This is a genomic window from Haloferax elongans ATCC BAA-1513, from assembly GCF_000336755.1.
In the GTDB taxonomy this organism is placed as follows: Archaea; Halobacteriota; Halobacteria; order Halobacteriales; family Haloferacaceae; genus Haloferax; species Haloferax elongans.
In genome coordinates this window covers 112182-167604 of sequence record NZ_AOLK01000018.1, presented here as the reverse complement: position 1 = coordinate 167604, position 55423 = coordinate 112182, and the positions used below count along the sequence as shown (strand labels likewise).

Below are 55423 nucleotides of genomic sequence, written 5' to 3'. Positions count from 1 at the left end.
GTTCTAAGGTGTCCGAACGGGTGTCATTGGTGAACTCGGAAGATCGCGTGTGAGCCACCCCGTCGGGGTGGTCTCGGTCGTTAGGAGGTGATCCAGCCGCAGATTCCCCTACGGCTACCTTGTTACGACTTAAGCCCCCTTGCGAAGCCCAGATTCGACCACCGTGTGGTGGCCTCATCCGGACCTCACTCGGGTGCTTTGACGGGCGGTGTGTGCAAGGAGCAGGGACGTATTCACCGCACTCTTCTGAAATGCGATTACTACCGAATCCAGCTTCATGAGGGCGGGTTTCAGCCCTCAATCCGAACTACGACTGAGTTTAGGAGATTAGCGTTCTCTTTCGAGATAGCAACCCATTGTCTCAGCCATTGTAGCCCGCGTGTAGCCCAGCTCATTCGGGGCATACTGACCTACCGTTGCCCGTTCCTTCCTCCGCTTTAGCAGCGGCAGTCCTTCTAATGTACCCAACCAGTCGAAACTGTTGCTGGCAATTAGAAGTGCGGGTCTCGCTCGTTGCCTGACTTAACAGGACGCCTCACGGTACGAGCTGACGGCGGCCATGCACCTCCTCTCTATAGCGTCGTGGCAAGGTCATCAACCTGACCGTCATTACTATAGTCGGAGCTGGTGAGATGTCCGGCGTTGAGTCCAATTAAACCGCAGGCTCCTCCGGTTGTAGTGCTCCCCCGCCAATTCCTTTAAGTTTCATCCTTGCGGACGTACTTCCCAGGCGGCTCGCTTCTCGGCTTCCCTACGGCACAGCACAGGCTCGTAGCCTGTGCCACACCTAGCGAGCATCGTTTACAGCTAGGACTACCCGGGTATCTAATCCGGTTCGAGACCCTAGCTTTCGTCCCTCACCGTCGGATCCGTCTTCTCGAGGTGCTTTCGCCATCGGTGGTCCGTCCAGGATTACGGGATTTCACTCCTACCCCGGACGTACCCCTCGAGCCTTCCGGTCCCAAGCCATGTGGTTTTCACCGGACGCCCGCCAGTTGAGCTGGCGGATTTCCCGATGAACCTTCGTGGCCGGCTACGGACGCTTTAGGCCCAATAATATCGGTCATCACTTGGGCTGCCGGTATTACCGCGGCGGCTGGCACCGGTCTTGCCCANTGGCCGGCTACGGACGCTTTAGGCCCAATAATATCGGTCATCACTTGGGCTGCCGGTATTACCGCGGCGGCTGGCACCGGTCTTGCCCAGCCCTTATTCGCCGACCACCTTACGGTCGGAAAAAGCGAGGACTATATGCCCTCGCACTTGGGGTCCCCTTATCGCACTTGCGTGCAGTGTAAAGGTTTCGCGCCTGCTGCGCCCCGTAGGGCCCGGAATCTTGTCTCAGATTCCGTCTCCGGGCTCTTGCTCTCACAACCCGTACCGATTATCGGCACGGTGGGCCGTTACCCCACCGTCTACCTAATCGGCCGCAGCCACATCCTACGACGCCTGAGCGTTTGGGAGAGTTGGCATTCCAGCGTAACTCACCTATGACCTATTAGCCTCAGTTTCCCGAGGTTATGGGTCTTCGTAGGGTAGTTTGACCACGTGTTACTGAGCTTTTCGCCACGAGTCTAAACTCGTGCAACTAGCATGGCTAAATCGGACCCCAATAGCAATGACCTCCGGCAGGATCAACCGGAATGGGTCGCGACCATTTAAACCTGGTCGCGGGGTTTTGGCGGGTGAATGGCAGCGTATTGCTGTCAAATCACCGTTCAAAGGTCCGAGTTCGTTGACATCCGTTCGGATGTCACCGAACTACTAGGGCTAACATCAGATACCGTCTTGCGGCGTACCGCAGGGGCGGAATCCTCATTTCCTTCGGANATCCGTTCGGATGTCACCGAACTACTAGGGCTAACATCAGATACCGTCTTGCGGCGTACCGCAGGGGCGGAATCCTCATTTCCTTCGGATTTGAACCAATGCCGTTGTCGGGTATAAACCCGTCGAACTTCATTGGGTCGCTTCCGGTGTGGCAGGACGCGTTGAATCGCCCTGCAATCGCGGTGTGTCGTACGCATTCTTCCGAAATGCCTTGGACCACTTAAGGCCGTCGTATCGTCGGCGGGCCCGGGNGTTGAATCGCCCTGCAATCGCGGTGTGTCGTACGCATTCTTCCGAAATGCCTTGGACCACTTAAGGCCGTCGTATCGTCGGCGGGCCCGGGGGAGTGTATCATCCCGGTGAGCGCCAGACGGCCTTGGGTCGAGAGGCGTTCGAAAGTGAAGCCGTCGAGGGGAGTGCCCCCGTGCGCTTCTTCGCATTATTTCGAATGGCACGGGTACATTTAACCTCGTTGATTTAGTGGCTCTGTGAGAAAAATAGACACGACAAATGGCATAACTTCACGCGCGTCATTACGTGACATCAGAATGTAGACGGCCGAAATAAATTATTAGTTTCGCGCGCGTGCGAGTAGGAGACAGTAACAACCAATTGAAAGCGGTTTATAACGGGTCGCTTTATAAGGCCGGAGGTATGATTGAAAAGCGAGCAATGAGTGGGCCGGCAGACTCCATCGAGATTCAGAACGTAGTCGCATCGACCGGAATCGGTCAGGAGCTCGACCTCGAAGCCCTCGCCGACGACCTCCCCGGCGCCGATTTCAACCCAGACAACTTCCCGGGCCTCGTTTACCGAACACAGGACCCGAAGGCTGCAGCACTTATCTTCCGTTCCGGGAAGATCGTGTGTACAGGTGCAAAGAGCATCGACGACGTACACGAGGCGCTCGGCATCATCTTCGACAAGCTTCGCGAGCTGAAGATTCCCGTCGACGACGAACCAGAGATTACGGTTCAGAACATCGTCTCCAGTGCGGACCTCGGTCACAACCTGAACCTGAACGCGCTCGCAATCGGTCTCGGTCTCGAAGACGTCGAATACGAACCAGAGCAATTCCCTGGACTCGTCTACCGGATGGACGAACCGAAAGTCGTTATCCTCCTATTCGGTTCCGGGAAGATCGTTATCACTGGTGGCAAGCGTACCGACGATGCAGAGACGGCCGTCGAAGAGATCGTCGAGCGTATCGACGCGCTCGGTCTCCTTGGATAGCCGCGTCTGACACGCTTTTTTGACCGCAATACAGTGAGCGGTGCACCCAAAATTGTAATTAGTCAGACAGACGAATCGATACGATATGAGTGCGCGGTCAGATATTTCGTTTCTGGTGGGGTCAGAGAGCAGAACGGCGATACTGAATGCTCTCGCTTCTGAGCCGCAACGACCAACTGACCTTGCGAGGTCCTGTGACTGCGCGCGCGAGACGGCACAACGAACACTCGCAGGGTTCTGTAACAGGGGGTGGGTCGAGAAGTCAGATGGGAACTACCGACTCACGCCCGGTGGAAAGATGGTCTACGACCGCTATCAGGAACTCGTCGCATCGGTCGACCGAGCAGACCGATTCGGTGAATTCTTGACCAACGTCGGGGACGCCGTAATTGATGTCGAGGCTGACGTTCTCGACCAGTTAACAGTCACGACTGCCAGTGATGGCGACCCACACGCACCAATCGACCGGTATCTAACTATCCTCGGTGACGACACGGTAGACAACTTTCGTGGCGTCACCCCAATCGTCAGTCGCATATTCAACGAGTCGGCAGAGAACGTTCTTGGGACAGAGACGAAAATGGAACTCGTCATCGACGAGAGTGTCTTAGAACGGGCTAAGTCGGCGTATACCGATTCACTCGAACTCGCCTACGAATTAGAGCAGTTTTCGCTTCGAGTCACCAAAACCGAACTCGACTTTGGCTTGCTCCTGGTCGACGGCCACGGTGCCGTGGCATCGTACGATGAAGACGGAAATATGGCTGCCATCGTCGATGGGGGAGACGAAGCCGTCCTCGAATGGATCGAATCACTGTACGAGTCAATCAGAACACAGGCAGCCCCTATTGAAAGACGAGGCTAGTGTCGAAAGGGAAGTAAAGCAGTGAAGATGAGAACAGAGGACGGGTGTGACTGCTCCAATCACACGTGATTATTACAATCGCACCTGTAGCCGATAAAATATAAGATGTATCTCGTCAAACGCTGATTCGCAGCGGTGCAGAACCATGCTCCGCTTTCACTTCGGCCCTCCGAGAAGCGAGTAGGCGCAGGAAATACGCCTGCTCAGATCTCTACGTCTTCTGTAAGGACGTCTTTGACTACGTCCGGATCCTCGAGAAGTTGGTGTTTTGTGTAGCTACCCTCCGCGCTGCCGCCGCTGTGTTTCGACTGTTCGATGATATCGAGGAACGCGTGTTCTTTCAGCAGGTCGCGAACACGGCGAAGCGACAGACTATCAGAGCCCTGCTGTCGGCAGATATTCTCGTAGACTTCGTAGACACGGCTCGTTCGGAAGCCGTCTTTCTTCTGGTTCGAGAGTGAAAGTATCGCGAGTGCTTGAAGAACGTACCGAGAGTGGGGAGTCGACCCTCGAATGAGTTCACGGAATCGGTCGGTCTCTGCGCGCTGGCGCGCCTGTGTGACGAACTCTTCTTTGACTATGTTCGCACCAGTAGATTGTGCTATCTCTCCCGCATACCGAAGAATGTCGATAGCCTTGCGGGCGTCACCGTGTTCGCGTGCAGCGAGCGCGGCCGCCCGCGGAATCGTCGACGGGTCGAGTACGTCGTCGCGGAAGGCATCGCTCCGGGCGTCCATAATGTCTCTGAGCTGGTTCGCATCGTAGGGAGGGAAGACGAACTCACGCTCACAGAGACTCGATTTGACGCGTTCGTCCATCCGGTCTTTGTACTGTATCTTGTTGCTGATACCGATGACGCCAAGCTTGCAGCCAGCGATTTTCCCGGCTTCGCCAGCCCGCGAGAGTTGCATCAAGATGTCGTCGTCGCTTAGTTTGTCGATTTCGTCGAGAATGATGAGAACAACGTCGTAGAGAGCGTCGAGAATTCGCCAAAGGCGCTTGTAGTACGTCGAAGTAGAGAGTCCTTTGTCGGGAACTTTGATACTCGTGAGTGCAGGGTCGTTGACGCTGTCGGCAATCGTCTGAACGGCCTGCGTTTCGGTCGTGTCCTGTGCACAGTCGACGTACGCAAACGTTGCTTTCACGCCTTCCTCTTCGGCCGTGTCGACCAACCGCTGTGAGACGTATTTCGCACAGAGCGACTTTCCAGTTCCCGTCTTCCCGTAGATAAGAACGTTACTCGGACTCTGTCCGAAGATGGCTGGATTGACGGCTGTCGCAAGGTTCGAAATTTCGTCGTCGCGACCGACGATACGACCTTCTCCCGGGAGGTGATTGATTTCCAACAACTCCTTGTTAGCGAAGATGGGGTCCTCCCGGGTGAAGAGGTCGTCGCTGGCGTTAGGCATGTTCGCAACACACCACGTTTCCGGTGAAAGGGCTTACCATTCGCTGAGGACACACACACCGGATTTCCGGTGAACACCTACGAACCCCCGTTTCCTGTCCACACGAAATGTAGGTTTTGATTCACCGGAAACGAGGTGTGGGAGTTGGAGGGAAAGGCTGGTGGTGGACGATAGAGAGCCTTAGGAGATGGAATCGCCCGTCAGAAGTGGAGAATAGCGAACTATCAGAGAAGAGTACAAGGAGCCGATACTCGGGTGTAGACTGGAAACGGGGGTAGAAGAGTAAAAAGCAAGACGTGCCAGAAAGCGAGGATGACGAAGTACGGACAGCGATGTCGAATATCAGCGCTCTACCAACTTTTCACGGGGTACGACAGGCATATTGTTCGACTCCAGTATTCCTCGAGTGAGGAATTTATCTTTGTCTGCGAGTGTATCAATGGTCGGTAACACAAATGAACCATTTAATGGTTTCTATACATAGCGTAACAACCACACCAACTAGCACAGAGAAGAGAAAATAACGAGTGAGGAAGAGTGTGTTCGGACTATGGTTCGGACTGTGGTTCGGTTCCATCGGAAACGTCGTGACCGAGCCGTGTTTGGTGGATTCTGCACCTCAATAGGTTCCTGTCGAAAGTAGCCTATCTAGGCCCTCTTAACAATCATTTCACCGGAAACGAGGTGTGTGGGTTATAAGTTGAACGATTCGATACGGCCTCGGTCTGGGTTGTCTCCGTCAGAAAAGACAAGGCGGTCTAACCTGGTGTCTCTACCCCCGTAGACACTAAACTGTGATTCACCGGAAACCCGGTGTGTCCGTGCGTGTATCCGTGCCGACCTTCCCACACCTTTGCACCTTCTTGGGTCAGACCTCGCCACACTGTTTTATCCTATTTCACCGGAAACCCGGTGTCTGTCAGCGTTATAACGTGCTGACCCGGGTCTGTGAGCTATCGCTCTACTTCCGATAGGAGAATTCACCGGAAGCGAGGTGTGGGGGTAGACATCACGACACGCCTCATCGAATCTACTCGGCATACGTTTCCACACCGGGTTACCACCTGCACTGCTCGGTCGACCTCGCGGCCTACTGCCCGAGACTTAATTGAGTTTCGTTCCAATTCACCGGAAACGTGGTGTGTAATCGACTGACGCGTTCTGAATTCCGCGACAGGTGCGGTTCCCGACTAAGTGGCTCTCGACGGGCACCGATGTTCCCCGATACCTGACTATCCGTTACTCGTGCCGTCAATGCAATTAGCCCGGAACACGAACCTCCTAGACATGCGCATACTCGGCCGCGTGTGGGAGCGCGTCCGTCGGCTAATACCTGGATTGACCGCCTTCGACGAGGACATAGAGTGGTCGCTCGACAGGTCACGGCAGATGGAAACACGATGGACTCGCGGGGATGAGACCATCGAGTGTTTCCGATTCGACGACGGGTACGTCACGACAGTCCACGACGACCGCCGGGAGGTGACGTGGCAACTCACTCCGGGACAGGTCCCATTAGCGAGTGCGCTGGCAACAGCGCAACTCTACCTGGAACACCGACTGACGAGTCAGACAGATCGTGAGGGCCGTCCATTCATTGGTCTCACCGACAACGGGCCCGTACAAGTGTTCGAAGAGATTCCTCCAGAACCAGTCGAATACGTCTACCTCGACCAGATTCGGACCCTCGAAGAGTTTCCAGACTTCATCACCGTCGACGAGACTCTCAGAAACGTGTTCGATAGGATGGCACCCGCCCGCTCCAGTTCCAGAACATCGCGCTGACGCTCGCGACTCCACGGGTGTCGCAAGCCGTTTCCCCCTCGCGTCCCTACGACGTTCGATGACTGCCGAGGACGACGAGCACTCGACGCCTCCGGACGACCCTCGCCAGCAACCCACTGGCGACGGTGTCCTCGACCGACTCTCTGATGTAGCCGAGACAGCACCTCTGGGAGACGAGTCTTCCACCCCGGGCATCGAACACGGGGACGGTGACACGGATACGGATGGATCCCCAGCGAAGGACTCAGATGGAGAGGTTTCACTTGCGGCGTTCTACGAGGCGCTCGAAGCCGAGGGTCGCCCCGTCGTGACGGCACAACAAGTCGCTCGTCGCCTCGGATTGGCACAGTCCGACGCTGTCGAGGACCTCACCACACTCGCCGACGCCGGGCGACTCCAGAAAGTAGACGTCCAGACCGACCCTATCGTCTGGTACCCGACTGAGTGGGGAGAACTCGCTTCCCGCGAACGTGTCGTGTTGTTCCCGAAGCGCCGGGAAATCGTCGTCGACAACCCCACACAGTACACTCGTGCTCGACTCTCGCAGTTCGCCCACCTCGTCGACACGACAGGCGACCGCGACGGCCGAGGTCGAGGATACCTGTACAGAATTCGTCAGGAGGACGTCTGGCAGGCTCCTTTCGACGACGTCGCGGACCTCATTGCGCTGCTCCGGTCGGTGCTCCCCGAACGGTCGCCCCATCTCGAGGAGTGGGTCGAAGACCAGTGGAAGCGCGCACACCGCTTCCGTCTCTACACGCACGAAGAAGGCTACACCGTTCTCGAATCCGCCACCGAGAGTCTGATGGGGAACGTCGCCATGCAGAAACTCGACGAAGACCACGTCTACGCACCCATCTCCGACACGGAGGCGTGGGTCAGAGACGAGGGCGTCGCGGCCGTCAAACGAATCCTCTACGATGCGGGCTATCCAGTCGAAGACGACCGCGACCTCGAAGAGGGTGAACAACTCGATGTCTCGCTCGGTGTCGAGTTACGGGGCTACCAGCAAGATTGGGTCGACAGATTCCTCGAACAGCGTGCTGGCGTCCTCGTGGGACCACCGGGGTCTGGAAAGACCATCGCGGGCATCGGTGCCCTCGCCGCAGTCGGTGGAGAGACACTGATTCTCGTCCCGAGTCGGGAACTCGCCCGCCAATGGCACGAAGAACTCCTCGCTAACACGGACCTCTCGGCAGACCAAATCGGTGAGTACCACGGCGGTGTCAAGGAAATCCGCCCGGTTACAATCGCAACGTACCAGACGGCGGGAATGGACCGACACCGCTCGCTGTTCGACTCGCGTCGCTGGGGGCTCATCATCTACGACGAGGCACACCACATCCCCAGTCGCGTCTTCCAGCGGAGTGCCGACCTCCAGTCCAAACACCGCCTCGGTCTGTCGGCGACACCTATCCGCGAGGACGACAAAGAAGCGGAGATATTCACGCTCGTCGGACCGCCCATCGGAACCGACTGGGGCAAACTGTTCGACGCAGGCTACGTTCAGGAACCCGAAGTCGAGATTCGATACGTCGGTTGGGCTGACGACATGGCGCGCAACGAGTGGGCGTCGAGCGACGGGCGCGAACGCCACATGCTCGCGGCGATGAACCCCGCGAAGGTGTTCGAAGCCCGCCGTCTCCGGGCCCGCCATCCTGACTCGAAGACCCTCATCTTCGTCGACTACCTCGACCAGGGTGAGGAAATCGCCGACGCCCTCGATGTCCCGTTCGTCAGCGGCGAGACACGACACCACCACCGCGAGGGGTACTTCAAGTCATTCCGCGATGGCGACCTTGACACGCTGGTCATCTCACGCATCGGCGACGAGGGAATCGACCTACCCAACGCCGAACTCGCTATCGTCGCGTCCGGTCTTGGTGGGTCGCGCAGACAGGGGTCTCAGCGTGCCGGCCGAACCATGCGCCCCGCTGGAAGCGCACTCGTCTACGTGCTCGCAACACGCGGGACGAGCGAAGAGGACTTCGCACAGCGTCAGATGCAGCACCTCGCTGGGAAGGGAATTCGTGTGCGAGAGACGAGCCACGACGACCACGAACACGGTGATGACGACCACGAACACGGTGATGACGACCACGAACACGGTGATGACGACCACGACAACGATGCCGGTAGCCACGAGGATGCCGACCACAGCCAGCAAGATGATGTCGCGGGCGACACGTCGACTTCGGAGTCACAGGAGTAGGGGGGAAGGCGTAGGGCGGAGGAGTGGTTGCATCCACGACGTATCGAATGGTCGCGTCGGCGACTCAACGTCTGCAAAAATGCGGTACGGTATCGGAACACAGCCCTCATTTTCGGCACGGAATGAGAATCCTTAAGTCTCGGCGTAGACTCAGAATCTCTTGACCGCTCTTAGCTCAGCCTGGCAGAGCAGCCGACTGTAGATCGGCTTGTCCCCCGTTCAAATCGGGGAGAGCGGACTGAACTTCAACACCCGTGAGCGGAGCGAACGGTGTTGAATGTGAAGGACTTCTCGACCCAAGTTGAGCAGCGAGCAACGCGACGCGTTGCGAGTGAGTTCAAATCGGGGAGAGCGAACTCGTTTCTAACGACGACTGCACAGGGGGTAAAACAACGGTACTGCACGAGTGTGAGAGAACTCTCGCACCGAAAATCCTGACTACTACTGAACGATACCGAGAGTTCATACCAGGACATATCAACATTATAACCTCTTAAGCAGAGAGCGTTCGTAACGTGGAGTATGCCCACTCACGCTTCCGGTCCAGAACTCGTCAGCATACGCACCCCGATGAACGACCACGGCTCGATGGTCGTCGAGGTCGCCGAAACCAACGAGACGCGCCACCTCGTCGAGTACGCCTCCGACGAGATTCGCGAGACGCTCGCACAACTCCCCGAGGAAACGCTCGTCCCGGTCGAGATGGTCCGTGCTGGCTCTCGTTCGAACGTCTGGAAAGTGGTTGCCCTCCACGGCCGGACGACACCCGAAGCCAGCGCCACCGTCTCGACGGCGAACTGACCGACCAACACGACCGGGAGAGCAGACTGAAACGGGGGTGCAGTCGCTCCGAACCGCCGAGGCTATATTCCCTGCCCGTGTCGCGCCGACCAATGAGCTTCGTCGCCGAGGTTCCCGTTAGGTTCCGCGACTTCGATTCGTTTGGGCACGTCAACAACGCGGTTTATGCGACGTACTGCGAGCAAGCCCGCGTTCAGTACTTCGAGGAAGTCATCGGAGTGCCGCTTTCTGACCCGCACATCGTGGTCGCTCACCTCGAACTCGACTACCAGGCACCTATCGAGCACGTCGGAACTGTCGACGTCGCCGTCGAAGCAGGTGAACCGGGAGGAAAGAGCTTCCCGCTCTACTACGAACTCACCTTCGGCGGTGAGGTTGTCGCGACCGGCGAGACAGTCCAAGTCGCGATGGACGACTCGGGTCGACCGACGACTGTGCCCGAGTCGTGGCGCGAGGCCATCGCCAACCAACCACTCGATTGACGAGAACGAGACCGAGAACCGGAACGAGAACGAAACCGAGTTGATAGTCTAACAGAGCCGACTTTCCTCACTCGATTCACCGGCACGCATTCGGTTCGACTGCTCGTTCCATACCGCCTCCTGTGTCCAATTCGCACGACACTACCGATGTAGGCGGAATTAAGTAGTCACCAAATAATCTCAGGATATGACTGAGGGAACACCCGACTCGCCGAGCCGGGTCGCTGGCGAGAGCGACACGCGACTGGCGCAGGCGGGAAAGCGAGTCCTCCACATCGGCCGTGACCGGCCAATACGCATCAGCGCGGGGCATCGACTGCTCCATCACGACGGCCGGTGCAGCCGCCCTCACGGACACAACTACGAGATATCCGTCCGTGTCGTGGGCGAACTCACCGAGGAGGGATGGGTAGTGGATAAAGGCGTCGTGACGGACGTCATCGACGAGTGGGACCACCGCTTCCTCGTCGAGTCTGGCGACCCACTCGTGGATGCATTCGAGGCGTCTGGTGACGAAGATGGAATGGTCGTTCTCGACGCCCCGCCGACGGCCGAGGTCATGGCTGTGCTCCTCGAAGAGAAGTTGCAGGAACGACTCCCCGAGACCGTCTCCGAAGTCTCGGTCGAGGTACGCGAAACCGCCGAACTCTGCGCTGGGTACTGATGCCGGTCTCCGACTCGGTTTCCCGACCTGACACCGACGCCGCCAGCGAACGTCTTCCTATCAACGAACTGTTCGCTTCGCTGCAGGGCGAGGGAAAACTCTCGGGCGTCTCGAGTACGTTCGTCCGAACCAGCGGGTGCAACCTTCGCTGCTGGTTCTGCGACTCGTACCACACCTCGTGGGAACCAACCCATGCGTGGATGAGCGTCGACGAAATTCTCGCCGAGGTTCGCGACCTCGACCCCGACCACGTGGTCGTCACTGGTGGCGAACCGCTTATCCACGACGAGGTGTCGGCGCTTCTCGACCGTCTCGCAGACGACTACCACACTACTGTGGAGACGAACGGAACGCTCGAAACCGATGCGCCGGTCGACCTCGCGAGCATCAGCCCAAAACTCGCGTCGTCGACGCCGACAGCCGAAAACGCGCCGGAAGGCTCCGAACCCGGCGTCTGGACCGAACAGCACGAGTCCCGCCGCATCGACCTCGAATCGCTCGCGTCGCTCGCCGACCACGCTGAGGAGGTACAACTCAAATTCGTCGTCACGGGTCGGGACGACCTCCCCGAAATCGAGTCACTAGTCGACGATGTTCGGGGAGTCACCGCACGCGAGATTCGCGATACTGACGTCCTCCTCATGCCTGAGGGCCAGACTCGCGAGGAACTCGCCCGTACCCGAACCGAGGTCGCCGACCTCGCGGCGGAGTTCGGCTACCGCTACACGCCGCGTCTCCACGTCGACCTCTGGAACGACGCTCCCGAAACGTAACCGAAGTACCGTCCTGTAACTACACTACTCACTTTCGACTCCCACACATGACCGACGACACTCACGAAGACGAGAAACGCGCCGTCGTGCTCCTCTCCGGCGGCATGGACAGCGCGACGACCGCCTACGAAGCAAAAGCGCGCGGCTACGAACTCTACGCCCTACACACCTCATACGGACAGAAGACCGAGTCCAAGGAGTACGAGTGCGCCCGCGCGCTCGCCGACGAACTCGATGTGAAGGACTTCCTCCACATCGAGACGAGCCACCTGAAGCAAATCGGTGCGTCGTCGCTCACGGACGACTCGATGGCTGTCGAGGACGTAGATATGGACGCCGACGAAATCCCGACGTCGTACGTCCCGTTCCGGAACGCCAATCTCCTGTCGATGGCTGTCTCCTACGCCGAGGCGAACGAGTGCGACGCCGTCTTCGTCGGCGCACACTCCGAAGACTACTCGGGTTACCCTGACTGTCGCCCCGAGTTCTTCGACGCCTTCGAAGCGATGGTCGACGTCGGAACCAAGCCGGACACCCACATCTCTCTCGACGTCCCGTTCGTCCACGACTCGAAGACCGACATCGCCCGCCGCGGTATCGAACTCGACGCGCCCTTCGAACACACGTGGTCGTGTTACCGCGCCGAGGAACCGGCCTGCGGCACCTGCGACTCGTGTGCCTTCCGTCTGCAGGCCTTCCAGAACCTCGGCGAGCGCGACCCGATTCCGTACGCTGAGCGCCCGGACTACGTCGACGCGGAGTAAGCACGCAGCTGACCACCGACGGCCCAAATTCTCAATTATCTCTGGTGCGTCATGTTATGGCATGGCACAAATCGCAGTCATCGGAGGCGGCCCCGCCGGTCTCTCAGCCGCGTTGTTCACCGCGAAGAACGGGCTCGACGTCGACGTCTTCGACACCAACGAGACGTGGTTGCACCACGCGTACCTGTTCAACTACCTCGGAATCGAGGAGAAAGACGGAGACGAGTTCCTCGAAACGGCTCGCGAGCAAGTTTCGGGGTTCGGCGCGACGCTCCACGAAGCCGAGGTCACCGCAGTCGAGCAGTCGGGAGACGGCTTCGTCGTCACCGCCGACGGCGACGACTACGAGGCAGATTACGTCGTCCTCGCGACAGGGTCGTCACGGGACCTCGCCGAAGAGTTGGGATGTGCCTTCACCGATGACGATGTCGTAGACGTCGACGTGACGATGGAGACCAGCATCGAAGACGTGTACGCGACCGGCGCGATGGTCAGAACCGAAGAGTGGCAAGCCATCATCTCGGCGGGCGACGGTGCTGCGGCCGCTCTCAACGTCCTCTCGAAAGAGAAAGGCGAGCACTTCCACGACTTCGACACGCCAGAAGACGCCGAGTAAACCGGCCCCCGTTTCCGTCTGCATTTTCAGCGCTCGACGAGCACCACGCCAGACAGGACCAGCGCCCCGCCGAGAACCGTCACAGCCGTCACCGGTTCATTGAGCACGAGCGCGCCCAAAACCAGCGTCGCGGCCGGTTCGACGGTACTCACGATGCTGGCACGACTAGCACCGATACGGGACATCCCAGCGAAGAACGTGAAGATAGGTACAGCCGTCCCGAGGATGGCGATGGCGAGGACGACGACCCACGACCACGGCGTCGTCGGGACCGACAGCTGACCTGTTGCACCCCCGACGACGACGAACGAGACAGCAGCCGCCGGAAGGACGTGGGCAGTGAGCGTGCGGGAATCGACTGTTGTCAACTGTCCGCGACTCACGACGATGTACGTCGCGTAGATGAACGCCCCAAGGAGGACGACGAGCACGCCGCGTACGTCGACACCGGCAGGGTCGCCACCGGCGATGAGAACGACGCCTGCGACTGCGAGGACGAGCGCGAGAACGGTTCGCCGCGTGATTGGCTCGTCGAGAAACGCCGCGGCGAGCACGACGACGATGACCGGATAGGTAAACAGGACGATGCCGGTGAGTCCAGCAGTCATGAACTCCAATCCGACGAAGTAGAGGGCGCTCACTGTCGCATACCCGAGACTTCCGAGACCCAGACCGACGACGAGAGACCGACCGGATAAGGGCGTCAACTCCCCGCGAACGCCGAGCCACCCCCAGACGAGAACCGTCGCGAGAAGGAACCGAAACGAGAGAATCGTCGGAATCGAGAGCCCCGCCGCCGCAGCGAGTTTCCCGAAGATACCGAGTGTTCCAAAGCCGACGGCTGAGACGAGGACGAGCCCGGTTCCGAGGCGGTCACCCATGCACACCGAGTCGGAGTCCCGAGCAGGTAAAACGATTCGCAAGCGGTAAGCCGTTACCACACATCGCGCGGTATGTGAACACGCCGTCTCTCGGTGCACCGACTGACGACACTCCCATCTCTCCGCTTGCTGCACTCGGTATCGCGGTGCTCGCGATTAGCACGAGCGCGATTCTGGTTCGCTGGAGCAGCGCACCCAGCCTCATCAAAGCCTTCTACCGCGTCGCGTTCACTGTCGGACTCCTCGCACCGGTGGCGCTCGCCCGCTACCGCGACGCGCTCTCGACGTTCTCCCGTCGGGACCTCGTCGCCGCAACCGGGGCTGGTGTCGCGCTCGCGGCACACTTCGCGTCGTGGTTCGAGAGTCTCAACCACACCACAGTCGCTGCGAGCGTCACTCTCGTGCAGTCCCAACCGCTTTTCGTCGCCGTGGGCGCGTGGGCGCTCTTGGACGAGCGCGTCGGTCGGCGGACGGCCGCCGGAATCGCCGTCGCACTCGTCGGTATGGTCCTAATGTCTGTTTCCGACCTGTTGGCTCCGAGCAGTGCACCCCGTCCACTATTCGGTAACGCGCTCGCTGTCGTCGGTGCCGTGACTGCCGCCGCGTACGTCCTCACGGGTCGAAGCGTCCGAAGCCGGGTTTCGCTCGTCCCCTACGTGGTCGTCGTCTACAGCGTCTGTGCGGCCACACTCCTCGTCGTCGCAGTCGGAAACGGTGACCCACTGACGGGCTACCCACTCCGCGAGTGGGTCTTGTTCCTTGCGATGGCAGTCGGTCCGGGAATCTTCGGCCACACGGTCATCAACTGGGCGCTCGCACACCTCGAATCGAGCGTCGTCTCCGTTTCACTCCTCGGGGAACCGCTCGGAAGTACCATCCTCGCTCTATTTCTCTTTGGTGAGATTCCGACGGTCCCACTCGTCGCCGGTGGAGCTATCGTCCTCTTCGGAATTTACGTCACTGCGTCGTAATCTCTCGCGACCGATTTGACCGGCATCATATTCGTGTGTGATATATTGTCTTCCCGTGGTTCTGGGGGTACTCACCACGGGCCATATCATGGCTGATAATCGCAACACAACGCTCATTACTGAGACTCCACGCATGAGTGTATGGACGACGGGTCCGGTGTCGACGTTCGTGTTCTCCACGTCGACGACGAACCGAGCCTCACAGACCTCGTATCTGTCTACCTCGAACGCGAGGCGGGCGATGTCGACCTGTCGGTGACGACGTCGGCTTCTGGTGCAGACGCACTCGACCGTCTCCGCGAAGAACAAGTCGATTGTGTCGTCTCGGACTACGACATGCCTGATATCGACGGGTTAGAATTTCTCCGTGCAGTCCGTTCTGAACACCCGGACCTCCCTTTCATTCTGTTTACTGGCAAGGGTTCTGAAGAAGTCGCGCGAGATGCGTTCCGTGTCGGTGCGACTGACTACATGCAGAAAGACACTGGGACCGACCAGTACACGGTACTCGCAAATCGCGTTCTCAACGCCGTGTCTCAGTACCGTGCTAAAGAAGCCTCAGAACGCTACGGCACTGCCATAGAGGCCCTCGATAGTGGGGTTTACTCGCTCGACGACAGCGGGCACTTCACTGAAGTCGACAGCGTCTTTTGTGAGTTGACGGGCTACGAGCGCGACGATATTCTCGGACAACACGTGACTGACCTCGCGATGAAGGACGGCGACGACCTGTCGGATGCCTTCGAGACGGTCACTTCCTGTGAGGGTGCCGATACCGAACGGTTCGAGACTATCCTCGCCCCGGGACCGTACGCCGACCACGACGAGATACTGTGTGAAGGCCACCTCGCGGGCCGTCAGGACGGCGACGAAGAACCCGGCGTCATCGGCACGCTGCAAGACGTCACAGAGCGCAGTCGCCACCGCGAACGACTCCACTACGAGACGCGACTGAAAGATGCCGTGTTGGACACGTCGACGTCGCTGATGAGCGCCGAAGCGGACGAAATCGGCACCAAAATCGAGTGGACGCTCCAGACCGTTGGCGAAGTCTCGGACCTCGCTCGCTGCTCTGTTTTCCTCTACGACGACGAGACGAACGTCGCCGTGCAGATGCACGACTGGCAGGAAGATGGATGTCAGGTAAACCACCCGACACGCGTGGCGCTCGACGACGCCGATTGGTTGGTCGAACGCCTCAACCGATTCGAGAACATCCGGTTGCACAACACCTCCGACCTCCCGCCCGGGGCATCGAACACGAAAGAAATCCTCGAAACGGCAGAGACCGGCGGGTTCGTCGCTGTACCGATGGTCTCGAAGTGGACGCTTATCGGTTTCATCGTCTTCGACGTGACCGACGAGGGTCGGTCCTGGACTGATACCGAGGTCGACCTCCTCCGGTCTGTCGGCGACAACGTCGCACACACGCTCGCACGCCAGCGACGAGAACACGAACTACAACGACAGAACGAGCGCCTCGAAGAGTTTGCGTCGGTCGTCTCACACGACCTTCGAAACCCGCTCAACGTCGCCAAAGGGTTCGTCGAACTCGCCAGCGAGGAAGACGATGTGTCGCACCTCAGCCGAGCCATCGACGGCCTCACTCGAATGGACACGCTTCTCAACGACGTTCTCACACTCGCCAGGCAGGGACGGAAAGTCGGCGACACGGAACCTGTCACGGTCGCACAGGTGGCAGAGCGCGCGTGGAAGGCGGTCGAGACGGGCGATGCGGTCCTCGTCGCCGAAGACGGGATTGGCTCGACACAGGCTGATCAGGGACGACTCCAGCAAGCCTTCGAGAACTTGTTCCGAAACGCAGTCGAACACGGCAGCGACGGCGACGCCGCAGAAACCGAGACGCTCGTCCGTGTCGGCCCAACTGAAACCGGATTCTACGTCGCGGACAACGGGCCGGGAATCCCGGAAGAGGACCGCGGTACTGTGTTCGAACACGGGCATACGACCTCCGAATCCGGGTCCGGGTTCGGCCTCTCTATCGTCGAGAGCATCGTCGAGGCCCACGGCTGGGAAATTGCTGCCACGGCTCCCGAACCGGACCTCGGTGGTGCTCGGTTCGAGTTCGACGTGGGCGGCGTCCGGCCGGAAGTCGAACCGCGGTTCTCACTGAGCAACGACTGACCGTCTCGCCACCATTTCGAACTACGACTGGCTGTCGCCTGCGCTTCAAATCACTCCAGCAGTTGCTTCGTCCGCCGGTGTCTGTCGCGAAACATCGGTTCGAATCCAATATCTCCGAAGACGCCAGCGACGCCCCCGAGTGGGCCGAACGGAAGTTGATACTCGACTCGGTCTTCGACGAGTGTCTCGTCTCCGTCGGCGGTGAACCGATGCGTGTGGACCCACCGCGAGAACGGCCCGCCGACCATGTCGTCGCGGAACCACGCGGTCGTCTCGTTCTCGTCGCGGTCGAGGATACGCGACGTCCATCGCTGTCGGGGTCCGACGCCGAACGGTTGCATGGCCATCTCGATTTCGGTCCCAGCAACGAGTTCGTCGGGTGTCTCCTCCCCGTCCGGGCCGCGGACGCCTTCGATTTCGAGGTTCATCCACCCCGGAGTGAGCGCTTCGAGACCGGAGATGTCGGAGTGAAACTCCCAGACGGCTTCGAGCGGCGCATCCACGCGAGTTCGGCGCTGGTAGACCGGCATACCTGTCTATTGGAGTGAACGTGGATAAGCAGTGGTGGTAAACTGAGAGACACGCAGGCGGCTCTTGGGGACTTGGGACCGCCCACGCGACAACTCTGTGCACGGGACGCGCGGGCGACTGCAAGGGCACACCAGCCACACTGGAATTCGGGCTCACTGAGGGTGGAGACGATGGCTGGCGTCTCACCGCGAACGTGTCGCGGTATAGACACCAATTGATGGATACATTTTAATTTTTTATCATTTGTCCTTGCTTTCCTCTCGCATACAACCCGATGATGGTCGGCGATTCGGTTGTTGGCGTCTCTCTCGGGGGTGCGTTCTCACGGTGACCAGACTTCTGTCTCGGGGTTGAACGCCAGCCATGCGAACCACAGCATTGGTGCGTATTCGTTCGCCCGCCGGAGTCGAACGCCCTCGAACGGTCCGTCTTCGGCGACACCCGTCTGAAGGTTCCACCGCGACCCCCCACCGACCAGAACGTTGCCGTCGCGTTCGAACTGGAGCGTCGTGCCTCCAACACGGCGGTCGTAGGCGACGAGTGTGTAGCCGGGGACCGACGCGACGACGACCGACAGGTCGCCGACGACATCCTCGACGAGAGGAACCCACCCGACCTGTGTCTCGGGATACGCCCGGGCAACGTTACCGTCACGAACGCCGAGGACCAACTCACGCGGTCGAAGCCGTGTATCACCGCCCGTATCACCCGGTGCCGTGTCCGGGTAGGCGTCCCAAACTTTCGCCCACTGGTCGTAGAGGTCGAACCCGTAGTTGAACCGAACCTCTCCGACCACGGTATCCGAACGCGGCGGCGGAAGAAGTACCGTCGTCTCGGGAACTGCCTCGCGCCACTCGCCCCACGTCGTCACCGTCGAAGGCAGGAGTTCCAACTGGGCACCCGTCTCGCTCCCGCGAATTGCGGTGGCGAGTAATTGACTCCAGAGACTTTCGGTGGCGCTGTCGTACAGCACGAGGTTCTCGTGCCAGAGATAGCCCGAGACTCCAAACGTGGCTGTGTTGCCGTCTACACCCCGCCGTGCGACCATCCCGCTTTGACAGAGTGGACAGTAGGTAACGACCACCGGCACGTCACCGAATCGGTCGTTCACCACCTCGTGCCAACTCAGCACCCGAAGTGGGTACGCCCGCGCCTTCCCGCCGAGTTCCACGACGACGACGAGGTCGTCCACGCCGAGTTGCGGGCGGTACGTCCCACTATCGAGTTCGATTTCCAGGTTGTCCCAGTTCGACGCAAACGCGGGGTCGGTAATGGCCGGAATCGCATCTTTGGCAACCGACTTCCGAAGGTCGGATTTGGGAACTGGAAGCGACACGTTCTGCGGAATCGGTCGTCGTGAGTCGCCTTCTCCTCTAGATTGGCCACCAGATTCGGCGGCGTCGGTTGCTGGTGTCGCCTCCGCGGTTGACGACGCAGTGGCTCGAATGTCCCCGACAGCGCTGATTCCACACCCCGCGAGCGACACCCCGCCGGTCGCCGCGAGCGCGAGAAACGCTCGCCTGTCCATGCAGTGTGTTGTCTCCCCTTGGGAAAAACAGCCGAGCGGTCGGGTGAGCAAATTGCACGGCCGCGCTGGGTGACACGTCCTCCCGAAAAGAGAGTCTCGCGGCTCCGCTTAGAGCGTGAACCGAGAGACGGACGTTCCGGCAGTCGTCAAGTCCTCGTCGCTGGCGGCGGCGACAGTCACCTGATTCTCTCCGTACTCGATGGCGACTTCGACTTCGAAGGTCTCCTTTTTCGGTTCGACAAGCGTCGTCTCACCGGGCGTTTTCACCGCGACGATAGCGGCGTCGGTCTGCCCGGAGACGACGAGTTTGTCGCCTTTGAACCGCGTGCTCACGCGGAGGCTCGGCCCTGCCGGGCGGTCTTGTTCGACGTAGCGGTTCTGGACGAACTTCGGCATCTCGACGGGCTCGCCGACGTCGATACTGTGTGCGAGACGGACGAACTGCGCCATCGACCACGCGAGCGGCGTCGCGCTGCCGGTCCCTTCGCCGAACTCCCAATTGTAGGCAGTCGAGTGCTCGCGGTCCCAGACCTGCTCTGCGAGCATGCGCCCGGAGTTGGCGAAGGCGGCCATCGTCCGAAGCATGCTCTGTGGTTCGAGTTCGCCGTCTTTGGTTCCGGCGAGAAGTTCGTACTCGGCGCGCTCGCCCGTGAAGATGGGCCAGAGACGGCCTTTCCCTTTGGCGTCGATAGACCATGGCGCGCCCTCTTCGTTGCGTTCGAGTTCGCCGTAACCGTCGCCGTTGTAACGGTAGAACGCCGGGCCGTGCGGTGTATCGATGCGAATCGTCTCGTCGACTTCTGCCAGGGAATTCTTGATGACCTCGTCGTCGGGCGACTTGATACCAAGACGCGTCAGTTCGAGGAAGCCGGCGTCGATGACTTCGCGCTCGTCGAGCGTCGGCCCGTTGTTGGCGAGCGTTCGGAGGTGGCCCGCATCGGGTTCGCCGTCGCGGGTGACGCGGACGTAGTATGGCGTGTTGTCGTGGCGGTCGGTCCCCGTCTGTGTCGCAGTCCAGTCTTCGACGCGCTCGGTCCAGTCGTCGGCGAGTGCAAGCCAGACGAGGGCGTCGGCCCGCTTTCCTTCGTCGAGAGCGATGGCTCCGGCGGACGCGAGGCCGGCGATTTCGGCCGCGATGGACGACGGCGAGTAGCCCGCTTCTTCCTCCCAGCGTTCCTGTGCGGTCGGCGGCCCGTTTCGAGCCACGTAATCGGCGGAGCGTTTGACGTTCACGTAGTCGTAGTCGACGTCTTCGAAGCCGAAACCACGCTCTTTCAGCATGTAGGCCATCACCTGCGGGAACGAGATGTTGTCCATCTGCTCGCCGCCCCAGCGGGTGCGCCCGTTGAGGTAGGTGTTCTGCGGGATGAACCCTCGATTGTCCTGCTGGTAGGTGTAGATGTACTCCAGCGCCTCGATGGCCGTCTTGATGTCGCCGACCGCTTCGAAGACGGTAAAGACCTGATAGAGGTCGCGCGACCAGACGAAGTTGTAACCGTACCCCTTCGACTCTTCGGCCGGGACCGCTTCGCCCCACGGAACCGACGGCGAGGCGATGCCCGCCCCGAGATAGGTCTTGTCTTCGACCGCCCGCAGGCTCATGAGGCTCGTCTTGTACTGTTCGGTGAGTTCCGGGTCACCGCTCACGGACTTGGGAAGTTCTTTGTCGACGAGGAAATCCGCCCACGTGTCGGTGTAGGCCGACCGGACCGTCTCGTAGCCACGGGTCAGTGCACCCGCCGCTTCACCGAGTGCGGCCGCGGTGTCGGCGTGTTCGGCGAGGCCGAGCGCCAGCGTCTCCGAGAGGTCGTCACCGGTCCCGATGCGACCGACGAGGACGACGTTCTCGTCGTCGATGCGCTCTTGCGGCGCGGGCAGTTCGCCCTTCGAGAAGAACTCTGCGAGGTACTTCGACCCGGCGACGCCGACCGTGGCCCAGTCGAATCGCCCGGCGGTGGTGAGCGCGATAGCGACACTGTACTCCTGTCCGTTCTCGTCGATGAGGAGCGGTTCGCCGGTAGTTCCGGCGTCGAACGCACCCGCGTCGCGGGCGACGAGATGGTAGCTCCCAAGCTGGCCGAGGCGGATACCGCGGTCCATCGCCCCGGTGTTGGCGAGCGCCGTGTCTGCAACGGTATAGAGTTCGTATTTACTGTCGTCGAGTGCTTCGAACTGCACGTCCGCGAGAAGCGCGTCGTGCTCGGGGTCGATTGCGTACTCGACGGTGAGTTCCCACTCGTGGCCGCGGCCGTCGCCCGTCTCGGTGACGACGTGGCGGAAGACGAGCGCGTCTTCGTCGACGATTTCCGCCCGACGTTCGACCGTGTCGGCGTGGTCGTCTCGGCGCGTCTCGTTGTGCGTCCGAGCCGTGTAGTCGCTCTTCGGGTCGGCGTTGACGACGAGGAAGTCGAGCGTTCTGAGGTTCATCAGGTCGACCCGCGGGAAGCGAACCTCGGTGAGTGCGCCTTCGGTCAACGTGAACCAGACGCGCGAAGGGTCGTCAGCCCGGTGGTCGGCGACGGTCGCGATACCGTATTTCTCACCGGTCGTCCATCGCGGGCGGTTCTCCGGACCGGTCGGTGCCGGTTTCGGTGCCGGAAGCGCGTCGAGTTCCGAGAGAATCGCTGTCGTCTCCGTTCGGATGGCGTGCGGCCAGCCGAGCGGGGTCGCGCTGTCGAAACTCCCGTCGTCGAACACTTGCTCGGCGAGGTAGCCCGCCTCGGTCGACAGCGGTCCGTCGGGTTGCAGGAGTTCGTACAGGTTGGTCGCCCGCTCGACGAACCGGCGGCCGTCGAGACCGAGTCGCTCGCAGAGTTGTCCGAACTTTGCGGCGGCGTTCGCACCCCACGCAGTCGAGACCGACCACACCTTCTCGCCGTCCTGCCCGTCGGCGCGCCAGTAGTCGTCTTCGAACCGGACCAAGCCAGCAACCTCGCTGCGTGGGTTGCGGTACAGCCCCTTCAGCGTCGCGGCCATGTGCTTGACGAGGCGCGTCGCCGTCTCGTTGTCGACCTCTTCGACGTCGGCGTAAGCATCCATGGCGTCGACGAGGGCGAACGTCGCGGAGTCGAGGCGGTCGTCGAGGGTGCCGTTCTGGTCGATTCTCAGCGCGTACACCTCTCTCTCTTCGGACCACAGTTCGTCGAGGCCCTCGTAGACGGTGGTCGCCTGTTCGCGGGCGTGGTCGCGCAGGTCTTCGTTGAGCGGTGCAGTCGCGACCGCTGAATACGCTTGCAAGAACGTCGCAGCAGTGTGGGTGAACCGCCCGGCCATGTTCTCCCAAGCGTTCTGGCAGACTGTCGGCAGGCCGTCGTCCTCCAAACTGGAGTCGAGACCGTCAACACCAGCGGCAATCGTCGAGCGAATGCGCCCGACGAGTTCGTCGTCGAGTTCGTCGCGTCGTTCCGCGAGAAGCGTCGCGAGATACGTCAGGACACTCGCCGTCTGGTCTGCTTGGTACTCTTCGTCGCCAGCGCCCTCGACGCGGCCGTGTGCCCATCCGGGCGCGAGCGACCCATCGACGGCCCAGGCGCGGTGGGGCCACGTGCCGTCGGAGAGTTGCGTCTCGCAGTAAAACTCCGCGCTCGTCGCGAGTCTGTCGCGAAGGTCGAGGTCGAGCGCTGCGTCGGCGTGCAGCAGGGCGCGCGAAACCTCTGAGTCGTCGCGGAACCACGTGTAGCCGTAGCCGCCGGAGTGGGCGTAGAAGGGGTCGAATTCCGGACCGGCGATACGAGCCCCACTCGGCGCGGTCAGAAGCGACAGCGCCCGGAGGTCCGAGCGCACGATACGCTCGCGCGGCGTGTCCTCGGGGACGTACACCTCGGCTTGCTCACGGGCAGCAGCACGGAGTGCATCCGCCGTCGCGTGCTGGACCGAACAGTGCTGGAGGTCTGCGAGGGCGTCCTCACGGCCCATCTCGGAGTGGTCCGACAGCTGCGTGACGAGGGTCGTTCTGGCGGCGCGTCCCTCTTGTTCGAGCGGGGCGCTCACGACGACATCGCCCGAGAGGTGCGTGTCCTCGTAGCGTTCGAGGACGGCCTCTCGTGGGAAGTCGAAGGTCCCCTCGGAGAGAATTTCGTCGAATCGCTCGGGAATCTGGCCGCGAACGTCGTCGAGGCCGGTCGAGGCGGTGACGTAGTCGTGTTCCTCTCTGTGGAACACTTCCACGGCCTGCGTCCCGTTGGGTCCGCCTTCTTCGTGGATGAGGCGGCCGACACGAGTCTCTCGCCCTTCGGGGGCGAACGTGAGGAAGGCTGTGAGGTGGGCGTCTGTGGGGATTGCACCGCGCAGCTCCACGTGCGTCACGTGAGCGCGCCCGAGTGTCAGGTCGTACTGGTGGACGGTGTACTCGCCGGCATCGTACTCTGTCTCGACGAGCGTGGTCTCTCGGTAGTAGTGCTGGCGGACGGGTTCGAGTTCGTCGAACCAGTGGGTCTCGCCGTTCGTCTCGATGCCGAACCGAGACCGGTCGATTCCGTAGAGGCCCGACAGCGAAGACGAGTAGTCCCGCAGAGACCCGTCGGGGCCGACGTAGACGAGTCGGTCTCCGTGGCCCGAGAACGCGCCTGCCGAGGTAGGACACTCTTCGGGGAAGCGTCCACCTCGGCCGCGCTTGTATTCATTCAACGCGGTCCGGAGTCGCATAGGAGGTAGACGATGGCCTCGAACCATAAGTATTGGCCGTCAACCAACCCAGTTTACCTCTATTTGCCGAGAGATTCGGCAGACAGCGTCGTACCAGATAGAGAGCGTCTCGCGTCCAATCAAGTATTCTCACGGGAGTAAATTCAAAGTCACACGGCACGTTCACTACGTGTATGCATCACCCAGGACCGCCGCAGTTCATGGCTGTCGGTGAGTCGGTCCAACTCGCTCCGCGCGACCCCGACCCCGACGCGACGTACACGTGGCGTGTACACAGTGCCCCCGTTGCTAGCAGTCTCGAACTCCCCGAAGAAACTGCTGTCGTCCAGTTCGACCCCGACGCAGCGGGGAGCTACGTTCTCGAACTCGACGCCCCGGACGGAACGCACACGCTCACTATCCGCGTCTTCCCCGGAACGTACCTCCCGGCAGGCTCCGCCCGCAGCGGCGCGAGTGGACAGAGTGGTTTCAGCGGATTCAGTGGACAGAGCGGCTCTGCCCGACCGACCGGTGTGAGTGGCGGCGCGTCTGGCTCTGGAAGCGGTGCTGGCGAGGCACAGCGCGGTGAAGGCGGTCGCCCGCGCATCCGCCTCGACGCCAGTGTCGAAGACGACGTAGTCGTCGTCCGCGCCGACCCGCAACCGAACCCCAACAGCGACACCGACCGCGACGACCTCGTGGTCGAGTTCGTCGTCGACGACCGCGACGACGTCGACGAGTCCGCAGTCGAGACCGATGGGTGGGAACTCCGCGTCCCGCTTTCGGCTATCGGCGACAGAATCGGCGTCTACGCCGTCGCACTCGACGAGACCTACAGCGTCCCCGATTCCGTCGTCGTCGAACGCGACGCGCTCCCGGACGGTGGTGCCGAAGCAGACGCACTGCCGGACAGTGGTGCCGAAGACGTTGCCACCGACGGTGGCGTCGCCGAGGCCGAAGTCGAGCAGACGGCACAGAGCGATGGCGCTGGCGGACACGCGACGTCCGTCGCCCGCCCGAACGACCCTCCTGAATGGGCACAGAACGTCACGCTCTACGAGATTTACGTCCGCGGCTACGCATCTGATGACGAAGAATCAGACACTACGTTCGAGGCGCTCGAACAGCGACTCGACTATCTCGAATCGCTCGGCGTCGACTGCCTGTGGCTCACGCCCGTCCTCCAGAACGACCACGCCCCCCACGGGTACAACATCGTGGACTTCTACTCTATCGCCGACGACCTCGGGTCTCGCGAGGACTACGAGCAGTTCGTCGAGGCCGCCCACGACCACGGGATGAAGGTCCTCTTCGACCTCGTTCTCAACCACTCCGCCCGCGAGCATCCCTTCTTCAAAGACGCCTACAAGAACCCCGATTCGGACTACTACGACTGGTACGAGTGGCAGGACAACGGCGAACCGGGCACGTACTTCGACTGGGAGTATATCGCCAACTTCGACCACCGAAACCTCGATGTGAGACGGTATCTCCTCGACGCGGTGGACATGTGGGCCGACGTGGTCGATGGGTTCCGCTGCGACATGGCGTGGGCCGTCCCCGACACGTTCTGGCAGGAGGTCCACGACCGCGTCAAGTCCAAAGACCCCGAATTCCTGCTGCTCGACGAGACCATCCCGTACATCGCGGACTTCCACGACGGGATGTTCGACATGCACTTCGACACGACGCTGTACTTCACGCTCCGGCAGGTCGGCCGCGGCGACGAACCCGCAGAGCGCATCCTCGATGCCATCGAGCAGCGCGCCGAAGTCGGCTTCCCCGACCACGCGGCGTTCATGCTCTACATCGAGAACCACGATGAGACGCGCTACATCGTCGAGTGCGGCGAGTCCGCGGCGATGGCTGCCGCAGGTGCGCTCTTTACGCTCCACGGTGTGCCGATGGTCTACGGCGGCCAAGAAATCGGCCAACGCGGCCGTCGTGACGCCCTCGCGTGGAAGCACGCCCGCGACGACATCCGCGAGCACTACGAGCGACTCATCGAAGTCCGCGACGAGACGCCTGCACTCGGATACGAAGGTACGTTCCGCCGCATCGACTTCGAGACCGACACCGACCACGCCGTCGCGTTCGTCCGCGACCACGACGACGGGTCGTACCTCTGTCTGCTGAACTTCGGCGACGACCCCGCGACCGTCGACGTCGGCGACCTTGCGGTCGATGCGACCGATATCGTCTCGGGCGACGCCGTCGCCGCCGAGGGCGGCATCCACGTCGACGACGTGGCAATCTGTCCACTCGCGTAAGCAGCGCCCGAATCCCTCTCTGAAGCCCGCTTTCATCCGACCACCTGACACACGATGCGCACAGAATACGGCACTCCGACCCAACTGCAGGACCGAACCGACGACCTCGTCTCGTGGCACGAGTCGGTCGTCGAGAATCACGACGACTCCTTCGAGGCCGCGAAAGAACTCACGACGCGACTGGGCGCGCACGTGGTCGACCGACGAGACTCGGACGGCCGACCTGACGGCGACACCCCACACGTCGAATTCGGCTTCTGGACGCCCGAACTCGTCGAGGAAGGCGTCCCTGAATCGGCGGTCGAACTGGAGATTCTCACCCCGCCTGCCGACCTCGACCCCGGCGACACCGACCATCGGCGTGTCACCTTCCAGCGCGACCGCGTTCCGATGCGACGAGTCGGCGAGTACCACTGGGCGGTCGTCGCGGACGTTCGACCGGGCACGCGCGAGACGCTCGGGTCGCTGTACCAACTCGTCTACGAGGACGACGACGGCGAGGAACACACGATTCAGGACCCCGTCTCGTACTCGGTTCCGTTCGGCGCGTTCGCCCCTGCGGAGGTCTACGACCTCGACCGCCTCGACGAGACACGCGCGGACCGCGAGTACTTCGAAGCGCTCGGAACCGACGACGAACGCGTCTCGACCAGCGACGACGACGGCCTACCGCGCATCGACCCCGCGACGAGCATGTTGGAGATTCACCCCGGAACCGCGACCAAACGTGGCTCTCTCGCAGGCCTCGCCGAGGTGTACGAGGGAATCGCGGAGAAACAGCGCGCCGGCGGCGACCTCGAACCGTGGGAGCGCGCGTTCGCGGGCTACGACGGCATTCAGGTGATGCCCGTCGAACCGCTGACCGAAAACGAGGGGGAACACGATTTCTGGTCAGTTGCGTCCGGGGAAGACGAAGAACTCACCGTCGATGTCGCCCGCCCCGACATGATTAACTGGGGCTACGACATCGTCGTCAGCGCCTTCTCGGCACCGAACCCGGCCATCCTCGAAAGCGGCCGCCCGGACGAACTCGTGGACTTCATCGCCGCCTGTCACGACCTGCCGCGTCCAATCAAGGTCGTCTTCGACGTTGCGCTCGGCCACGCCGACGACCGCGGTGCGGAACTCCTCTCGGACCGCTACATCCTTGGCCCGGGGATGTACGGCAAGCATCTCGACTACACCGAACCGACTGCTCGCGCCGTCTTCCTCGAAATGCAGCGCCGAAAGATGAACTTCGGTGCTGACGGCATCCGTGTCGACGGCGCACAGGACTTCACCTCCTACGACCCCGAGACGGGTGAGATGTACCACGACGACGACTTCCTCGCGGAGATGGACCGCGTGACGCAGGAAGTCGCCGGAACCGAGTATCGCCCGTGGATGATTTACGAGGATGGCCGCCCGTGGCCGCGCGAGGACTGGGAACTGGCGTCCTCCTATCGCGCCCTCATCGAACAGCATCCCCACTCGTTCCAGTGGTCACCTATCACGTTCGCGCACAACACGCCCGCACTGCTCACCTTCTGGGCGACGAAGTGGTGGCGCGTCCGCGAAGTCGGCGAGTTCGGCGGGAACTGGCTGACTGGCGTCGCCAACCACGACACCGTCAGGCGGGGGACACAAATCGACCCGACCGTCGAATTCAATCAATCACCGGTCAACCCCTATCTCGGCGAGGGTTACCCCGAAACGCTGGACGAAGCCTACGACAACGCCGCGTCGTCGATGCTCTTCCACTGCTTCCTGCCCGGCGTCCCGATGGACTTCGTCCACGCGAACATGCGTGCTCCGTGGGGGTTCGTCCGCGACACCGACCCGACGTGGAACGTCAAGGTCGTCTCCGACGAGTCGAAGTTCCTGTACTGGCAGGTACGCGACGAGGACTTCGAAGACGACCGGTTCTTCCGCCGCGTCAAGGACCTCGGATTCGACTCGTGCGAGGAGCTTTTGACGTTCATGAACGCCCTCTCGTCGGCGGTCAACGCGACCGACTACGACCTCGACGTGATGGCGGATATGCTCTCGGCGATGGACCAACCACTCGGTGACGACCTCTCGGCGGCCGACCTCGAAGCCTACGGCTACGCGTGGATGCGCGACGTTCACGACTTCGCCAACCTGAGCCACTGGCACGACGCGCAGGACGAGGACCGAAGCACGTTCCGTATCCAGACGCGCGAGTTCCGCCACGACCGCCCGTGGCTCTTGTCTGACCTCGACGAGGACGACGACTACTTCACCTACCGCCACCCGACCGACGGGACAGTCCTCTACTACGGGTTCCGCACGTCACCGACGGGCGACGAGCAACTCCTGTTCGCCGCCAACATGGAGGGCGTCCCGGTTCGGGTGTCGCCCGAGTACCTCGCTGAAGACGCCGACGAGGACGCCAACGCCCCCGCGATTCCGACCGATGGATGGGAACCCGCCCTCGTCGCTCCGGGCGTCGAAGTGTCGGTGTCGGGTGCCGATTCGCTCACAGTCGAACTCGATACTGGCGAGGCAATCGTCTGGCGGCGCGAGTCATAGGCGCTTTCAGCCCTGTAGGACGCTTTCAGCCTTATTTTATCAGTTTTCTCGCGTTCACACGCGACGCTGTGGTCCCGCCTTCGCACAAAAAGGTACAGTCGGTTAGGGAAGCAACACGCCATCGATGACGTGAACGACACCGTTCGACGCCATGATGTCGGTGGCGACGATTTCGGCTTGGCCGTCGTTCAGTGTGGTTCTATCGACGGCAATCTTCTCGCCGTTCAGCGTCGGCAGTTTCTTGACCGGAACGACGGACTGTGCCTTCCGCCGACCCGGAATCACGTGGTACGTCAGAATCTCGCCGAGTGACGCACCGACCGCCGCCTCGAAGTCGATGTCGCCGACGTTGTCCTTTGTCACACCCAACGCGGCGAACGCATCGTCAGTCGGTGCGAACACGGTCAGTTGGCGGTTTCCGCTGAGGGCGTCTACGAGACCGGCCTCGACGACCGCGGCGACCAGCGTTTCGAAGCCGGGCGTGTTCACTGCGATGTCGACTATCGTCTCTCCGTCACGGGGCGGCTTGGCGCTTGCCGCACCGACGCCACCAGCCGCGAGGAACAGCCCTGCACCACCAATCGTCTTCAGCACCTGCCGCCGCTTGGGATTGTATGTCATATCCAGACACAAGTACAACCGACTCGGTATTGAGAGAGATGCCCCATCAGTTAGGTTCAAAAAGAAATTGCTGAAATAAAGCTAAGGAATACTGAAATTCAGTATTTCGACACAGTCTGGCCGGATGGCGAGTCGTCAGTCACTCTGCGACTGTCGCGTTCGTCTCCACCGACACGCCCGCTACGTAGTCTCCGTCGGGGCCGACCCACTGCCCATCCGACCCGCAGTCGAGGCTCAACCGACAAACGCGGGTCTCCGGCGGCCAGATGGCGCGAACGTCGCCGTCCGCCCGCTCGACCGAGACTGTCTGCCGATAGGTCACAGTCTCGCCGAAGTCGCCGACGTAGGTCACCGCGAGGTCGACGTCGCTCGCACCCTCTGGAATCGGCACGCGCCGTACGCCTCCGGCGTGCGGATAGTTCGTCACTCGGACGCCTTCGGCCGTCATCTCCCAGTCGATGGTGTGGTTCTCGGCCATCGGCACGTCGTAGCGGGCGTATTCGCCGCCCGCCTCGACTCTCACGGAGACAGTCCGTGTCTCCTCCGGCGCGCCGAGAGTTGTCGTCGCCGTGACCCGTTCGCCCGACAACACCCTGAGGCGGGTGAGTTCGGACGTCACCGGGTCCTCAGCACCCGTCCACGACCCCTGGTAAGCGAACCGATAGGGCGTCCGGTTCGTCGCGTCGAGTACGGTGAAATCCTGTTCGGGGCCGTCGTCGATGGCGTAGATGACTCGCCCGTCGAACCCGGGGTCGTTTCGGAGCGTCTGGAACGGGTGGGCTGACCAGTCGCCGTACGGGTCGGGATGGAAGACGAGCGCGTTTTCTGTCTCTGCCGCTTCCCCGCTGAAACTCGGGCCCGTCGGTGTCAGTGGCGGCGACTCGAACCCGGCTTCGAGCAGTGGTTCGTAGGTCGATTCGAGGTTCTCGGTTCGGAGTCGGTTCTCGTCGTACGGTTCATCGACCGCACCGAGCGTCACACCCCCGGCGACGAGGGCGACCACGAGTGCGACGGCGAAGACGACGCCCCGTGTCTCTGATGGTGAGAAGCGTCCGCGTGCCCGCTGTCGAACGACCCGGAGGCCTCCGACGAGTCCAGCCGCGGCGAAGACGGCGAGCGGGACGAGCGCGTCGAAGTGGTAGAACGGCCCGAGAAGGTCGATAAGCCCGTTTCGAAGCCCGTTGTGCGTCCCCCAGAAGAAGACGTTGCCGACGAACACCGACCCGAAGACGCCGAGGACGATAGCCGCGAGCGCGTCGTCCGAGAGTTCGACGAAGGCCCGGTCGCGTCCGCCTAATCCGTGTGCTTGGCGTCGCTTGCTTCCGTGGAGGTTCGTGCCGGTTTTATGTCCCCACCAGCGGAGCACCGTGAAGCCGAGGCCGACGAACGCCGCGACGGTGCCGAGCCATCCCATCGGCCCCCACTGAGTGACGAGCATCTCTAGCGCCTCGACACCCGTTTCGACCCCGAGCTCGGGCGTGTACACGAGGTCGTACCCGAGAATCTCTCGGTAGCCGAACCCAACCCCGTCGAGTGGCGCGAACGCCATGTACGGAAACTCCAGTGGGTCACCGGTCACGACAGCGTTGTACGCCAGCGTGACCCCTACGAACGCGAGGCCAGGAAGCCCAATAGCGAGGTAGCGGCGGAAGACGGCCCAGCCGGTTCCGGCGCGCCACGCAGTTCCGAGCGCCCACAGTGAATGGGCGATAAACGGAAGCGCGAACAGGACGGCGGTGTACGGCCGAGCGAAGAACGCGAGGCCGACGAGACTGCCCGCGACGACGGCGTAGCCCGAGGAGTCGCGACGGGCCGCGCGGACGTAGCAGACCGCGAATGCCAGATTCAGCATCGTCGTCGGTGCGTACGCCAGAAACGTCGCGGAGTTGATGAGGAACAGCGGCGAGAAGCCGAGCAGTCCGGCGGCGACGATGCCTGTCTGCCGGTCGAACACGTCTGCGCCGAGCACGTACACGAAGGCCGTGTTTGCGGCGGCGACGACGCCCAACACGAGATTCGGAAGTCCGACCGCCAGCCCAAGGGCGAACATCGTCGGGACGACCGGCGAGTACTTCGAGTACATCTGGACGCCACCGGGAGCACTCGGGGTCTCTTCGACCACGAAGAACCACGGTCTGACGGCCTCTGCAAGCTGACCGGGGTATAAAAACAGCTTTCCTTCGAGCAGCATCGCCGCCTGTATCAGGTAGACGCCTTCGTCGTCGTTGACGGTGTGGTACGGAAAGAGGTCGACCGCGAGCCACGTCACGAGCAGCCCGACGGCGAGAGAGACGGCGGCGGCGACGAGCCACAGCTGGGTCTGTTCGGTTTCGATGTCGAAATCGACCGATACGGCGCCGACGATATCAGAGAGTCGTGGTCCGGTTCGACCCATTCTAGTCGGAGTAGAGGCCGGACTCGGGACGCTGTTCGCTCGGGAACCACGCGAGTTCGTGACCGGCGTCGAGGCTCACCTCGACGCGGCCGTCGGTCGGGACGGTCTCGTCGTGGTTGTGCATACAAAGCAGGTTGTCGCCGCCGTCGAGTTCGACTTCGTAGAGGATGGTCGGCCCGAGGTAGCGCTTGCCGACGACTTCGCCGTGTCCTGACCCGTTGCACGCGTGCGCGGACACGTCGTCGGGGCGCACGAGAATGTCGATGTCCGTCTCGTCGTATTCGGGCGCAAGCCCGTGAATCTGCGCTCGTGGAACCGTCCCGAGTTCCGTGTCCACCACGTCACCCGCGACGTGCCCTGGAAGGAACCCGGCGTAGCCGAGGAAACTGGCGACGAACCGCGATTCGGGGTGCTGGAAGACCTGCTCAGGTTCGCCGATTTGCTCGAGTTTGCCGTCGTTCATGACCGCGACGCGGTCCGAGATAGACATGGCTTCTTCCTGGTCGTGTGTAACCGAGACGGCCGTCACACCCGCTTCCTTGAGGATGCGGCGAACCTCTTCGCGCATCTGGACTCGTAGGTCCACGTCGAGGTTGGAGAACGGCTCGTCGAGGAGGAGAATCGCCGGTTCTGGAGCGAGCGAGCGCGCGAGGGCGACGCGCTGTTGCTGCCCGCCGGAGAGTTCGTCCGGGTAGCTCTCACCTTGGGTCTCCAGCCCCACGAGGTCAAGTAACTCGTCGACGCGCGCCTCGCGCTCGGCTTTCGAGAGGCCCTTTAGCCCGAAGGCGATGTTCTCGGCGGCAGTGAGGTGCGGAAACAGCGCGAACTCCTGAAAGACGACACCGACGCCGCGCTCTTCGGGGGCGACGAAGGAACCGTTCCCAGAGACTGGATTCCCGTTCAGACGGACTTCGCCGCCGTTCGGCCGGTCCAGCCCGGCGATGAGCCGAAGCGTCGTCGTCTTCCCACACCCGGAGGGACCGAGAAGCGTGAGAATCTCCCCGTCTCGAACCGAGAGCGAGAGGTCGTCGATGACCGATTCGGTCCCGTAGGACTTCGAGATGCCGTCGAGTTCGAGGACGATGTCTGTTCGATTGTTCACGTCACTTGTGGTGTCGGTGGTGCTGTCTGTATCGGAGCGAGACTCCTGTGTGGTCGAATCGTTGGACGTGCCGAGTGTACTATTTGACATCGTATCCCTCTTGTGTGATAATGACGAGCATTGATAGCCCGGAGACGAAAAGCAAGATGAGCGCGGGGACTGCGGCCTGTCCGAAGTACCCTGACTCGTGGGCTGTCCAGATGTGCGTCACGAGCGTTTTGAACCCCGCGGGACGCAAGAGCAGCGTCGCCGGGAGTTCCTTCATGGTGGTCAAAAAGACCAGTGCCGCGCCGCCGAGAAGGCCGGGTGCGACGAGCGGGAGCGTCACGTGACGGAAGGCTCCCGTGGGCGTCTCACCGAGCGTCCGTGCCGCTTCCGGGAGCGCCGGGTCGACCCTGAGGAACGACGCGCGGAGCGACCCGACAGCCTGCGGAATAAAGCGGATGACGTAAGCGAAGACGAGGAGATAGAGCGTCTGGTAGATGGGTGTCGCGTAGGAACTGCCGAAGAAGACGAGCGCGAGACCGAGGACGACGCCGGGAACCGCGTAGCCGACGTATGTCGCGCGCTCGAACAGTGTGCTCACCCGAGAGGAGTGCCGCGCCGCGAGGTATGCCACCGGGAGGGCAGCGAGCGTCCCCACGACCGCTGTCGCGGCGGAGACGAGCACGGAGTTAAACGCGTATTCTGGCTGGAACGCGAGCGAGCGACTCGTCGCGGCGACGCCCTGTGCAAACCACGTGAGCAGGATGCCCAGCGGAACGACGAGCGCGACGACGCCGACGAGTGCCGCGAACCCGACCGCCGGGTACTTCCAGTGCCCGAGTTGCATCACGCTGCCCGAGCGCCCACCGGTCGTGGTACGCTCGTCACCTCGAATCATCGATTCGAGGGTGAGAATGAGGAGCGTCACGCCGACGAGTTGCAGTGAGAGGAGTGTCGCCGTGTCGCGGCCGAACGCTCCGAACTCGACGTAGATGACACGGGTGAAGGCGTCGAACCGCATGATTGCGGGCGTCCCGAAGTCAGAGAGCGTATAGAGTGCTGCGAGGAGTGCCCCGGCGGCGACAGCCGGGCGGATCTGCGGTAGCGTCACCCGTTTGAACGCCTCCCAGCGGGTGTGGTTCAGGGTCCGTGCGGCGTCGATGAGCGTGGTGTCCATCGACTTCAGCGCGGCCCGTGCGGTGATGAACACGTATGGGTACGTGTAGAGTGTCAGTACCAGCACCGCTCCCGGGAGGCCGTAAATTTCGGGCAACGACTCGACACCGAGGGGCGCGAGAAGGCGCTGGAACACGCCGCGCGGACCGAACGCCGACACGAACGCGAACGCGCCGATGTAACTCGGGATGACGAGCGGCAGCGAGACGACGACGGTCCAAAAGCGTCTGAACGGCAGGTCGGTTCTGACTGTGAGATACGCGAGCGGGACGCCGAGACCGACACACGCAGCCGTCACGAGGACGACGAGGATGGTACTGTTGATGAACACCTGCACCGTCGTCGGGCGCGTGACGAGTGCAAGCGCTTCGGCGAAGCCCACGTCGAGGGCGGTTTTGACGAGCCACAACAGCGGGACGATGACGGCAGCAGCGACAGCACCGCTGGCGATAGTCAGTCCGAGCGGTTGCTCGTCGTCGCCCCCGCCAGTCGTTGTCTGCTGTTCGGTCGCCATGAGTGATTCAGTTCAGAGCACGCCCACCTCACGCAAGAGTCGTACGGTTCCCTCCAGGTCCGACAGTTGCGTCAGGTCGAGCCCTTCCGGCGGGCTGAGTTCGTCGATACTGGGGAGTTCGCCGATTGGGTCGACGCCCGAGACCAGTGGGTACTCGAACGTCGTGCGGGCGAAGTAGTCCTGCGCTTCGGCCGACAGCAGGTGACGGACGAAGTTTTCCGCGAGCTCGGAATCGTCGGCGGTGTCGAGGACGAGCGCGCCCGCGACGTTGAAGATAGAGCCGGCGTCGCCCGCGGTGAAGGCGGTCGAAAGCGGCGCGTTCGGTCGCCCGGCGAGGATGCGCTGGATGTAGTAGTGGTTCGCGAAGCCAGCGTGAATCTCGCCGTCTGCGACGGCCTGCGAGACGAGGAACTCGTCGTTGAACTGGGTGACGCCGAGGTCCTGCATGCCCTGGAGCCATTCCTTGGTCGCCTCGTCGCCTTCGAGGACGCGCATCGCCGTGATGAACGCCTGGAACGACGAGTACGTGGGTGCCCAGCCGATGTTGTCGCGGAAGGCCTCCGTTTCGGGGAACTCCATGATGTCGTCTGGAATCTCCGACTCGTCGAACTGGTCGGTGTTGAACGGGATGGTTCGGGCGCGGCCCGAGGTACCAGTCCACTGGCCGTCGGGGTCTTGGAACTCGTCGCGGACGAGGTCGAGAACCTCGCTCGGAAGCTCCTGTGTCCGGCCGGCGTCCTTCAGTGCGCCGAGCGACCCGGCGTTGACCGAGAAGAACACGTCGGCGGGGCTGTTCTGCCCCTCGGTCTGAATCTGGTTGACGTGTTCGGCTGCGGAGTTGTACCGCGGAACCACGTCGAAGTCGTCGTAGTAGTCTTCGAAGAAGGAGATGAGTTCGCCGACGAGTGCCTCTCCGCGACCGGAGTAGAGCGTAAGTTCTCCAGAGAGGTCCGGCATCTCCGCAACGGAGACGCCACCGGTGATGTCGCGGTCGCCAAACGGCGAGCGACCAGAGCCAATCTGTCCGACCGGCTCAGCGCTGGTACTGTCAGCTTCCGTCGTCGTTGCCGTCGATTCTTCGTTACCGCCAGTACAACCGGCGAGTGCGCCGAGACCCAGCGCCGCCGTGGTTGCGACAAACCGACGACGACTGTGGACGCAAGGCTCTCGGTCGTGGTCTTGCATACATGGATTTAGGTAGGCCTAAAACATAAATACCTGCCGGTTCAGCGCCCCAAGTCGGTGTAAAACGAGGAATACGTGTCAGTCGTCTGCAGTGACTGCGGCGCGGGGTGCCGCCAGCGCGTCCAGACACGCGAGCCAGTCTTGCATATGGCTCCCGACGTAGTTGAAGAACTCGCCGTTTCGATAGTCGGACCAGTCTCCGTCGGCCAGTTCGTCAGCCATCGCTTCGAACACCTCGGCGTAGGAGTCGGCGTCGTCACCGACCGCGTCGACGACTTCCCAGAGGTGTTCGTTGAGTTCGAGACCCGGAACCTCGTTGTTCAGGTCGTCGAACGTCGGCCGGGCGGCCTTGTTGTGCTCACACAGCGGGTAACCGGTGAGGATGTCTTTCTCCAGCACGTCTGCGGCGCGCTTGAGGAAGACGCCCGACCAGATGTCGTCGAATCGGCCGACTTCCCACTCGTTGTCGTCCATCGGCAACTGGTAGAACGCGGGGATGACCTCGCGCTCGAAAGCGAGGTTCATCGAGCAGACGGTGAGGTACTGGCCCGGTTCGGCGACGAAGTCGCCGTCGAAGTCGTCGAAGTCGGTTCGGGTCTGGGCCTGTCCCTGCAGGTCGCCGTCCATCAGGATGCGCACGGCGTCGAGGTCGGGAACGTTCGTCCACAGTCCCTGCGAGGCGACGACGTCGCGGAGTTCTCTGGTGTCCGTCTCGACCGTCTCGCCCATCGCCGAGTAGGGGTACCCGCGGGGGTACAGTCCGTGCTCGTCGGCGTTCTGGTAGAGGACGTTCACCCAGTGTTCGTCGCTGGCGACAGACTCCACTTCGTCGGTGCGGTGGAGGTTTTCCATGTGCTGCCCGAAGAAGTCCCACTCGTCGTGGGGGAGGGTGTCGTCGTCGATGAAGAAGCCGTAGTCGAACTCGGGGTGTGCCCACATGTACAGCAGGCCAAAGCTCGTCTGCGCGTGGCTCGCGGCCGGGACGAGATGCCCGTACTCCGAAATCCCTTGTTCGTCGTACCACTCTTCGCGGTCCGATTCGTCGAAGACTGCCCCTGAAACTCCCTCGTCGTCGAGCATCGCCGCCATCTCCTCGGTGTCGCAGAAGTCCTCCGTGACGAGGAGGACGAACAGACGGTCGAGGTCAAATCCGTGTGCGCGGGCGTTGTCGAAGTACGCTCGCATGCACTCGAACTCGCGGATGGTCGGAACGACGACACAGATATCCGAATCCATTGCCAGTACAATTTTAGGCAAGCCAAAAATACCTGTTGATACGTGTTTCAACGTTTCAGACGGTCAACAAGCTGGTGCCGGGTGTCCCTTTGCTCTCCTCAGGGCGAGTCTCGAATCCCCGTCAGAGACTCCAACAACAGCACCGCGGTCTCTTTCTGCAGCGGGTCGTTCGCGTTCCCGCACTGCGGCGACTGCACACACGAGGGGCAGCCATCTTCGCAGTCACAGTCGGCAATCAACGCCGCCGTCTGCCGCATCAGTCGTTCGACGATATCGTAACCCGCACGCGTCAGCCCCACGCCGCCGGGGTGCCCGTCGTAGATGAAGATGGTCGATTGGTCGGTGTGGCTGTGATACGGCGTCGAGAGTCCGCCGATATCGCCGCGGTCACAGAGCAGGGTCAGTGGGAAGAGCGAAATCATCCCGTGTTCGGCGGCGTGGATGCCGCCATTGAAAGCGTAGTCGCTGCCGACGCTCAAGCCACCGTCTTCCTCGCTGTTGCCTCCCAACTCGCGCATCTCTGACTCCACGTCGCCGGGGACGGTGAAGTACAGTGCTTTCGTCCGCAGGCTCGTCTCAGGCAGGTCGAGAAGCTGTTGGCCGATGGTGGTCCCGCGTTTCGGGTCGCGGCGCTCGAACCCGGTAATCTGCTTGCGCATCGTCACCTCGGCGAAGCGAACCTCGACATCCGAGCGTGCAGACAACGGTTTCGATAGGATGTCGCGTTCGACGGTGATGTGCTTGTCGTGGAGGACGCGGGTGTAGTAGTCCGCCCACGTGGGTTGCAGGCGGGCTACGTCGCGGTCCAAATCGAGGTCGGCGACTTCGTACGTCTGGCCTTGATGGTGGTACACCGCCCCCGGATGGGCGTCGCGCAGGGCGTCCTCGAACGCGAGTTTCGCGATGGTCTCGTTGTTCCGCGAGTCCATCAGTCGAATCTCTCGGTCCGTGATGGTTCGGAGACTCATCGCGTGTTGTGGGCTTCCGCCGCCGTCGTGGGTCCACCGCACTCCGTCGTCGGTGTCTCGCCGCGCCAGCGTCCCGTCGTCTTCGAGGGTGGAAACCACGTTCGGGAACGACGACCCGAAGTACTCCTCGTCGGCGGTCGAGAGCCAATTTTCGGACGCAGCACAGGCGACGTGACTGGGGAGCAGGTGGTCGTTTTCGGGGTCGGACACCGCCCGCTCGGGGTCGCCCTCGAAGAACTCACCGGAGTGTTTCATGAGGTACTGGTCCAACTGGTCTTCGCCGCCGACGAGGACGACCAAGGCCGGTCTGTCGCCGCGGCCTGCACGCCCGGCTTGCTGCCACGCGGACATTCGTGTGCCGGGGTAGCCATCGATGAGAACCACGTCGAGACCACCAACGTCCACCCCGAGTTCGAGCGCGTTGGTACTCCAGACGCCCGTGATGTCGCCATCGTGCAGCCCAGATTCTATCTCCCGCCGTCGGTCGTGAGTGAGTGCCGCTTGATAGGCCGCGACCTCGCCTGCAAGTCCGTGTTCGCCGCGACTTCTGAGGTCGTTCGCGCTCTCGGAAGCGTACCGCTCGGCGGCCTGTCTGGCCCGAGTGAACGCGAGCGTCTGGTGACCACGTGAGACCAAATCGACGAACAGGTTCTTCGTCTCGACGTGGGCCGAGCGCCGGCGTCCCGACCCACCAGCGTCGGGGTTTTCGTACTCCGGTGGATTCCACAGCAGCCAGTGTGTCTCGCCGGTTCCGCTCGCGTCGCCATTGACGAGCGTGTACGACTCTTCCGACTCACCAGTGATTCGCGCGGCGTGTTCGACCGGGTTGCCGATGGTCGCAGAACAGCAGATGAACTGTGGGTCCGACCCGAAGCGTTCGCAGACGCGCTTGAGTCGCCGAAGCAGCAGGGCGACGTGGCTCCCGAAGACGCCGCGGTAGCCGTGTACCTCGTCGATGACGACCGTCTCCAGCGAGGAGAAGAACCACTCCCAGAGACGGTGTGCGTGCGGCAGGAGTGCGTAGTGAACCATATCCGGGTTCGAAAGCAGGACGGTCGGTCGTCGCTTCCGAACCTCCCGCTTTTCCGACTTCGACAGCCGACCAGTGTACTGGTCGACCGAGACGCGACTGCCGAACCCGAGGCCGTACGCGAGGTCCGAAAGCGTGTCCAACTGGTCAGACACGAGGGCGTTCTGCGGGCCGAGATACAGCGTGCGGCCGCCGTGGTCCATCGCACGCTCGAACGCTGGAACCGTGTACGCGAGGCTCTTCCCGCTCGCGGTTCTGGTCGCAAGGACGACGTTGTCTCCGTCACGCACGGCGTCGACTGCCTCGGCCTGATGGCGGTACAGGTGGTCGATACCGCGGTCGTCGAGAGCCGACGCCAACCGCGGTTCGAGGTCAACGTCGGCGAAGGTGGGGTCGCGTGCCTCGAACGTCCGGTGGGCGCGAATCTGCCCCTCGTAGTACGGACGCGTTCGAAGCCACTCGATGATGTCGTCCACGCTCTCACCTCGGACTTCGCCGTCCTAACGCTGTCGGAGATTGCTACACGATAGCATGACTTTCCCATCCGCCGCGCTATTTTTGTCCTTCGGGTCCTCACGAGAGCGTATGAACGCGGACGCCGTCCTCATCTACGACGGGGAGTGCCCCTACTGCTCCGTGGCCGCGACTGCCCTCAAGCGCCTCGACGACGTGGAGGCAATTTCGTGGTACGACGACGCCGCTCAGGAGTTCCTCGCGGCCCAGTTCGACGAGGTGCCCTTCGCGATGGTCCTCGTCGACAGGACCGAAGGGCAGGTCTACGCGGGCGGTGCGGCCGCAAAAGAACTCGCCGACAGGGCGGGGACGCCCGGCATCGTCGGCAGCCTCGTCCGCGACAACTACGACACCATCGCCAAAGCGGTCGGCCTCGCGAGCGGTCGCGGACGCGACCCGGACGACTTCCACAGCGTCTACCCACTCGAAACAGCGGCCGCCGACCTGTTCGAACGTCTCGCCTCGAACGCCGAACCACATCCCGCCGACCTTTCGTAGACTCCGTTTCAACTCCCGTCAGTGACCGTCCACTCGCTCGCACCCGAAACGTTCGGTACTGACGACGACCCGCTCGAACTCGACACGCACTCGCCGAGTGGAACCTACGCACTCGTCTTCGACGTGCCCGAACTCACGACCGAGGTCGGTGCCCTCGGAGAGCAGCGATTTCCGGCAGGGAGTTATGTGTACCTTGGAAGCGCCTTCGGAACAGGTGGGCTTCGTCGGGTGCTTCGACACCGGCGCGTCGCAGAGGGAGACCACGATGCGCGACACTGGCACGTAGATTACCTCGGCGGCCACCCGGACGTCACGCTCTCCCGTGTCGTTTGCGTGGTCGACAGCGACATCGAGTGCGATGTGGCGGCGGCGCTCGCCGACGGGCCAGTCGATGGCTTTGGCTCGTCAGATTGCGACTGCACGTCACACCTCGCCCGATATGAGACCGTAGACGAGGCTCTCGATGCGTCAACTGCGGTATTTCGTCAGAAAGGGTGAGGGAATTCCCTCTGTCGTGCCTGCCGGACCGGGCACCCCGGGAGGCACGACGTTGCCGGTAGTCAGAGGCACCCCGGCGAACCTACCTACAACGTGGAAGGGCTTTACCTCATCTTTCGGCGATGGCTCCCAAGCGGTGACTATCAGTATATAAAAATTTTGGCTTTTTATATGAAAACGGCGGTTTTCAACGTTCTTTTATATGGGTGTGATTCACAATGGCACTGTCGTCTTCCAGTAGTGGTCTTCGAACCCGTTCGGTCGACCCCAACGACTTACGCTGCGGCTTTCGAAGAGGTGGCAAATGACGACGACGTTTCCCTCGATTCCCTACCTCGACTGGATTATCGGCCGCACCGACGAGGTGACACACGACCTCGCAACGAGCGATTTACGACCGACGTCAGAGTTCGAGGGACTCGTTCCACCGTCACTCGCCGGACTGCCTGACCCGACCGATGCAACGCTCACCGGGCAACTTGCCGACCGATACGGTGTTTCCGAGTCGAACGTTCTCGTCACCGCGGGCGCGACGCACGCGAACTTCCTCGCAGCCTGTGCCCTCCTCGACCGAGTCGAGCGTCGGAGCCACGAGACAGATGCGACCGACGCGGCCGACGCGACCGACTCACCCGACTCACCCGACGCACCGAAACCACAGGTTCTCGTCGAGAAACCGGGCTATCAGCCACTCTGTGAGACACCCGAGGCATTGGGTGCTCGCGTCGACCGATTCCTTCGCCCGCCGGAGTTCGACCACGCGCTCGAACCGCATCGCATCGAGAGCGCGGCCATCGACACGTTCGCCTATGCGATGGTCACGAACCGACACAACCCATCCGGTCGCCTCGCGACCCGCGCCGAACTCGCGGAGATGGCACATCACGCCGCCGATGCAGGTGGGTATCTCCTCGTCGACGAAGTGTACGCACCCTACGTCGACCCGGCCGACGACGGCCCGTTCGGTGGCGTCACCGCTGCCGGATTGCCGAACGTCGTTGTCACCGGGTCGCTGACGAAATTCTACGGGCTGGGTGGCCTTCGCGTCGGCTGGCTCGTCGGCCCGGAGGCGGTCGTCGCACGGGCGCGTCAGGCCTCGATGCACCTCCCATCGGTCGCCGACCCGAGCATGAAACTCGCGCGGCGCGCCCTCCACAACAGCGAGCAACTGGACGCCGCCGCTCGCGAACATCTCTCGGCGAACCACGAGTTACTGGCGTCGTTCCTCGCCGAGCGACCGAACCTCGACGGTCGAATCCACGCTGGCGGGTCGTTCGCCCTCTTTGAACACGAGACACACAGCGGTGGCGAAGTGGTCGAAGCCGCCCTCGATGGTGACGTACTCGTCGTTCCCGGCCGGTTTTTCGACCGTTCGGACGCGTTTCGCATCTCGCTCGGCGGCGACCCGGACGCGATGGCCGCCGCGCTCGATGCCTTCGGCTCGGTCCTCGACGAGTTGTGAGAAGAGAGAATCGAGAGAGTCGAGAGAGGCGAGTGTGAGTGTGTGCCGACTCGGACCAGCCCAGTCCGAGTCAGCAGATTCCAGCCCCGTGTGTACCTCAGTGCCGAATCCTGCTTGATTCAGTGCCAACGTCCGGTCGCGTCAGTGCCGAGGCTCGCTTGCCTCAGTCGTTCACCGAACCCGTGCCCATGGGTTTCGACTCCGTGTCGAGACGGGTGCCACTCCGTGAGAGCCGACTACACCGTAATGGCGCGGTCGAGCATCTCGACGGGGTGTGGCGGTTCGTCGTCGACGCCCATGTCTTCGAGTTGCGACCGACAGGATGCCCCCGGCGCGACGACGACGTCGCCCGGACTGTCGGCCACCTGGTCCGAGAGGATGTTCCCGATAGCCATCGACATGGAGTAGTGTTCGGCCTCGTAGCCGAACGAGCCCGACATTCCACAGCACGTCGAGTCCAGCGGGTCCACGTCGTAGCCAGCCCGTCGAAGGACGCCAACCGCGTGGTGGTCCTTCTTCGTGGACTTCTGGTGACAGTGCCCGTGGTACGTCAGGGAGTCATCTTGCGGGAGGAACGAGAGCTCGTCGTCCAGTCGGAACGTGTCGAAGTACTCCATGATGCCGTAGGAGTTGGCCGCGACGGCCTCCACGTCGGCACCGGAGAGCAAGTCGAGGTAGTCCGACTGGAACATCACCGCGTCCGAGGGTTCACAGAGGACGATGTCCCATCCTTCCTCGACGAAGGGTTCGAGCACGTCCACGTTCTGTTCCGCGTCGGCGCGGGCACGGTCGAGGAAGCCCTTCGAGTGTGGCGGCCGACCCGACCCGGCGACGCCATCGGGAATACGAACGTGGACGTTCGCGGCTTCGAGCGCCCGCACGGCAGCTTTCCCGACGTCCGGGTGGTTGTAGTTCGTGTAGGTGTCGGGGAACAACAGCACCCTGCGGTCGGCTTGCGCCTCTGGGATGCCCGCCGCCCCGCGTGATTCGAACCACTCGACGAAGCTTGTCGAGTGGAACTCCGGGAGTTTGCGCTCTTTCGCGATACCGATGGTCTTCTCCATCAGCGTGCGTGCACCCGGAATCTTTGTCGCGCCGTTTGCGAGCGGCGCGAACTTCGACCCGAGTTTCGACAGCGCGTCGATGTTGGCGAACACCTTGTCGCGGAGGCTCGACCCGTTGCGCTGGTGGTACTCGTGGACCACTTCGGCTTTCATCTTCGCCATGTCGACACCACTCGGGCAGTCTTTCGAACAGCCCTTACAGCCGACACAGAGGTCCAGTACCTCGTGGACGAACTCGTCTGTGAACATCTCGTCTTCCGAGAGGCCGCCGCTCATCGCTTGCCGGAGCATGTTCGCCCGGCCGCGCGTGGACTGAATTTCCTCTTCGGCCGCCCGGAAGGTCGGACACATGACGCCACCGACAGTGGACTGCTGGCCGCGACAGCCTGCACAGCCGTGACAGAGTTCGACCATACCCTCGAAGCCGTTGTCGTTGTCCCAGTTGAGCGCGGGGTCGAACCCGGCGTCGAAGTCGTAGTCGGGTGAGAACCGGAGGTTCTCGATCATGTCGTAGTCGCCGCAGATGTTCCCCGGATTGAGGAGCCAATCGGGGTCGAACGCAGATTTCAGGTCGCGGAAGACGTTCCAGAGGTGGTCGCCGTACAGTTTGCGGTTCCACTGCGTGCGCGCACGGCCGTCGCCGTGTTCACCCGATACCGACCCGCCGTACTTCACGACGAGGTCGGTCACTTCGTCGGCGATGGCCTCGAACGTCTCGACGCCCTCGGCGGTCTTCGTGTTCACGAGCGGGCGAATGTGCAGGACGCCCGGCCCGGCGTGGGCGTAGTACGAGGCGAAGGTGTCGTGTTCGTCGAGGATGTCCTGGAAGTCCGAGACGTAGGCAGGAAGGTTCTCCGCCGGAATCGCCGTGTCTTCGATGTAGGCGATGTGCTTTTCGTCCGAGGTCCGCGAGAGGAGAATCGGAAGCCCCGACTTGCGCATCTTCCAGAACTTCGCGCGCGTGTCGGCGTCGTGGGCCTCCATGAAGTCGGTGGCGCGACGTTCCGTTTCTGTCACCGATTTCGCCCCATCAGAGGGGTCGAACTCGGTCGCGCCCGCATCAGGAACGCGGTCCGCAACGAGGTCGGCGACTTTCTGCTTGCCGTCCTCGTCGGAGTCGGCGTAGAACTCGACCAAGAGCGTCGAATCGGTCCCTTCGGGCAGCATCCCGACAACGTCCGCGAACTCGGCTGTGTCGCGGGCCAAATCGAGAAGCACGTCATCCATGACCTCGACCGCGGCCGGTTCGTGTTCGAGGATGGGGGCGACGTCGTGCATCGCGTCGATGACGTTGTCGTAGGTCAGGAGCGCGACAGAGGCCGTGTTCGGAATCTCTGCCAAGGAGACAGTCGCCTTCGTGACGATGGCGAGCGTCCCCTCCGACCCGGCGATGAGACGACCGAGATTGACGTGCCCCGCGTCCCAGTCGTCGTCGATGCCGGTGTCGTCGGGCGTCCGGCGCTCGCCGCGCATCTCGTCGACGAGCATGTCGAGGTTGTACCCCGAGACGTTGCGCTTGAGGTCGGGGAAGCGCTCGGAGATTTCGTCGGCCTCTTCGTCGAGAATCTCGGCGACTTTCGCGTAGATTCGCTCTTCGATAGTGCCTGTTGGGTCGCCCTGTTCGCGGAGTTCGTCGACGGTCATCTCGCCGAACGTCGTCACCGTGCCGTCGGCGAGGACGACCTCGACTTCCTCGATGTAGTAGTCTGTCTTCCCGTACTTCAGCGAGTGCGCGCCCGTGGAGTTGTTTCCGATAGCACCGCCGAGCGCCGAGCGGTCGCCCCACGCCGGGTCGGGGGCGAACTTCAGTCCGTGTGGTGCCAGTTGTTCGTTCAGGTCGCCGAGCCGAACCCCGGCCTGTGCCGTGGCCGTCCGTGCCTCGGGGTCGACAGCCTCTACGTCGCTCATGTAGCGGACGAAGTCGAGGACGACTGCCTCGTTGACCGTCTGTCCGGCGAGACTCGTCCCACCGCCCCGCGGGAGGACAGGAATCTCACGCTCGGCGCAGTACTCCATCACCGCCGCCACGTCGTCCGTCGATGTCGGCATGACGACGCCGATGGGCATCTTCTCGTACGCGGACGCGTCCGTCGCGTACATCGTTCGCGTGTACGTGTCGAATCGCACGTCGCCCTCGACGATAGATTCGAGGTCTTCGACCAGCCCCGGCCGTTCTACGTCGTCGTTGACGTAGTCGTAGTTCCCCTCGGTCGAGGGGTCGGCGGCCGCGTCGTGCGTGTTTGATGCCATTGTCAGTTGCTCGCTAGTAGTCGATTTGTGTGACACAATAAAGACACCCGAGAGTGGGTGAATCTGCTCGAAATTCGTTGCCGATACGCCATTCCGCCGCCACCGTTCAGAACACGCCCGGGAACAGCACGTAGCTGAACAGGAGCGTCAGAATGCCGGTGGCAGTCCCGTAGTAGACGAGCGGGATGAGTTCGAGGCGGATGACCCGACCCTCTTCGCCGACGAGGCCGACGACCGCGAGCGCGGCGACGACGTTGTGGACGGCGATGAGGTTCCCGATGGCACCGCCGACCGCCTGTGCCCCGAGCATGATGGTCTTAGGCGTGCCAATCTGGTCTGCGACACCGTACTGGAAGGTGCCGAAGAGGATGTCTGAGACGGTGTTCGACCCCGCGAGGAACGCGCCGAACGCGCCCACGTACGCGGCGAAGAACGGGTAGGCCGAGCCAGCGACGCTCGCCATGCCCTCCGAGAGGACGATGAGCATGCTGTCGGTCCCCGTTGCTGCACCGGACTGCAACATAATCTGCACCGTCGCGACCGCGAACAGCAGTGCGACGACCGCCGGAGTGACCTTCTCGATGGTCTCTGTCCACGACGCCTTGATTTCCTTGCTTCCCATCCCGTGAATCGGAATCGTCAGCAGGTGGACGGCGATGAACACCGCGCCGGGCAGGTAGAGGAACGCGAAGTCGTTTCCGAGACCTGTCCCGAGGATGTTGCTCCATCCAACGACGAACAGGTCATTCGTGATGAAGGCCTTGACGGGGTCGGCAACGCGGGTAACGACGAGCAGGAGCGCGACGAGCGCGTACGGCGTCCACGCCTTCAGAAGCGACATCTGTCCGGCGGACGCGGGCATGCTCGATTGAACGCTCCCACCGTCGGCGGCGACAGAGACGTTGTCGCTGGTCGATTCGCCGGGCTGGATGTCACCGACCCAGTGGTCGGGCCACGCCGACTCGGGTTCGAAGTCCCACTCCTCGTCGGGGTGGAAAAAGCCCGCCTTGAGCGCGGCGACCGTCACGGCCAGTCCGACCATCGAGCCGAGCAGCCCCGGGAACTCCGGTCCGAGGAAGTACGCGGTGAGGAAGTACGGGACCGAGAACGACGCCCACGCGAAGAGCGTGAGTGGGAGCACTTCGAGCGCCGGCTTGATGGACCGCTCTTCACCGAAGAAGCGCGTCATCATCGCGACGCCGATAAAGGGGAGTGCGATGCCGACGATGACGTGGTGCATCGCGGCGAACACGGCGATTTCGCCAACCCACGCCGCGATAGTCTCGAAGTTTCCGGTACCGAGTACTTCGGTGCTGATGGATTCGACGCTCTCGAAGATGTCTATCATCCCGATGATGAGCGGCGTGCCGACTGCGCCGAAGGTAATCGCCATCAGGTTCCCCGTAAGGGCGACCACGACGGCGGCCAGCGGCGGGAAGCCGAGGCCGACGAGAAGCGGGCCGACGATGGCTGCGGGCGTCCCGAAGCCAGCGGCCGACTCGATGAACGAGCCCATGAGGAACACGAGCAGGACGACCTGCACGCGGCGGTCCTCGCTGATATCCGCGAACCCGCTGTTTATCGCGTCGAACGCGCCCGTCTGCTTGAGCGTGTACAGGAGGAGGATTGCCCCGAAGACGATGTACAGGATGTTCGCTGCCGTGATGAACCCGTTAATCGTCGATGCCGCGATCCACTGTACCGACATTCCCCAGCCGACGACGCCAGCCCCGACTGCGACGACCCACGCGACGGGCATCGCCCGCGTCGCGGGCCAATAGCGCCCGACCATGAGGTACGCGATTGTCAGAAGCGGAAGCAGCGCGATGAGTGCGTCGGTCGCACTAACCATGCTGTCCACCACCATTGTTGATTCCAGCCGATGCCATTCCAGTTCCGTGCCTGATTCCGTGCATCGTGGAATCTCGTACACAACTTTTGTGATATATACCTATCGTTCGTCCCGATTTGTGACATGAAATTAGGTTCTCAATTCCTGTCCTATCGAGACCAATACACACGTGTGAAGGAACCGAAATAGACGATTAAAAGCTCAAAAACAGGCGTTTCAGCGGTTCTAACCCATTCACAATTTTTCCAACTTAAACTGTGTTCTCTCGTCACATACAACCAGTATACTCGTGTGAAATGGCCATTACACACGAATGAATTGGCAATTCACTCGTGTGTAAAGGCTTTTACCCTCGTGTGCAAAGGACAAACCATGGAAGACGAGGCTGGCGCGCGCCCCCGAAACGAGCACGGGCAGTACGTCGGCCGCATCTCGCTCGACGCGGTGTTGACGGTCTTCGACGACCGGGACGACGCCGCCCGACCACTGACCGCAGCGGACGTGATGGGGGAACTCGACTGCTCGCGTCGAACGGCGCACAACAAACTGAACGAACTCGAAGAGCGCGGCGACCTCGCGACGAGGAAAGTCGGGGCACGGAGTCGCGTCTGGTGGGTCCCGATTCCTGCATCTCCCGAGCAGGCGCCCGAGACGACGCAACAGACTGCCGATGGGCAGGCCGAATCGGCTGCGACACCCGCTTCCGAACCAACTGACGCTGCAAACACGAGCGACCACCCGCCGGCTGTCTCGAACGCTATCGAGGCCGCTGACCTTCCGGGTAGTGGTCCGATGCTCGACTCCCGGCGCGAGGCGCTCTCGGCCGCATACGACTACCTCACCGACCACCCGGAGGCGAAGAAAGCGGACTTCCTCCGCGACGTGTATCACGACTACCCCGCGGGGTTCGAATCCGCCGAAGGCTGGTGGAACGCCATCCAACCGGCGTTGAAGCAACTTCCCGGTGTCGACCCGCCAGAAGAACGTGGCCACATCTGGCACTTCCTCGGCGGCTAAACTCCGTCACTGCTGGTGCCACATCCCACGATTTTATACCATGAGAGGAACCATTCACGGCAGACGCACCGATGTCCCACGATTTACCGGGTATAGCTTCTCTCGATGGGGATGTCGATGAGCGACGGTGACGCTGACCCCGGGGCCGGAGACGGCTCTCCAAGCGACCCGTCAACGACAGAGACGAGCGCCGGCGGCGACCATTCAGCGACAGAGACGGCAGACACCCGTGAGTGGGAAGACGCCAATCGGTCGCTGGACGACCACCCCACCGGTGGCGACGACGTGTACGCCTCCGAAGTAGAGGGGAAACAGTACCGCGGAACGTGGTACCTGCCGCTTCGGTACGAGGACCTCGACGAAGCACCGGAGTCCGAGGAATACCCCGACCAGGGGACCGGCGGGTCGTTCCGAGTCGCCGACCTTCCTCGCGTCCCCCGAGTCGGCCACGTCGTCGGGCCGTCGGCTATCATGCTCGGCGCGTCGCTCGGAAGCGGCGAGACGCTCTTTTGGCCGGTGTTGACCTCGCAGTTCGGGTGGACGCTCTTCTGGGCGTTCCTCGTCGGTATCCTCACGCAGTTCGTCATCAACACGGAACTCCAGCGGTGGACACTCGCCACTGGTGAGAGCATCTTCCGCGCCTTCGCGCGCGTGGGAACGTATTGGCCGTGGCTCTTCCTCTTCGGTGGCCTCATCAGTCTCGGGTGGCCCGGGTGGGCCGCCGGTGCCGCACAGGTCGCCACGGTCGGACTCGGCTTCAGCGGGACCGTCGAAGTCCTCGGCTTCGCTGTCTCGTCGTGGAAACTCATCGCCGCGGCGTTGATGGGCGTCATCTGGCTCTCGTATCAGATGTCGTCGGTCATGTACAACGCCGTCGAGGTGTTCCAGATTGGACTCCTGTTCGTCGCCATCGGGGCGGCGTTGATGCTCGTCGCCGTCACCGGGTCGTGGGTCGAGTTCGGGTCCATCCCCGACGCTGCAGGGTCGGTCGGAACCCTCCCCGAGAGCCTCGATATCGCGTTGTTCCTCGGCGGGCTCGCGTTCGCCGGTGCCGGTGGGTACCTCAACCTCTCCCAGAGTCTCTGGATGCGCGAGAAGGGGTACGGCATGGGCAACTACCAAGGCCGAGTGAAGAACCCGCTTCGCGGTGACGACCCGGAACCAATCGAGCGCGATGGCTTCACGTTCCGGCCGACCGTGACCAACCTCCGTCGCTGGCGCGGGTGGTGGAAAGTCGTCCAACTCGAACATCTTCTGACGTTCGTCGTCGGATTACTTCTCGTCGCACCGGCGCTGATGAGCGTCGCCATTCACTACTCGCCGGGTGAGACGACCGACGCGATTCAGATGTGGCTCGGAGGCATCGCTCCGATGGTCGGTCCCGTCGGGACGTTCCTCGTCTTCGCCATCCTCTTTGTCGCCCTGTTTACGACCGAGTACGCCATCGTCGAATCCTTCGTTCGAAACAGTGCAGATGCGCTCTACGAATCCTTCGGCCGTGAGGCCGGATGGGACCTCCCCAAACTCTTCTGGCGACTGCTCACGGCGTTCTGCCTGTGGGGGCTCATCATCATCTTCGCGTTCACCTCGCCGTTCGAGGGGCGCGAACCGTTCTTCTTCCTCGTCGTGGGTGCTGCCATGTCCGGCATCATGATGTGGCCCTACACCGCGCTCGTCCTCGTGATGAACACGACGCGTCTCCCCGAACACGTCCAGCCCGGGTGGGCACGCGTCGCGGCCATGTGGTGGGCATCCGGCTTCTACGGCTACTTTAGCGTCCTTCTCATGGGGACGACGCTCGTCGAACTCGGGTTCCCGGTGTTCGACACCGCGCCGACGATTCTCGGAAGCAACCCCGGCGGGTACGTCCTGTGGGTTGGATTCCTCCTCGTTCAGGGGTACACTGTCGGACGCTCGGCCGTCGGAAAACATCAATCATCTAATACTGTTCCGGGTGCAGACGAGGCGAAAGGCCGGTTCTCGTGAATAGCTGAAACCTTCATAATTAACCGACACAGGGCTGTTCGAACCCGAAGAACGATTATGCAGAACATGTAATGCGAACACATGTCAACCGGCACGGTTGCGACGTTCGAGGACTCTCTCGAACGGCTCGAAGTAGGCTGGACACACACGTCTTCGGACGAGTTGGGCGACGTCCTCCGCGAGGTCTGTGACGACCCGGCGGTGGGTGTTCCACTTCCGTTCGGCGCACCACTCCCGGAATGGGTGAACACGAACCCTACACCGGCGGACCTCCGTGAGGCGAAGGCTGGCGTCACGGCGGCAGGAATCGGCATCGCGGATTACGGCAGCGTCGTCGTGCAGGGCACACCCGACGGTGTCGAACCCGTGAGTCTCTTTTGTGACCGACACGTCGCCGTCCTCCGGCAGTCGGACATCGTCTCCGGCATGCCCGAGGCGTTCGAATGGCTGGGCGAGGAGTTCCGCACGGGTCACTCTTCGGCTATCATTGCGACGGGACCCAGTGCCACCGCCGACATGGGCGCACTGGTCAAGGGCGCACACGGTCCCAAAGACGTTCACGTGGTGATTCTCGATGAGTAAGGCGCGCGAGGCCAAGGCGGCCAAGATTCGGCAGTTGATGGAGACCGAAGGCGACGCCGTCAACACCGGCACCAGCGGATTCAACCAGGGTCGATACGAGTCGGTTCAGACCCTCGACGACTACGAGGGGCTGAAGTCAGAAGCTCGGGCCATCAAGGAAGACGCCATCGAGCGCCTGCCAGAACTCATCGACGAACTCCGCGAGACGGTCGAAGAAAACGGCGGCACGCTCTACATCGCCGACGACGCCGACGACGCGAATCGCTACATCCGCGAGGTCTGCAAGGACAAAGACGCCGAGCGGGTCGTCAAATCGAAATCGATGACCTCCGAGGAAATCGAGGTCAACGAAGCACTCGAACACGCCGGAACCGAGGTCATCGAGACGGACCTCGGCGAGTGGGTGTTGCAGGTCGCCGACGAGGCACCCTCGCACATCGTCGCGCCCGCTATCCACAAGTCGCGCGACGCTATCGCCGACCTGTTCAACGAGACGTTCGACCCCGACGAACCGCTGGAGACGGCCGAGGAACTCACCATGTTCGCCCGCGAGCAACTCGGCGAACTCATCGAAGACGCTGACGTGGGCATGACCGGGGCGAACTTCATCACTGCCGACACGGGAACGATTGCCCTCGTCACCTCGGAGGGGAACGCCCGAAAGACGGCCGTCGTACCCGACACGCACGTCGCTGTCGCGGGTGTGGAGAAACTCATCCCGACCGTCGAAGACCTCCAGCCCTTCGTCGAACTCATCGGGAAATCGGGGACCGGACAGGACATCACCTCCTACATCTCGCTTCTGACCCCGCCCGTCGAGTCGCCGACGGTAGACTTCGACGACCCGGACACCCCGATTACAGACGGCGAGACTGACCGCGACTACCACCTCGTCCTCATCGACAACGGTCGCATGACCATGCGCGACGACGACCAGTTGCGCGAGACGCTCTACTGTATCCGGTGTTCGGCGTGTTCGAACGTCTGCGCCAACTTCCAGCACGTCGGTGGACACGCCTTCGGCGGCGAGACTTACTCCGGCGGCATCGGAACCGGGTGGGAAGCGGGCGTCGAAGGACTCGACTCCGCGGCCGAGTTCAACGACCTCTGTACCGGCTGTAGCCGGTGTACCACTGCCTGTCCCGTCGAAATCGACATCCCGTGGATAAACACAGTCGTCCGCGACCGCGTCAACCGTGGCGACGTCTCGGAACTTGACTGGCTGGTCGAGGGTCTCACCCCCGACGAGGAACCCGGCGGAGTCAGCTTCCAAAAGCGGTTCTTCGGCAATTTCGAGACGGCCGCGAAGGTCGGGAGCTTCTTCGCGCCCGTCTCTAACTGGGTCGCCCAGTCGTCCATCTCGCGAAATCTCATGGAGCGCTTCCTCGGCATCGACGCGCGCCGGGAACTCCCGGCATTCCAACGCGAGACGCTGGTCGAGTGGTTCGACGCTCGGGGGTCGCGCGTCGAGAATCCGACGCGAACTGCCGTCCTCTACCCCGACGTGTACACCAACCACGTGCAGGTCGAACGCGGCAAAGCCGCCGTCCGCGCCCTCGAAGCCCTCGATGTCGAGGTCGTCGTTCCCGACGTTCGGTCGTCGGGTCGCGCCCCGCTCTCGCAGGGCATGATTTCGACCGCCGAAGACCACGCTCACGACGTGTACGCCGGCCTCTCCGAGTACATCGACGCTGGCCACGATATCGTCGTCATCGAGCCGTCGGACCTCGCGATGTTCAGAGGCGAATACGAGAAGTTCCTCCCCGAACAGTCCTTCGAACGCATCGCCGACAGCAGTTACGAGGTTATGGAGTACGTGTTCGGACTGCTCGAAAACGGGGCCGATGCCGACGCGCTCTCGGTCGTCGACGGCGACGAAGTGGCCTACCACAGCCACTGCCAGCAGCGTACCCTCGGTCTCGAAGGCTACACCGAAGCCGTCCTGTCAGACCTCGGCTTCGACGTGGCGACCTCCGATGTGGAGTGCTGTGGGATGGCTGGCTCGTTCGGCTACAAGTCCGAGTATTACGAACTGAGCATGGACGTCGGCTCGGAACTCAAGTCACAGTTCCAGACCGACGAAACGCGCGACCGAACTGTGGTCGCCAGCGGGACGTCGTGTCTCGAACAACTCGATTCGCTCCTCAGTCGGCCGACCCAACATCCGGTGCAACTCGTCGCACCGAGTCGGTAAGCCGCCTATCGACTCCATCGACTTCCCCCGGCTTCACCGACTTCTCCCGACTGCACCAACTTCTCCCGACTGCACCAACTTCTCCCGACTTCCACCGACATCTCCCGACTTCTCCGACTCTTTCAGCCCCCTGTCAGCTCTTCATCTGTTGTGCCGTCTGACGCCCGTCAGCCATGCGTCTGCGTCGATTGCGGGGGGCTACGAACAATTAAGGCCCGGCATCTCATGATGGCGGATATGGACGGGACGCCCGAAGAGATTACGACGCTCGTCGGCCGCGAGGTCTACTCGAACAGCGGTATGTTCGTCGGTGAAGTCGAAGACGTCCGTCTCGACTTGGACCACGAGTCAGTCACTGGAATGGCACTGACCGAACTGAATCAAGAACTGTTCCGCGGACAAATCGAACCCGGGAAGGGAGTTCTCATCCCGTATCGCTGGGTTCGCGCCGTCGGCGACGTCATTCTCATCAACGACGTTATCGAGCGCCTGAAGACGCCCGACGAAGACGAAGAGTCGCTGGCTGTCTGATTAGCTACCGTTTCCGCTCTCCCCGCTTTCGACACCCATCGCACGGAAGAGCTTCCGCTTTACCGCTTCTTCGGTGAGTTGCAACAGCGTATCGCGGTTGTCGTCGCTGGACTCGATACCCGTGAAGATGCCGAGCGGAATCTCGACGGACCCCTGTGTGGAGTGGCCACCCGCTTCGCCGATTCCCGTGAAGGCGTCCGAGAGAATCTTCCCGATGTTCATGCGGATGTCCTTCGACCGCGCCGCGAGGTAGATGGTGTCGTCGGCGATGCCGAAGACGGCCGTCGTGGTGATGCCCTCCAGATTCAGGAGGTGCTGTGCGGCCTGCGAGAGGGCGTCGCGGTCGCGGATGAACCCGGCGTTCGAGACGAGGTGCGACCCCTGAACGTCTCGGTTTTGAATCGCCTCGGCGAGCACGTCCAGCGTCTCCGGCGACATCGACGGCGACTCGACTTTTTCGAGGATGTCGTGGTCGGCGAAGGGATAGAGGTACGCCGCCGCGGTCAGGTCCGCGGGTGTCGTATCGCGTTTGAAGTCGAGCGTCTCAGCACGGATGCCGTACAGGAGTGCTGTGGCGACCGCCTTCGAGGGGCTGAGGTCGAACTCCTGGATGTACTTCGTGAGGATGGTCGACGTCGACGAGACGTTCGGCCGAACGTCGGTAAACTGCGCGTCGATGCCCTCGTCGGGTTCGAAATGGTCGATAAAGACGGCGATGTCCGCATCTCCGATGTCCGGCAGCCCCGACTTCATGTGGTCGACGAGCGCCAAGGCACCGTACTCGTCGAGCGCTTTCGCGTCTCCGCGCGGCGTGAGTTCGATACCGAGGATGTTCACGAACGCCCGGTTTTCTTGGTGGCCCATGTCGCCCGAATAGAGAATATCGGCGTCGACGTCGTACTCGTCGGCGATGGCTTGCAGCGCCACAGCCGAGGCGAGTGAGTCCGGGTCGGGGTTGTCGTGGGTGAGAATCGCCATTCCGTGGTCCGTCTCGCGCAGGAGGTCTGCCAACTGGCGCGCTTTGTATTCGAGTTCGCCGGATTCGACGCTTCGAAGCGCGGAGTCGGCGATGACCTCCGAGGGGTTGATGACCACGTCGGCCCCGAGTTTCGTGAGTTCGTCCTCGGAGACGGGGTCGGACGCGCGGACGACGATGAATTGGTCGTCGTTGCGCTCGCGGATGGCCGAAACAGCCGCCTTGTTCGCTTCGACATCCGACGCGAGGATGAGAATGACGTCTCGGCCGGCGACGGCGTCGGCGACTTCCTCGTCGGCAATGTCTGTCGTCTGCGCGTTTAGGTCCTGGTCGCGCAGGGCTTCGACGCGGCTTTCGTCCTTATCCAGGATGAGGACGTCTTTCCCTTCGTCTGTCAGTTCCTCGGCCACCGCGTGCCCGACGCTCCCGCAGCCGAGAATCGCGTAGGTGGACATCGAGGAGACTGTAACCCCTGCACTCATCGTTGGCGGCTACTCCGGTGGGCCGACACTTAACACCCACCGTTCTCTCTCATGGACGGCACCCGGACACCACCCCTTCGCCGTGTGCGTCTCTCTGCCGTTGCCGTACAGAAAGGAAAGTCATTTTACCAACCGGGGGTTACGAGGAAGCGCAGGGCCGGTAGCTCAGTTAGGCAGAGCGTCTGACTCTTAATCAGACGGTCGCGTGTTCAAATCGCGTCCGGCCCACTTCCTTTCCGAAACAATGCCCTCGAGAGCCGAGCGTCTCGATACGTAGGACGTTCCCGATAACTTATACCACACGACGGTGTGGATGGTCTCATGCCCAAGAGCGACCGGACCGGACTCATCCTCGTCTTCATGACGTTCCTCGTCGCTGGCGTCTTTGGGC

Annotated in this window: 38 protein-coding genes, 2 tRNA genes and 1 rRNA gene (1 of these 41 running past the window's edge); 25 read left to right on the top strand and 16 right to left on the bottom strand. The window is 62.1% G+C overall.

Going from position 1 to position 55423, the window contains the following annotated elements; genetic code table 11:
* Window positions 1-82 precede the first annotated feature (82 nt).
* A 16S ribosomal RNA gene (locus tag C453_RS10950) occupies window positions 83-1645 on the bottom strand.
* 857 nt (window positions 1646-2502) lie between these two features.
* On the opposite strand from C453_RS10950, the gene C453_RS10945 reads away from it, so the two are divergent.
* Both C453_RS10945 and C453_RS10940 read left to right on the top strand, forming a co-directional pair.
* The gene (locus tag C453_RS10945) at window positions 2503-3063 is read left to right on the top strand and encodes a TATA-box-binding protein (RefSeq protein WP_007540652.1); all 561 of its coding nucleotides are present in this window, start codon (window positions 2503-2505) and stop codon (window positions 3061-3063) included.
* 85 nt (window positions 3064-3148) lie between these two features.
* Window positions 3149-3928, top strand: a complete 780-nt coding sequence (locus C453_RS10940) for a helix-turn-helix transcriptional regulator (protein WP_241430731.1) — start codon at window positions 3149-3151, stop codon at window positions 3926-3928.
* Between the two features lie 203 nt (window positions 3929-4131).
* On the opposite strand, the gene C453_RS10935 is transcribed toward C453_RS10940, so the two are convergent.
* Window positions 4132-5337: a Cdc6/Cdc18 family protein gene (locus C453_RS10935; protein ID WP_008324533.1), complete on the bottom strand. Its 1206-nt coding sequence runs from the start codon at window positions 5335-5337 to the stop codon at window positions 4132-4134.
* A gap of 1287 nt (window positions 5338-6624) precedes the next feature.
* On the opposite strand from C453_RS10935, the gene C453_RS10930 reads away from it, so the two are divergent.
* The 9 genes from C453_RS10930 to C453_RS10890 all read left to right on the top strand — a co-directional run bounded on the left by C453_RS10930 (window position 6625) and on the right by C453_RS10890 (window position 13434).
* Complete coding sequence (locus tag C453_RS10930) at window positions 6625-7122, top strand: hypothetical protein (protein ID WP_049907640.1); 498 nt, start codon at window positions 6625-6627, stop codon at window positions 7120-7122.
* Between the two features lie 58 nt (window positions 7123-7180).
* Window positions 7181-9334 carry a DEAD/DEAH box helicase family protein gene (locus tag C453_RS10925; RefSeq protein ID WP_008324529.1) on the top strand — a complete coding sequence of 718 codons (2154 nt, stop codon included), beginning with the start codon at window positions 7181-7183 and terminating at the stop codon, window positions 9332-9334.
* 164 nt (window positions 9335-9498) lie between these two features.
* Window positions 9499-9572: transfer RNA gene (locus C453_RS10920), tRNA-Tyr, on the top strand.
* A gap of 284 nt (window positions 9573-9856) precedes the next feature.
* Window positions 9857-10135, top strand: a complete 279-nt coding sequence (locus tag C453_RS10915; protein ID WP_049907635.1) for a hypothetical protein — start codon at window positions 9857-9859, stop codon at window positions 10133-10135.
* A gap of 92 nt (window positions 10136-10227) precedes the next feature.
* Window positions 10228-10617, top strand: coding sequence for an acyl-CoA thioesterase (locus C453_RS10910; RefSeq protein WP_008324527.1), 390 nt, complete (start codon window positions 10228-10230; stop codon window positions 10615-10617).
* A 187-nt stretch (window positions 10618-10804) separates the two neighbouring features.
* Complete coding sequence (locus tag C453_RS10905; protein ID WP_008324526.1) at window positions 10805-11281, top strand: 6-pyruvoyl trahydropterin synthase family protein; 477 nt, start codon at window positions 10805-10807, stop codon at window positions 11279-11281.
* Window positions 11281-12054, top strand: coding sequence for a 7-carboxy-7-deazaguanine synthase QueE (locus C453_RS10900; protein WP_008324525.1), 774 nt, complete (start codon window positions 11281-11283; stop codon window positions 12052-12054). The genes C453_RS10905 and C453_RS10900 overlap by 1 nt, the downstream gene beginning before the upstream one ends.
* Before the next feature lie 47 nt (window positions 12055-12101).
* On the top strand, window positions 12102-12818 hold the full coding sequence (queC, locus tag C453_RS10895) for a 7-cyano-7-deazaguanine synthase QueC (protein ID WP_008324524.1): 717 nt from the start codon (window positions 12102-12104) through the stop codon (window positions 12816-12818).
* A 61-nt stretch (window positions 12819-12879) separates the two neighbouring features.
* Window positions 12880-13434, top strand: a complete 555-nt coding sequence (locus C453_RS10890; RefSeq protein ID WP_008324523.1) for an NAD(P)/FAD-dependent oxidoreductase — start codon at window positions 12880-12882, stop codon at window positions 13432-13434.
* Between the two features lie 26 nt (window positions 13435-13460).
* Here the strand turns inward: C453_RS10890 and C453_RS10885 are convergent, their stop codons facing one another.
* Window positions 13461-14315 (bottom strand): DMT family transporter, encoded by an 855-nt coding sequence (locus C453_RS10885; protein WP_008324522.1) that lies wholly within the window; start codon window positions 14313-14315, stop codon window positions 13461-13463.
* Between the two features lie 74 nt (window positions 14316-14389).
* On the opposite strand from C453_RS10885, the gene C453_RS10880 reads away from it, so the two are divergent.
* Window positions 14390-15286: a DMT family transporter gene (locus tag C453_RS10880; RefSeq protein WP_008324521.1), complete on the top strand. Its 897-nt coding sequence runs from the start codon at window positions 14390-14392 to the stop codon at window positions 15284-15286.
* A gap of 141 nt (window positions 15287-15427) precedes the next feature.
* On the top strand, window positions 15428-17431 hold the full coding sequence (locus tag C453_RS10875; protein WP_008324519.1) for a response regulator: 2004 nt from the start codon (window positions 15428-15430) through the stop codon (window positions 17429-17431).
* Between the two features lie 50 nt (window positions 17432-17481).
* Here C453_RS10875 and C453_RS10870 read toward each other — a convergent pair whose 3' ends face one another.
* From C453_RS10870 to C453_RS10860, 3 genes are all read right to left on the bottom strand, one after another.
* On the bottom strand, window positions 17482-17961 hold the full coding sequence (locus tag C453_RS10870) for an SRPBCC family protein (protein WP_008324518.1): 480 nt from the start codon (window positions 17959-17961) through the stop codon (window positions 17482-17484).
* A gap of 323 nt (window positions 17962-18284) precedes the next feature.
* Window positions 18285-19490: a DUF3179 domain-containing protein gene (locus C453_RS10865; protein WP_008324515.1), complete on the bottom strand. Its 1206-nt coding sequence runs from the start codon at window positions 19488-19490 to the stop codon at window positions 18285-18287.
* Window positions 19491-19598: 108 nt separating this feature from the next.
* Complete coding sequence (locus C453_RS10860) at window positions 19599-24134, bottom strand: glycoside hydrolase family 15 protein (RefSeq protein ID WP_008324513.1); 4536 nt, start codon at window positions 24132-24134, stop codon at window positions 19599-19601.
* Between the two features lie 200 nt (window positions 24135-24334).
* Between C453_RS10860 and malA the strand changes: the two genes are divergently transcribed.
* Together malA and gghA are read left to right on the top strand one after the other, a co-directional pair.
* Complete coding sequence (gene malA / locus C453_RS10855) at window positions 24335-26383, top strand: alpha-amylase MalA (protein ID WP_008324512.1); 2049 nt, start codon at window positions 24335-24337, stop codon at window positions 26381-26383.
* A gap of 54 nt (window positions 26384-26437) precedes the next feature.
* Complete coding sequence (gene gghA / locus C453_RS10850; protein ID WP_008324511.1) at window positions 26438-28915, top strand: glucosylglycerol hydrolase; 2478 nt, start codon at window positions 26438-26440, stop codon at window positions 28913-28915.
* Window positions 28916-29017: 102 nt separating this feature from the next.
* Here the strand turns inward: gghA and C453_RS10845 are convergent, their stop codons facing one another.
* From C453_RS10845 to C453_RS10815, 7 genes are all read right to left on the bottom strand, one after another.
* Window positions 29018-29536, bottom strand: a complete 519-nt coding sequence (locus C453_RS10845; RefSeq protein ID WP_241430729.1) for a fasciclin domain-containing protein — start codon at window positions 29534-29536, stop codon at window positions 29018-29020.
* Window positions 29537-29675: 139 nt separating this feature from the next.
* On the bottom strand, window positions 29676-31931 hold the full coding sequence (locus C453_RS10840) for a DUF7846 domain-containing protein (protein ID WP_008324509.1): 2256 nt from the start codon (window positions 31929-31931) through the stop codon (window positions 29676-29678).
* A gap of 1 nt (window position 31932) precedes the next feature.
* Entirely contained in the window at window positions 31933-33123 is a 1191-nt protein-coding gene (locus C453_RS10835; protein WP_008324508.1) for an ABC transporter ATP-binding protein, read from the bottom strand.
* Window positions 33113-34708: an ABC transporter permease gene (locus tag C453_RS10830; RefSeq protein ID WP_008324507.1), complete on the bottom strand. Its 1596-nt coding sequence runs from the start codon at window positions 34706-34708 to the stop codon at window positions 33113-33115. Before C453_RS10830 ends, C453_RS10835 begins: the two co-directional genes overlap by 11 nt.
* Window positions 34709-34720: 12 nt before the next feature.
* Window positions 34721-35893: an iron ABC transporter substrate-binding protein gene (locus C453_RS10825; protein WP_008324506.1), complete on the bottom strand. Its 1173-nt coding sequence runs from the start codon at window positions 35891-35893 to the stop codon at window positions 34721-34723.
* 78 nt (window positions 35894-35971) lie between these two features.
* Entirely contained in the window at window positions 35972-37129 is a 1158-nt protein-coding gene (locus tag C453_RS10820) for a hypothetical protein (RefSeq protein WP_008324505.1), read from the bottom strand.
* A gap of 98 nt (window positions 37130-37227) precedes the next feature.
* Window positions 37228-39603, bottom strand: coding sequence for a DEAD/DEAH box helicase (locus tag C453_RS10815; protein WP_008324504.1), 2376 nt, complete (start codon window positions 39601-39603; stop codon window positions 37228-37230).
* 109 nt (window positions 39604-39712) lie between these two features.
* On the opposite strand from C453_RS10815, the gene C453_RS10810 reads away from it, so the two are divergent.
* From C453_RS10810 to C453_RS10800, 3 genes are all read left to right on the top strand, one after another.
* Window positions 39713-40138 (top strand): DCC1-like thiol-disulfide oxidoreductase family protein, encoded by a 426-nt coding sequence (locus C453_RS10810; RefSeq protein ID WP_008324503.1) that lies wholly within the window; start codon window positions 39713-39715, stop codon window positions 40136-40138.
* Between the two features lie 21 nt (window positions 40139-40159).
* Window positions 40160-40636 carry a GIY-YIG nuclease family protein gene (locus C453_RS10805; RefSeq protein WP_008324502.1) on the top strand — a complete coding sequence of 159 codons (477 nt, stop codon included), beginning with the start codon at window positions 40160-40162 and terminating at the stop codon, window positions 40634-40636.
* A 304-nt stretch (window positions 40637-40940) separates the two neighbouring features.
* A complete protein-coding gene (locus C453_RS10800) occupies window positions 40941-42098 on the top strand; it encodes a pyridoxal phosphate-dependent aminotransferase (RefSeq protein WP_008324501.1) in 1158 nt (385 codons plus the stop codon).
* A gap of 236 nt (window positions 42099-42334) precedes the next feature.
* On the opposite strand, the gene C453_RS10795 is transcribed toward C453_RS10800, so the two are convergent.
* Window positions 42335-45412 (bottom strand): FAD-binding and (Fe-S)-binding domain-containing protein, encoded by a 3078-nt coding sequence (locus tag C453_RS10795; RefSeq protein ID WP_008324499.1) that lies wholly within the window; start codon window positions 45410-45412, stop codon window positions 42335-42337.
* Window positions 45413-45518: 106 nt separating this feature from the next.
* The gene (locus C453_RS10790; protein WP_008324498.1) at window positions 45519-47264 is read right to left on the bottom strand and encodes an L-lactate permease; all 1746 of its coding nucleotides are present in this window, start codon (window positions 47262-47264) and stop codon (window positions 45519-45521) included.
* A 372-nt stretch (window positions 47265-47636) separates the two neighbouring features.
* Between C453_RS10790 and C453_RS10785 the strand changes: the two genes are divergently transcribed.
* The 5 genes from C453_RS10785 to C453_RS10765 all read left to right on the top strand — a co-directional run bounded on the left by C453_RS10785 (window position 47637) and on the right by C453_RS10765 (window position 53574).
* Window positions 47637-48281 (top strand): helix-turn-helix domain-containing protein, encoded by a 645-nt coding sequence (locus C453_RS10785; RefSeq protein ID WP_008324496.1) that lies wholly within the window; start codon window positions 47637-47639, stop codon window positions 48279-48281.
* A gap of 111 nt (window positions 48282-48392) precedes the next feature.
* The gene (locus tag C453_RS10780) at window positions 48393-50267 is read left to right on the top strand and encodes an Nramp family divalent metal transporter (protein WP_008324495.1); all 1875 of its coding nucleotides are present in this window, start codon (window positions 48393-48395) and stop codon (window positions 50265-50267) included.
* 81 nt (window positions 50268-50348) lie between these two features.
* Window positions 50349-50849, top strand: coding sequence for a LutC/YkgG family protein (locus tag C453_RS10775; protein ID WP_008324494.1), 501 nt, complete (start codon window positions 50349-50351; stop codon window positions 50847-50849).
* Window positions 50842-53043, top strand: coding sequence for an LUD domain-containing protein (locus C453_RS10770; protein WP_008324493.1), 2202 nt, complete (start codon window positions 50842-50844; stop codon window positions 53041-53043). The genes C453_RS10775 and C453_RS10770 overlap by 8 nt, the downstream gene beginning before the upstream one ends.
* Before the next feature lie 237 nt (window positions 53044-53280).
* Window positions 53281-53574: a PRC-barrel domain-containing protein gene (locus C453_RS10765; protein WP_007540571.1), complete on the top strand. Its 294-nt coding sequence runs from the start codon at window positions 53281-53283 to the stop codon at window positions 53572-53574.
* Here C453_RS10765 and C453_RS10760 read toward each other — a convergent pair whose 3' ends face one another.
* Window positions 53575-55032: a DHH family phosphoesterase gene (locus C453_RS10760; RefSeq protein ID WP_008324492.1), complete on the bottom strand. Its 1458-nt coding sequence runs from the start codon at window positions 55030-55032 to the stop codon at window positions 53575-53577.
* Window positions 55033-55186: 154 nt separating this feature from the next.
* On the opposite strand from C453_RS10760, the gene C453_RS10755 reads away from it, so the two are divergent.
* Both C453_RS10755 and C453_RS10750 read left to right on the top strand, forming a co-directional pair.
* Window positions 55187-55260 (top strand) — tRNA-Lys (locus C453_RS10755).
* A gap of 93 nt (window positions 55261-55353) precedes the next feature.
* Window positions 55354-55423 carry the 5' end (the start) of a hypothetical protein gene (locus tag C453_RS10750; protein ID WP_008324491.1) on the top strand. It continues 161 nt past the right edge of the window, so only the first 70 of its 231 coding nucleotides appear in the window; its start codon is at window positions 55354-55356; its stop codon lies beyond the right edge, outside the window.

Excerpts from the sequence above, each read along its gene's own strand:
- C453_RS10945 (WP_007540652.1), top strand. The coding sequence starts at position 2,503 with ATGAGTGGGCCGGCAGACTCCATCGAGATTCAGAACGTAGTCGCATCG.
- C453_RS10940 (WP_241430731.1), top strand. The coding sequence starts at position 3,149 with ATGAGTGCGCGGTCAGATATTTCGTTTCTGGTGGGGTCAGAGAGCAGA.
- C453_RS10935 (WP_008324533.1), bottom strand. The coding sequence starts at position 5,337 with ATGCCTAACGCCAGCGACGACCTCTTCACCCGGGAGGACCCCATCTTC.
- C453_RS10930 (WP_049907640.1), top strand. The coding sequence starts at position 6,625 with ATGCGCATACTCGGCCGCGTGTGGGAGCGCGTCCGTCGGCTAATACCT.
- C453_RS10925 (WP_008324529.1), top strand. The coding sequence starts at position 7,181 with ATGACTGCCGAGGACGACGAGCACTCGACGCCTCCGGACGACCCTCGC.
- C453_RS10915 (WP_049907635.1), top strand. The coding sequence starts at position 9,857 with ATGCCCACTCACGCTTCCGGTCCAGAACTCGTCAGCATACGCACCCCG.
- C453_RS10910 (WP_008324527.1), top strand. The coding sequence starts at position 10,228 with ATGAGCTTCGTCGCCGAGGTTCCCGTTAGGTTCCGCGACTTCGATTCG.
- C453_RS10905 (WP_008324526.1), top strand. The coding sequence starts at position 10,805 with ATGACTGAGGGAACACCCGACTCGCCGAGCCGGGTCGCTGGCGAGAGC.
- C453_RS10900 (WP_008324525.1), top strand. The coding sequence starts at position 11,281 with ATGCCGGTCTCCGACTCGGTTTCCCGACCTGACACCGACGCCGCCAGC.
- queC (WP_008324524.1), top strand. The coding sequence starts at position 12,102 with ATGACCGACGACACTCACGAAGACGAGAAACGCGCCGTCGTGCTCCTC.
- C453_RS10890 (WP_008324523.1), top strand. The coding sequence starts at position 12,880 with ATGGCACAAATCGCAGTCATCGGAGGCGGCCCCGCCGGTCTCTCAGCC.
- C453_RS10885 (WP_008324522.1), bottom strand. The coding sequence starts at position 14,315 with ATGGGTGACCGCCTCGGAACCGGGCTCGTCCTCGTCTCAGCCGTCGGC.
- C453_RS10875 (WP_008324519.1), top strand. The coding sequence starts at position 15,428 with ATGGACGACGGGTCCGGTGTCGACGTTCGTGTTCTCCACGTCGACGAC.
- C453_RS10870 (WP_008324518.1), bottom strand. The coding sequence starts at position 17,961 with ATGCCGGTCTACCAGCGCCGAACTCGCGTGGATGCGCCGCTCGAAGCC.
- C453_RS10865 (WP_008324515.1), bottom strand. The coding sequence starts at position 19,490 with ATGGACAGGCGAGCGTTTCTCGCGCTCGCGGCGACCGGCGGGGTGTCG.
- C453_RS10860 (WP_008324513.1), bottom strand. The coding sequence starts at position 24,134 with ATGCGACTCCGGACCGCGTTGAATGAATACAAGCGCGGCCGAGGTGGA.
- malA (WP_008324512.1), top strand. The coding sequence starts at position 24,335 with ATGGCTGTCGGTGAGTCGGTCCAACTCGCTCCGCGCGACCCCGACCCC.
- gghA (WP_008324511.1), top strand. The coding sequence starts at position 26,438 with ATGCGCACAGAATACGGCACTCCGACCCAACTGCAGGACCGAACCGAC.
- C453_RS10845 (WP_241430729.1), bottom strand. The coding sequence starts at position 29,536 with ATGACATACAATCCCAAGCGGCGGCAGGTGCTGAAGACGATTGGTGGT.
- C453_RS10840 (WP_008324509.1), bottom strand. The coding sequence starts at position 31,931 with ATGGGTCGAACCGGACCACGACTCTCTGATATCGTCGGCGCCGTATCG.
- C453_RS10835 (WP_008324508.1), bottom strand. The coding sequence starts at position 33,123 with ATGTCAAATAGTACACTCGGCACGTCCAACGATTCGACCACACAGGAG.
- C453_RS10830 (WP_008324507.1), bottom strand. The coding sequence starts at position 34,708 with ATGGCGACCGAACAGCAGACAACGACTGGCGGGGGCGACGACGAGCAA.
- C453_RS10825 (WP_008324506.1), bottom strand. The coding sequence starts at position 35,893 with ATGCAAGACCACGACCGAGAGCCTTGCGTCCACAGTCGTCGTCGGTTT.
- C453_RS10820 (WP_008324505.1), bottom strand. The coding sequence starts at position 37,129 with ATGGATTCGGATATCTGTGTCGTCGTTCCGACCATCCGCGAGTTCGAG.
- C453_RS10810 (WP_008324503.1), top strand. The coding sequence starts at position 39,713 with ATGAACGCGGACGCCGTCCTCATCTACGACGGGGAGTGCCCCTACTGC.
- C453_RS10800 (WP_008324501.1), top strand. The coding sequence starts at position 40,941 with ATGACGACGACGTTTCCCTCGATTCCCTACCTCGACTGGATTATCGGC.
- C453_RS10795 (WP_008324499.1), bottom strand. The coding sequence starts at position 45,412 with ATGGCATCAAACACGCACGACGCGGCCGCCGACCCCTCGACCGAGGGG.
- C453_RS10790 (WP_008324498.1), bottom strand. The coding sequence starts at position 47,264 with ATGGTTAGTGCGACCGACGCACTCATCGCGCTGCTTCCGCTTCTGACA.
- C453_RS10785 (WP_008324496.1), top strand. The coding sequence starts at position 47,637 with ATGGAAGACGAGGCTGGCGCGCGCCCCCGAAACGAGCACGGGCAGTAC.
- C453_RS10780 (WP_008324495.1), top strand. The coding sequence starts at position 48,393 with ATGTCGATGAGCGACGGTGACGCTGACCCCGGGGCCGGAGACGGCTCT.
- C453_RS10775 (WP_008324494.1), top strand. The coding sequence starts at position 50,349 with ATGTCAACCGGCACGGTTGCGACGTTCGAGGACTCTCTCGAACGGCTC.
- C453_RS10770 (WP_008324493.1), top strand. The coding sequence starts at position 50,842 with ATGAGTAAGGCGCGCGAGGCCAAGGCGGCCAAGATTCGGCAGTTGATG.
- C453_RS10765 (WP_007540571.1), top strand. The coding sequence starts at position 53,281 with ATGGACGGGACGCCCGAAGAGATTACGACGCTCGTCGGCCGCGAGGTC.
- C453_RS10760 (WP_008324492.1), bottom strand. The coding sequence starts at position 55,032 with ATGAGTGCAGGGGTTACAGTCTCCTCGATGTCCACCTACGCGATTCTC.